This window comes from Rhodococcus sp. WY5, from assembly GCF_018588185.1.
GTDB classification, from domain to species: domain Bacteria; phylum Actinomycetota; class Actinomycetes; order Mycobacteriales; family Mycobacteriaceae; genus Rhodococcus_F; species Rhodococcus_F qingshengii.
On sequence record NZ_JAAMPR010000001.1, the window covers coordinates 4,082,501 to 4,140,171 of the forward strand.

A 57,671-nucleotide genomic window follows, 5' to 3' on the forward strand; every position below is an offset into this window, starting at 1 on the left:
GTTTCTCACCGGAGGTAGAGCTACTGGATGGTCTAGGGGGCCCACAAGCTTACCGAAATCAGCCAAACTCCGAATGCCGGTGAGTGAGAGCGCGGCAGTGAGACTGCGGGCGATAAGGTTCGTAGTCGAGAGGGAAACAGCCCAGATCGCCAGCTAAGGTCCCTAAGCGTGTACTAAGTGGAAAAGGATGTGGGGTCGCGAAGACAACCAGGAGGTTGGCTTAGAAGCAGCCACCCTTGAAAGAGTGCGTAATAGCTCACTGGTCAAGTGATCCTGCGCCGACAATGTAGCGGGGCTCAAGTACACCACCGAAGCTGCGGCATTCACGCAATAGCCCCCCTTCACTCTGCGGAGTGTTGGGCAGGTGTGTGGATGGGTAGGGGAGCGTCGTGTGGCCATGGAAGCGGCAGGGTGACCTAGCCGTGGAGGCCACACGAGTGAGAATGCAGGCATGAGTAGCGAAAGACGAGTGAGAAACTCGTCCGCCGAATGACCAAGGGTTCCTGGGCCAGGTTAATCCGCCCAGGGTGAGTCGGGACCTAAGACGAGGCCGACAGGCGTAGCCGATGGACAACGGGTTGATATTCCCGTACCCGTGTGAACGCGCCCATGGTGAATCAGTGATACTAACCATCCTGAAGCCACGAGAAGACCTTCGGGTCTCGAGTTGGTGGATGCATGGGACCTGATCTGGTAGTAGCCAAGCGATGGGGTGACGCAGGAAGGTAGCTGAGCCAGTCAGTGGTAATACTGGTGTAAGCGTGTAGGGCGTGACCTAGGCAAATCCGGGTCGCACATAGCCTGAGACGTGATGCGTAGCCGATTGAGGCGAATTCAGTGATCCTATGCTGCCGAGAAAAGCCTCTAGCGAGCTTTCACACGGCCCGTACCCCAAACCGACACAGGTGGTCAGGTAGAGAATACTAAGGCGATCGAGATAACTATGGTTAAGGAACTCGGCAAAATGCCCCCGTAACTTCGGGAGAAGGGGGGCCCTGTCTGGTGACGACATTTACTGTCTGAGCTGGGTGGGGCCGCAGAGACCAGTGAGAAGCGACTGTTTACTAAAAACACAGGTCCGTGCGAAGTCGTAAGACGATGTATACGGACTGACGCCTGCCCGGTGCTGGAAGGTTAAGAGGACCGGTTAGTTCCTTCGGGAGCGAAGCTGAGAATTTAAGCCCCAGTAAACGGCGGTGGTAACTATAACCATCCTAAGGTAGCGAAATTCCTTGTCGGGTAAGTTCCGACCTGCACGAATGGCGTAACGACTTCTCAGCTGTCTCAACCGTAGACTCGGCGAAATTGCATTACGAGTAAAGATGCTCGTTACGCGCGGCAGGACGAAAAGACCCCGGGACCTTCACTACAGCTTGGTATTGGTGTTCGGTTCGGTTTGTGTAGGATAGGTGGGAGACTGTGAAGCGGTGACGCCAGTTATCGTGGAGTCGTTGTTGAAATACCACTCTGATCGAATTGGACCTCTAACCTCGGACCATGATCTGGTTCAGGGACAGTGCCTGGTGGGTAGTTTAACTGGGGCGGTTGCCTCCCAAAATGTAACGGAGGCGCCCAAAGGTTCCCTCAGCCTGGTTGGCAATCAGGTGTCGAGTGCAAGTGCACAAGGGAGCTTGACTGTGAGACTGACAGGTCGAGCAGGGACGAAAGTCGGGACTAGTGATCCGGCACCGGCAAGTGGAAGCGGTGTCGCTCAACGGATAAAAGGTACCCCGGGGATAACAGGCTGATCTTCCCCAAGAGTCCATATCGACGGGATGGTTTGGCACCTCGATGTCGGCTCGTCGCATCCTGGGGCTGGAGTAGGTCCCAAGGGTTGGGCTGTTCGCCCATTAAAGCGGCACGCGAGCTGGGTTTAGAACGTCGTGAGACAGTTCGGTCTCTATCCGCCGCGCGCGTTAGAAACTTGAGGAAGGCTGTCCCTAGTACGAGAGGACCGGGACGGACGAACCTCTGGTGTGCCAGTTGTTCCGCCAGGAGCACCGCTGGTTAGCTACGTTCGGAAGGGATAACCGCTGAAAGCATCTAAGCGGGAAGCCTGTTCCAAGATGAGGTTTCTCACCCCCTCGAGGGGGTAAGGCCCCCGGCAGACCACCGGGTTGATAGGCCAGAACTGGAAGTGCAGTAATGCATGCAGGTGACTGGTACTAATAGGCCGAGGACTTACCACAAAGAAGCTACGCGTCCACTGTGCGGTATCTGAAACAACACACAGATACTGATGAGAAACCCTGTTTTCTCCATCCCCCAACACCAGAAACTGGTGTTGACGGGTGGTGAAACCAGGTGATCAGAAGAAGGTTACTGTGACAGTTTCATAGAGTTACGGCGGTCATAGCGAAGGGGAAACGCCCGGTCCCATTCCGAACCCGGAAGCTAAGCCCTTCAGCGCCGATGGTACTGCACTCGACAGGGTGTGGGAGAGTAGGACACCGCCGAACACCCGTTAACCGAAAGGGGACCCAACATATTGGGTCCCCTTTCGTGCGTTGTATGAGAGGAATGACTGTGTCGGAGAATGGCGACGAGCGTCGGTCCTTCCGTGGGGGAGGAGCGCCTCGATCAGGTGGCCCCCGTCGTGACAACGACGGGCGTGGATCACGCGGCGCTGCAGGCGGAGACCGCCGCGGTGGTGCCGGAGACAACAACCGTGGCGGTGCTGGAAACAGTAACCGCGGCGGCGGATTCAACGGCGGACAGCGTCGCGGCGGCGAGGGTGGGTTCACCCCTCGTGGACGCGACGGCGACCGCAACCGTCAGCAAGCACGACCTGACGAACCGGATTTGCCCGACAACGTAGAGCCCACGGAGTTGGACCCGGCCGTTCGTCGGGATCTGCTCAGCCTCGACAAGGACAACGCCAACACGGTTGCGCGTCACCTCGTCATGGCGGGCAAGCTCGTCGACGAAGATCCGGAACTCGCACTGCTCCACGCTCGCGCTGCCCGTCAGCGCGCCGGCCGAATTGCGGTCGTTCGTGAAGCTGCCGGAATCACCGCGTACCACGCCGGTGAATGGGCTGAAGCTCTCTCCGAGCTTCGTGCTGCCCGTCGAATGGCTGGCGGACCGGGTCTGATCGCTGTCATGGCCGACTGCGAACGCGGTTTGGGTCGACCCGAACGCGCGATCGAGCTCGGCCGTAGCGACGAGGCTGCCCTGCTTTCGGGCGACGAGGCGTCTGAGTTGAGGATCGTCGTCGCGGGCGCCCGCATGGATCTCGGTCAGTTCGACCAGGCAGTTGTCACACTGCAGACCAAGGATCTGGACGCAGCGCGTACCGGTGAAGCTGCGGCTCGGCTGTTCTACGCCTACGCCGATGCCCTCGTTTCAGCTGGTCGTGTCGAAGACGGACTGAAGTGGTTCCTCAACGCTGCAGCTGCTGACCTCGAGGGTGACACGGATGCTGAAGAACGGGTCGCCGAGTTGACCGGAGAAGATCAGTGACCGTGCTTCGTACTCAGTACGACGTACTTTTGCTCGATCTCGACGGCACGCTGTACGCCGGAGCTCATGCGATTCCCGGCACCCAGGCCGCTCTCGGTCAGGGCACGCAGGCTTTGTACTACGTGACCAACAATGCGAGTCGCTCGCCTTCGGCAGTGTCGGCGCATTTGACCGAACTCGGTTTCGATTCCGAAGACGATCGTGTCGTCACCAGTTCTCAGACGGCAGTGCGTCTGCTGTCGGAGCGTCTCGAACCCGGTGCCGCTGTGCTCGTCGTCGGTACCGACGCATTGGCCGACGAGGTGACGCGCGTCGGGTTGCTTCCGGTGCGCGAATTCGCGGATTCTCCGGTTGCTGTCGTTCAAGGACATTCGACGGAGACCAACTGGTCGATCCTTGCCGAGGCGTGCTTGGCGATCCGGGCCGGTGCGCTGTGGGTAGCGGCAAACCTGGACACAACACTGCCGTCGGAGCGGGGTTTGGTGCTGGGCAACGGCTCGATGGTGGCAGCTCTACGCGCTGCGACCAAGCAGGAACCGTTGGTGGCAGGTAAGCCTGCTGCACCGCTGATGGAGGACGCGCTCGCTCGCAGCGGGTGCTCGCGTCCACTGGTGGTCGGTGATCGTTTGGACACCGATATCGAAGGCGCACAAGCTGTTTCGATCGACTCGTTGTTGGTTCTCACCGGTGTGAGCATGCCGGGTGACGTACTGCGGGCTCCGGTTGAGCAGCGCCCCACCTACATTGCAGCAACTCTGGATTCGCTCAATCAGCCGGCCGTCGAATCGCTGGTCGGTGCGGACTCCAAGTGGTCTGTCTCCGTGAACGGGTCGGCGCTGGTTGTCGACGGCCCGGTTGTCGGGGACGAGATGTCGCTTCTACGCGCGGTTGCGCCTGTCGCATGGGCTAATCCGTCGTTCCGGACCCTGGAAGCGTCGGATGCCGGCGTGGCGGATCTGTTTGCATCCTGGCTCGTCTGATCTCTCGCAAATGTGTTCGACTCGCGGGGGTGCGGGTGTATGCGTAACCGAGAGTCATGCACTAACGTTGTGCCCGATGAGCACGCCGACACCGCACCCCGGAAACACGAGTAACGGATCTCCGTTGCCCGGGCCACGCCCTTCCGTCGATCCGGAACGCATACGTTCTGACGTCGACGGTTTGCTGGCGCGCCTCGGTGGCATCGAACAGGATCCGAACGATCAGCACGGAGCAGGTGTGATTCCGCAGAAGGCACATATTTTGGAACAGGCACACGAGGTGCTCGTCCAGGCACTCGCCTCTGTGGACAGGGCTTGACGTGGCACGAAGAGCACGGGTGGACGCCGAACTTGTCCGTCGCGGACTCGCACGGTCACGAGATCATGCGCAAGAACTGATTTCCGCCGGGCGAGTTCTCATCTCGGGAGCCGTTGCGACCAAGCCTGCGACGGCGATCGAAGCCGGAACGCCACTTCGGGTCGTCGAGGTGGAGCAGGAAGTTTCGTGGGCGTCGCGAGGTGCTCACAAACTGATCGGCGCACTCGACGCCTTCGGTGCCGAAGGATTGACGGTCGAAGGTCGCCGTTGCCTCGACGCCGGCGCATCCACCGGTGGGTTCACCGATGTTCTGCTGACGCGTGGTGCGAAGGAAGTTGTCGCAGTCGACGTCGGCTACGGACAACTGGTGTGGCGCCTGCAGTCCGATGACCGGGTGCACGTCATCGACCGAACCAATGTTCGTGCAATTGATGCAGAGACCATCGGCGGAACTGTCGATCTCGTTGTCGCGGACTTGTCGTTCATTTCTCTCAAACTTGTACTCGGGGCGTTTGTCGCCTGTACTGCTGACGGCGCGGACCTGGTTCCGATGGTCAAGCCTCAGTTCGAGGTGGGCAAGGACCGCGTCGGTGCCGGTGGCGTCGTACGAGATCCGGAATTGCGAATCTCGGCTGTGCTCGACGTGTCGGAGGCTGCTGCAAAGGTAGGTCTGCGGACGTTAGGTGTTGTGGCCAGCCCATTGCCCGGTCCGTCGGGAAATGTCGAGTATTTCCTGTGGCTTCGAAAGACAGGTTCGCCCGGTGATCACGAGCCGGACACCGAGGGAATTCCTTCGGTGGAGGACATGATTCGCAAGGCTGTAGAGGAAGGGCCCCAGTGAACGCGGTCACGAACGGCGAGTCGCGCGAGATCCTTCTTGTCGCACACCCTGGTCGACGTGACATCACGGAAACCGCCAAACGAGTCGGGAAGATTTTCGAACGGGCGGGAATCGGGCTGCGAGTCCTCGTCGACGAAGCAGACAGCTCGCGCATCGAAGCAATGACGGAACCCGCGGGCTTCTCTGCGCCGGGTCTCGACGTCACGGTTGTTCATCCCGGCCCTGATGCTGCCGTCGGATGCGAGTTAGTTCTGGTTCTCGGTGGTGACGGCACATTTCTGCGCGCCGCCGAACTCGCTCAAGAAGCGTCCATTCCGGTACTGGGCATCAACCTCGGACGGATCGGATTTCTGGCAGAGACCGAGGCCGAGCATCTCGACGAGGCGCTCGCACAGGTAGTTCGCAAGGAATATCGCGTCGAGTCCCGTATGACACTCGACGTTGTGATTCGGGTGGACGACGAGATCATCGATCGCGGGTGGGCGCTCAACGAGGCCAGTATCGAGAATCGTTCGCGTCTGGGAGTTCTCGAAGTTGTCCTCGAAGTCGACGGCCGACCGGTGTCTGCCTTCGGTTGCGACGGTGTTCTCGTGTCCACTCCTACAGGCTCGACCGCTTACGCATTTTCCGCAGGCGGCCCTGTCGTGTGGCCCGAACTCGAAGCTTTGCTCGTCGTACCCAGCAACGCGCATGCGCTGTTCGCGCGGCCGTTGGTCACCAGCCCGAATTCGATCATCGCGGTGGAGACCGTCGCCGGTAGCCACGACGGCCTGGTCTTCTGCGACGGTCGTCGTACGTTGGAACTGCCTGCCGGCGCTCGCGTCGAGATCGTTCGCGGCGCCACTCCCGTCAAGTGGGTCCGGTTGGACTCTGCGCCCTTCGCTGATCGGATGGTTCGCAAGTTCGAGCTTCCGGTTACCGGATGGCGAGGAAGGAAGCCTTAATCGTGCTCGCAGAGATCCGTATCGACAGTCTTGGTGTGATCTCCGAGGCCAGCGCCCAGTTCCACGAGGGCCTGACCGTCCTGACCGGTGAAACCGGCGCAGGTAAAACGATGGTCGTCACCAGCTTGCACCTCCTCAGCGGAGCGCGAGCCGATGCCGGGCGGGTGCGGTTGGGCGCGTCGCGAGCCGTCGTCGAAGGACGATTCATCGCCGACGACGTCTCACCGGCCACCGAGCGTGAGATCGTCCGAATCCTGGAATCGTCCGGCGCCGAGCGCGACGAGGACGGGACCATCATCGCCGTCCGGACAGTCGGCAGCGACGGCCGCTCACGGGCTCATCTCGGCGGACGAAGCGTGCCGGCGGGAGTTCTCTCCGAATTCACGGATCCACTTCTGACTGTCCACGGACAGAACGATCAGCTGCGATTGCTTCGTCCCGACCAGCAACGCAATGCGCTGGACCGCTTCGGGGACAAGGCAATCGGAACGCTGCTGACGAGGTACCGCAAACACCGTCGTGAATGGCTCGATGCTCGTTCGGAGTTGATCGAACGCACGTCGAAGGCTCGTGAACTGGCGCAAGAAGCAGATCAGTTGACCTTCGCGCTCAACGAAATCGACGGCGTGGCACCCGAGCCAGGCGAGGACACGGCAATCGTTGCCGAAGTTCGTCGACTCAGTGAACTCGATTCGCTCCGCTCGGCTGCGGAAGAGGCGCACGCTGCGCTCGCCGGTAGTGACGACATGGCCAGCGGCGACGTCGGGGTCATGCCGGCGCTAGACCTGATGTCCGAAGCACGGGCGCGTATCGAGTCGGTCACCGACGCAGATCTGGACGGCCTCGGTTCCCGGTTGGCCGACGCTATTGCCGTCGTCACCGATGTTGCCGGTGATCTGAACACCTATCTGTCCGGGCTGCCCGCAGACCCGGGTGCTCTGGACTCGCTGCTGTCGCGGCAATCGGAACTGAAGACTCTGACTCGCAAGTACGCCGCCGATGTCGACGGTGTTCTCGAATGGGCAGATACCGCTCGCGCTCGTCTGTCCAAACTCGACGTGTCGTCGGATGCGTTGTCGCTGTTGGCCAAGCAGGTCGAGGAGACGGCTGGCCTCACCGCGGAAGCCGCCACAAAGCTGAGCGCCGCCAGAGTCAAGGCAGCGGCAAAGCTCGCCAAAGCCGTCAGCGCGGAACTCGCCGGTCTGGCGATGGGACGTGCGGGTCTCGAGGTGACTGTGCGCTCGCAGCCTGCCGGCCCGCAGGACTCGGCGCCGCTCAGCGTCGGGGGAGTAGACCTTCATGCCGGGTCTGCCGGCGTCGACGAGGTGGAATTCCGTCTGTCCGCGCACAGCGGGGCACCGTCACTTCCGATCAGCAAGAGCGCTTCCGGTGGCGAGCTGTCACGCGTCATGCTGGCGCTCGAGGTTGTTCTCGCTGGTAGCGACACCGGTGCGACGATGGTTTTCGACGAAGTGGACGCGGGGGTCGGTGGTCGCGCTGCTGTCGAGATCGGCCGCCGATTGGCGAAACTTGCTCGTACGCATCAGGTTATCGTCGTCACCCACCTTCCGCAGGTTGCTGCGTTTGCCGACACCCACCTCGTGGTGGACAAGGTCGACGACAAAGGCGGCGTGGTGAGCAGTGGCGTGCGGACCTTGTCGGATTCGGATCGGGTGGTCGAATTGGCCCGTATGTTGGCAGGGCTGGACGACACCGAGACCGGTCGTGCGCACGCCGAAGAACTGCTCGAGATCGCGAATGCGGCCCGCGTCACAGATTGAAGGTTCTGTGGTGTTGGTGTGACTGATGTGGTAGTTGTCGGCGCGCCTCCACCGGTCAACGCGGTTTCAGGTTCATCATCGAAGCCATGAAGATGCCCGGATTGCTCTCACGTAACACCGAATCCTTGCCTGGGATCAGTGGCATCGCCAGGGCCGATCGGAACACGGCGAAGCTTCTACGCCGCGTCGGTCCTGGAGACATCGTGATCCTCGACGAAGTCGACATCGATCGCCGGACCGCCGATGCTCTGGTGAAAGCCGGAGTCATGGCCGTGGTCAACGCGTCGCCGTCGATTTCGGGGCGGTACCCCAACCTCGGACCGGAAGTGATCGTCGCCAACGACATCGTTCTGATCGATGCCGTAGACGGTGACGTCTTCAAGAACGTCAAGGACGGCAGCAAGATCCGCCTGCACGAGGGCGAGATCTTCAACGGCGAGAAGAGCCTCGTCAAGGGCGAAGAGCAGACCGAGGCCGAGATCTCCGATCGGATGATCGAGGCCAAGACCGGCCTGGTCGATCACCTGGAAGCGTTCTCGGGTAACACCATCGAGTTCATCCGCACCGAAAGTCCTTTGCTGATCGACGGAATCGGTGTTCCGGACATCGACATCGACTTGAAGGATCGCCACGTCGTGGTCGTCTCCGACGGACCCGAACACGAGGCCGATCTGAAGAACCTCAAGCCCTTCATCAAGGAGTATTCGCCGATCCTGATCGGTGTCGGTGCAGGTGCGGACGTGTTGAGCAAGGCCGGATACCGCCCCGATCTGATCGTGGGCGACCCGGAAGAGATCACCAGTTCCACCCTCAAGTCCGGCGCGGAAGTTGTTCTGCCCGCAGACCAGGACGGTCATGCGGCGGGGCTTTCCCGAATCCAGGATCTCGGGATCGGGGCGATGACGTTCCCGGCGACCTGCTCACCGACCGACCTTGCGCTGCTGCTCGCCGATCACCACGGAGCTTCACTGATCGTGACGGTCGGCAACGTGGTGTCCTTGGACGAGTTCTTCGACCGTGGGCGTCGTGAAAGCAATCCGTCGGCGTTCATGACTCGGCTCAAGGTGGGACCGAAACTGGTCGACGCCAAGGCTGTGGCAACGCTGTATCGAAGTCGAGTGTCCGGCGGCGCGATCGCGCTCCTGGTGCTCGCCGCCCTGGTGGCAGTGATCGTCGCCCTGGTCGTGTCCAATGCCGGTAGTGAAGTTCTCGACTGGGCAATCGCAACGTGGAACAGCTTCGCGCTGTGGGTTCAGGGGCTCTTCAAGTGATTTCGATGCGTCAACATGCAATTTCCATAGCGGCAATCTTCCTGGCACTCGCGATCGGCGTGGTGCTCGGTTCCGGAATGCTGTCCAGTGGATTGCTTTCGGGTCTGCGCGACGACAAGGCGGACCTGCAGAACGAGATCGAAGACCTCAATCAACAGTCCAATCAGCTTCAGCAGCAACTCAATTCCGCGGACGGCTTCGATGCTGCTGTCGGCGGTCGCGTCGTGCGTGACAGTCTCGCTGGTCGCACCGTCGTCGTCATCACGGCACCGGACGCCGATCCCGGTGATCTCGACGGTGTCAACCGACTCGTCACTGCCGCCGGCGGTGCCGTGACCGGACGCGTCTCGCTCACCGATTCGTTTGTCGACGCCACGGGCGGTGACCGCTTGCGGACCGTCGTCACCAATGTCATCCCTGCGGGCATCACACTCAAGACCGGTGCGGTCGATCAGGGCAGTCTCGCGGGTGATCTGCTCGGTTCGGTTCTGCTTCTCAACGGGCAGAACAGCGAGCCGCAGAGCACTCCGGGCGAGATGAATCTCGCGCTCGACTCGCTGCGTAGCGCCGGTTTCATCAGCTACGACGACGGAGCGGTCAAGCCGGCTCAACTCGCGGTGGTTCTCACCGGCGACAACAAGAGTGAATCCGACGCAGCCACCGGTAACCGCGGCGCCGTCATCGCCCGGTTCGCCGGTGCTCTCGACGGACGCGGCGCAGGAACGATTCTCGCGGGCCGGCCTGGCTCGGCCGAGGGCAGTGGTCCGGTTGCCGTCGCTCGTGCGGACGCGGCGCTCTCAGCGGGCTTGACGACCATCGACAACATCGATCGGGAGTCGGGCAAGATCACCACGCCGTTGGCGCTGCAGGAACAGTTGAACGGCGGCGCCGGCCGCTACGGCACGGGACCGGGAGCGGCGGCGGTCACCGTCGGCGCACCCACCAACTGAACACCCCGGTATTGATACGCCGGTCACATCGGGGGCGGAAAGTCGGCGCGTTGTAGGCACCGACCCCCGATAGGTGTTACCGTGAAATCCCGTGGGTCGGCAGGCCCCAGCATGCTTCATCAGACCAAGCCCTGCACAGTCGTCACGGGAGCCCCTTTGCCACAGTCACGCACTAACACGCGTACCGCCACCAAGCACATCTTCGTCAGCGGAGGTGTAGCTTCCTCGCTCGGCAAAGGTTTGACCGCCTCGAGCCTGGGACAGTTGTTGACCGCGCGGGGAATGCGCGTGACCATGCAGAAGCTCGATCCCTATCTCAATGTGGATCCGGGCACCATGAACCCCTTCCAGCACGGCGAGGTCTTCGTCACCGAAGACGGTGCCGAGACCGACCTCGACGTCGGACACTACGAGCGGTTCCTCGACCGTGACCTCTCCGGCCAGGCGAACGTCACCACCGGCCAGGTCTACTCGACGGTCATCGCCAAGGAACGCCGCGGCGAGTACCTCGGCGACACCGTTCAGGTCATCCCGCACATCACCGACGAGATCAAGCGTCGCATCCTCGAGATGAGCGGTCCGGATCTGCAGGGACACCGCCCGGACGTCGTGATCACCGAAATCGGTGGCACCGTCGGCGACATCGAATCGCAGCCCTTCCTCGAAGCCGCTCGCCAGGTCCGCCACGACGTCGGCCGCGACAACGTCTTCTTCCTGCACGTCTCCCTCGTGCCGTACCTCGGCCCCTCCGGAGAACTCAAGACCAAGCCCACGCAGCACTCGGTTGCGTCGTTGCGCAGCATCGGCATTCAGCCCGACGCGCTGATCCTTCGTTGCGATCGTGACGTTCCGCAGGGCCTCAAGAACAAGATCGCCCTGATGTGCGACGTGGACGTCGACGCCTGCATCTCGACGCCCGACGCTCCCTCGATCTACGACATCCCGAAGGTTCTGCACCGTGAGGGCCTCGACGCCTACGTCGTTCGCCAGCTCGGTCTCCCGTTCCGCGACGTCGACTGGACCGTGTGGGGCAACCTCCTCGATCGTGTTCACCAGCCGCGTGAGACCGTGCGCGTCGCGTTGGTCGGCAAGTACGTCGACCTGCCCGACGCATACCTATCCGTCACCGAGGCACTGCGCGCCGGTGGATTCGCGAACCGGTCCAAGGTCGAGATCTCCTGGGTCCCGTCGGACGCCTGTGAGACCGAAGCCGGAGCGCAGGCCGCTCTCGGTGACGTCGACGGTGTTCTGATCCCCGGCGGCTTCGGCATCCGCGGCATCGAAGGCAAGCTCGGCGCGATCCGTTTCGCACGTTCGCGCAAGCTGCCGCTGCTGGGTCTGTGCCTGGGTCTGCAGTGCGTCGTCATCGAAGCTGCTCGTAGCGTCGGCCTCGACGATGCCAACTCGGCCGAGTTCGAGCCGGACACCAAGCATCCGGTCATCTCGACGATGGCTGATCAGGAAGACGTCATCGCCGGTGACGCCGACCTCGGTGGCACCATGCGTCTGGGTGCTTACCCGGCCGTGCTGACCAAGGGTTCCGTCGTCGCTCAGGCCTACGGAACCGAGGACGTTTCCGAGCGTCACCGTCACCGTTACGAGGTCAACAACACCTACCGCGACCGGATTGCCAAGTCCGGCTTGCAGTTCAGCGGAACTTCACCGGACGGCCACCTGGTCGAGTTCGTCGAGTACCCGCGTGAGCAGCATCCGTTCTTCGTTGCCACCCAGGCACACCCGGAGCTCAAGAGTCGCCCGACACGCCCGCATCCGCTGTTCGCCGCCTTCGTCGAAGCAGCGTTGACGTACAAGCTCGAAGAGCGCCTGCCCGTCGACGTCCACGGTGACGAGAAGATCGACACCGCTGCCACCGAGACGGCGCTCGACGCTGCAGTCGAGAACGTGGAAAAGGTCTAGCCACAGATGAGCGATCCCGGTCGGCACGAATTCGACACCCTCGGCTCCAAGACGGTCTACACCGGCGCGATCATCGCGTTGCGCGTCGACACCGTTGCGATGCCTGGTGGTCAGCGTGCCGATCGGGAAGTCGTCGAGCATCACGGCGCCGTTGCCGTCGTGGCACTGGACGAGCGCGACAATCTGGTGCTGATTCACCAGTACCGTCACCCGCTCGGGCACCGGTTGTGGGAAATTCCTGCCGGTCTGCTCGACGCTGCGGGGGAGAGCCCGGTCGAGGCTGCAGCGCGCGAGCTGGGCGAAGAAACCGGACTCGGCGCCGATCGGTGGTCGGTGCTGGTCGATGTCGCTCTCTCACCCGGGTTCACGGACGAGGCGGTTCGCGTCTTCCTCGCCGAGGGGTTGCACGAGGTGGAGCGCGACGATCCCGAACACGAAGAAGCCGATCTCGAGATTTCGCGGGTTCCGCTCGCCGACGCCGTCGACATGGCGCTACGCGGCGACATCGTTAATGCCACAGCGGTATCGGGCATTCTCGCGATCGCCACCGCACGCGCGACGGGAAAGCCGCTGCGCCCCGCCGACGCACCGTGGCCCGATCGTCCTCGCGCATTCGGAGAACGCAAGTCGCGAGCCTGAAGTGCTTGCCCGACAGGTGGACTCGTATCTCGACCATCTAGCGGTCGAGCGAGGATCTGCGCGCAATACTCTACTTTCCTATCGCCGCGACCTGAATCGGTACGCGGAGTACCTGCACGGACGCGGCATCGACGACGTCGCGGGCGTGACGGAGAACGACGTCACCGAATTCGTGACACATCTGCGCCTGGGTGACAAAGATGCCGGAGTCGTACCATTGGCGGCCAGTTCGGCAGCACGCACCCTGATCGCGGTCCGCGGATTCCACAAGTTCTCCGCCGCCGAGGGCCTGGTCAGCGTCGACGTGGCCCGAACGGTCAAGCCGCCGACGCCCGGACGCAAGCTGCCCAAGGCTCTGCCGCTCGACGACGTGATCGCCCTGCTCGACGCTTCGGGTGGCGGTGCGGCCGGTGACGGGCCCCGCGACCTGCGGGATCGCGCTCTGCTCGAGCTCCTGTACTCGACCGGAGCGCGAATCACCGAGGCGATCGATCTGGACGTCGACGACATCGATACCGAAACTCGTTCCGTGCTGCTCAAGGGCAAGGGCGGCAAGCAGCGGATCGTCCCCGTCGGCAGGCCGGCGATCGCCGCCGTCGACGCGTATCTCGTCCGCGGGCGCCCAAGCCTGGCGACGCGCGGTGTTCCTGCCCTCTTTCTCAACGCTCGCGGTGGACGCCTCTCGCGTCAGAGTGCATGGCAGATTCTTCAGGACGCGGCCGCGTCCGCCGGGATCAAGGCGGACGTCTCACCCCATACGCTCAGGCACTCGTTTGCCACACACCTGCTCGACGGCGGCGCGGACGTACGCGTCGTGCAGGAACTTCTCGGTCACGCTTCGGTAACCACGACGCAGATCTACACACTGGTCACCGTCACCGCGCTGCGCGAAGTGTGGGCTCAGGCACACCCGCGTGCCCGTTAGGGGTTGGTTGGCTCATGCGTGTCTGCGAGACCATTCGGTGATGTAAGCGGTAGCGTTCAAGGAGCGCGAGCGGCCTCCACCGCAGTTTCGGGGGTTTGCCGGCGCCGAGAGCAACCGCCGAAAGAGTAGGGGAGCATCGGACCGTGTCGACATCGCAGCCACCAGCGGCGGAGTCCGCGCCGCCGCATGTCAATGCCCAACTCTTCGAGCGCGTGAACGAATCAGCACCAGCTGTACCCTCCGAACCAGAGGCGATGTTCGAAATAGATACGACGCCAGTAGCCTCTCCACCTGCGGAAACCCTCACCGTTTCCGCGGAAGAACTCGGCCCGACAGGTCGACCGGTCCGCGAGGTACCCCAACCGACACCGTTGGCGCACCACGGACCCGCGATGATCATCGCGATGTGCAACCAGAAGGGCGGCGTCGGCAAGACGACGTCGACCATCAACCTGGGTGCGTCGTTGGCCGAATACGGTCGCCGAGTGCTCCTGGTGGATCTCGATCCCCAAGGCGCGTTGTCTGCTGGACTGGGCGTCCAGCATCACGACCTGGAACTGACCGTCCATAACCTTCTGGTCGAACCGCGTGTGTCCATCGACGATGTGTTGATGCGCACTCGGGTCGACGGCCTCGACCTGCTGCCCAGCAACATCGACCTTTCGGCCGCCGAGATCCAATTGGTCACCGAGGTCGGACGTGAGCAGACCTTGCGACGCGTGTTGCACCCTGTTCTCGATCGGTACGACTACGTGCTCATCGACTGCCAGCCGTCGCTTGGCCTGCTCACGGTGAATGCGCTGGCTTGCGCCGATTCGGTCATCATTCCGATGGAATGCGAGTACTTCAGCCTGCGCGGCCTGGCACTGCTCAACGACACCGTCGAAAAGGTGCACGATCGTCTCAATCCCAAGCTGGAGTTGGCCGGTATCGTCGTCACGATGTTCGACGCCCGGACTCTGCACGCTCGTGAGGTGATGGCGCGAGTCGTCGAGGTGTTCGGCGACGTCGTCTACGACACGGTGATCAACCGCACCGTCCGATTCCCCGAAACCAGCGTCGCCGGTGAGCCGATCACGACGTGGGCGCCGAAATCGGCTGGGGCCGAGGCATATAGAGCATTGGCCCGCGAGGTCATTCACCGGTCTGGTCGTTAGTGGAACTGATTGCATCGCAAGAAGATTCGGTCGAAGTCGAGCCGGATTCGATCGACCCGAACGTGCCGACCGACGCTCAGACCGCAGCCAAGGCTGCCGGTTTCCGAGTCACTCTCAGGAACTTCGAAGGCCCGTTCGATCTGCTGTTGAACCTGATCAATCAACGGCAACTTGATGTCACCGAAGTCGCCCTGCACACCGTCACGGACGATTTCATCGCATACACCAAGGAACTCGGCAGTGCGATGGGCCTCGATCAGACAACAGAGTTTCTGGTCGTCGCGGCCACGCTTCTGGATCTGAAAGCCGCAAGGCTGTTGCCCGCCGGGCAGGTCGAGGACGCGGAGGATCTGGCGCTACTCGAAGCCCGCGACCTTCTCTTCGCGCGACTGCTGCAGTACCGGGCGTACAAACAAGTTGCGGCGCTGTTCGGTGAGTTGGAGGAAGCAGCGCTGCGGCGCTATCCGCGCTCGGTTGCCGTCGAGGATCAGTTCACCGAACTCCTGCCCGAGGTGTTGTTGGGCGTCGATCCTCAGCGTTTTGCGGAGATCGCGGCGACGGTGTTCACACCGCGTCCGGTGCCGACAGTGGGCCTCGATCACCTCCATGTGTCCAATATCTCGATACCCGAGCAGGCCGAGCGAATTCTCGAGTTGCTGCGCGAGCGAGGCATAGGGGAGTGGACACCCTTCGGGGACCTCGTTGCCGAGTGTGAGATCACCGTCGAGATAGTCGCAAGATTTCTCGCGTTGCTCGAGTTGTATCGCCGGCAGGTCATTGTGTTCGAGCAACCCGAAGCACTCGGACCGCTGATGGTGAGTTGGACCGGAGACGACCCGGCCGCGCCGGTCACAGAGGAGGACTACGGATGAACGCCGAGCCGACGGAACCAGAGTCTTCGCAGCTAGACGAGATGATCGAGCCTACCGAACACGCCTCGGAGTCCGAAGATTCCGCCCCCGATTTCGAACTCGACGACGATCAACTCGACGCAGTGCTGGAGTCGCTTCTGCTTGTCGTGGATTCGCCGGCCGAAGTGAACCAACTCGCATCTGTCACCGGAACCGCGCCGGAACGAGTCGAAGAACGCCTGACGTCGATGTCAGCCGCATTGACCGCTCGCGGCAGCGGAATGGACCTTCGCTACGCGGGCGACGGATGGCGTCTGTACACGCGACAAGAGTTTGCCCCGTACGTGGAAAAGCTGCTATTGGACGGCGCACGCACCAAATTGACCAGGGCGGCATTGGAAACTTTGGCCGTAGTCGCATACCGTCAACCGTTGACTCGTGCGCGGATCAGTGCGGTACGAGGCGTCAACGTGGACGGGGTGGTACGCACCCTCCTTGCCCGCGGACTGATCGCGGAAGCCGGGCCTGACCCGGACACCAACGCGACACGGTACTCCACGACCGAACTGTTCCTCGAACGGCTCGGCCTGGCCTCGCTCAGCGAGCTCCCGGAGTTGGCCCCGCTCTTGCCTGATGTCGATCTCATCGACGACATCAGCGAAAGCCTGGAATCCGATCCGCGATTTGCGAGAATGAACAAGGCAGACGTGCCCGCTGACGTAGTGGACACCGAAGTCGACGACTGACCGGAATTCCGGCGCTCGTCAGCACCGAGAAAGACCCGACCACGCTCGGGAAACAGTAGAAAACTGACAGGAAAAAAGTGAACAATCCCGCTCGCCGAGATGGCACACCGGACCGTAACAACTCCCGCGACAGCCGCGGCGCACGCAGCGATGCCCCCCGTGGTGGTCGCAGCGACGCCCCCCGCGGCGCACGTAGCGAAGCGCCCCGTGGTGGACGCAGCAACACTTCCCGCAGTACCTCCGGATACGACCGCAACGCCGGATCCGACCGTCCCCGCACGGACGACCGTCGCGGTGGATTCAATGATGACCGTCGCCCGCCGCGCAGCGATGACCGTCGCCCCGCACGTACCGACGACCGTCGTGGTGGCTACAACGACGACCGTCGCGGACCGCGCACTGACGACCGCCGCGGACCCCGCAGCGATGACCGCCGTACCCCCCACGTCGACGCCCGTCGCGCACCGCGTGGCGGCGCTGACCGTCGTAGTGACGATCAGCGCGGCGCACGCCCCGACGCTCCTCGCGGCGGCGCATGGTCGAACGCACCTCGTGGGTCCAAGTTCGACGGACCTCCGCGCAAGCGCCCGGCAGCCCCCACACCGCCGGCGACCAACAAGCGTGGCAAGCCGAAGACCGAGAAGCCGCAGCGCGTCGTCTCTCAGAACCCGTTGGTCTCCAACGCCAAGCCGGCGCGTCATCAGCATGCCGAGATCACCAAGCACGACGGCCCGCCGAAGGGCGACGGCGTCCGCTTGCAGAAGGTACTGGCTCAGGCCGGCGTCGCATCACGCCGCGCTGCTGAAGAACTGATCGATCAGGGTCGCGTCGAGGTCGACGGCCGCATCGTGGTCGAACAGGGTCTGCGTGTCGACCCCGAGAACGCAGTGGTTCGTGTCGACGGCGTCCGCGTCGTCGTGCAGAAGGACCTCGTCTACCTCGCGATGAACAAGCCGCGTGGCTGGCAGTGCACCATGTCCGACGATCTCGGTCGTCCGTGCGTCGGTGACATCGTCTCCGAGCGCGTTCAGTCGGGTCAGCGGCTCTTCCACGTCGGCCGTCTCGACGCCGACACCGAAGGCTTGCTTCTCTTCACCAACGACGGTGACTTGGCTCACCGCCTGATGCACCCGTCGTTCGAGGTTCCGAAGACGTACCTCGCCACGGTTCACGGAGTTGTCGAGCGCAGCACCGGCAAGCAGTTGCGTGACGGCGTCACCCTCGACGACGGTCCGGCCAAGGTGGACGCGTTCACCGTGCTCGAGATCAACGAGGGCAAGACGCTCGTCAAGCTGGTTCTGCACGAGGGCCGTAAGCACATCGTGCGTCGCCTCCTCGATGCCGTCGGTCACCCCGTTGTCCGCCTGGTACGCACCAACGTCGGAGTTGTCGCTCTCGGCGATCAGCGTCCGGGAACGCAGCGCGTCCTCGGACGTAGCGAGGTCGGTGGACTGTACGAGGCGGTCGGCCTGTGACCGATTCGTCCATGCCGCTGGTAGTCGCTATGGACGGACCGTCCGGAACCGGCAAGTCCAGCGTCTCTCGCGCGTTGGCGCAGCGTTTGGGCGCTCGCTACCTCGACACCGGAGCCATCTACCGGATCGCGACCCTGCACGTGCTGCGTCAGGGAATCGATCTGGCGGATTCCGCCGCGATCACGGCCGCCGTTGCGGCGTTGCCATGGTCCATCGGTACCGATCCGAGCAGCGAGCAGGTGCATCTCGACGGCGCGGACGTCAGCGAGGAGATCCGCGGCGACGCGGTAACCAAGGCTGTCTCCGCGGTGTCGGCTGTACCCGAGGTTCGTGACCTGCTGGTCGCCACTCAGCGTGAGTTGGCGGCCGGTGCGGAGCGGATCGTCGTGGAAGGTCGCGACATCGGAACCGTCGTACTCCCCGATGCAGACGTCAAGATCTTCTTGACCGCATCGGCGGAAACCCGTGCGGCACGGCGCAATACGCAGAACATCGGCCAAGGCCGTGAAGACAATTACGAAGCGGTGCTGGCTGATGTGCAGCGCCGTGACCATCTCGATTCGACTCGGGCAGTGTCGCCGTTGCGCCCTGCCGACGACTCCATTCTGGTGGATACGAGCGAATTGGGAATTGAAGATGTGATCGCCAAGTTGCTGTTGGTGGTCAGCGACAGAACTGGAGCAGTGCAGTGAGCGACGATCTGGTAACCGAATATGCCGGTGACGGAACTTGGTCCGAGGAATCGGAGTGGGATTACGCCGATCTCGAAGCGGACGGCGAAGGCGAAGCGCACATTGCCGTCCCGACCTTGGCTGTTGTCGGTCGACCGAACGTCGGCAAGTCGACGCTCGTCAACCGCATCATCGGCCGTCGTGAAGCGGTAGTCGAAGACATCCCCGGCGTTACCCGTGACCGCGTCTCCTACGAGGCGAACTGGGCCGGACGACGCTTCCTCGTCCAGGACACCGGCGGATGGGAGCCCGACGCAAAGGGTCTTCAGCAGGCGGTCGCACGTCAGGCGGAGTTGGCCATGGGAACGGCTGACGCCATTCTCCTGGTCGTCGACGCTGTTGTCGGCGCTACCGCGACGGACGAAGCTGTTGCTCGCGTGCTTCGCCGCTCGAAGACTCCGGTCATCCTCGTTGCCAACAAGGTGGACGACGGACGCACCGAGTCCGAGGTTGCAGCACTGTGGTCCTTGGGCCTCGGTCAGCCGTACTCCGTGAGTGCGACGCACGGACGCGGTACCGGCGACCTGCTCGACGAGGTTCTCGAGAAGCTGCCGGAAACCCCGCGTGAAGGTATCCCCGGCGGCGGTCCGCGTCGTGTTGCTCTCGTCGGAAAGCCGAATGTCGGAAAGTCCAGCTTGCTCAACAAGCTGTCCGGTGACGAGCGGTCCGTCGTGCACAATGTTGCCGGCACCACCGTCGACCCGGTCGACTCCATCGTCGAACTCGGCGGGCGCCCTTGGCGTTTCGTCGACACGGCTGGTCTGCGCAAGCGCGTCAGCCATGCCAGCGGCGCGGAGTTCTATGCGTCGCTGCGTACGAAGAGCGCGATCGAGGCCGCTGAGGTTGCGATCCTGCTGATCGACGCGCACGAGCCGATCACCGAGCAGGACCTGCGTGTTCTGAGCATGGTGGCCGACACGGGTCGTGCATTGGTGATCGCATTCAACAAGTGGGACCTCGTGGACGAGGACCGTCGACTCATGCTGGACAAGGAAGTGGACCGCGATCTGGTCCGCGTTCCGTGGGCTCAGCGAGTCAACATCTCCGCCCACACCGGTCGCGCCGTGGCGAAGCTCGTGCCGGCTCTCGACACGGCTCTGGAGTCCTGGGACAAGCGCATCCCCACGGGTCGCCTGAACACCTGGCTCAAGGAAGTTGTGGCAGCAACGCCGCCTCCGATGCGTGGTGGTCGCCTTCCTCGCATCATGTTCGCGACGCAGGCAAGCACACGCCCGCCGACATTCGTTCTCTTCACCACGGGCTTCCTCGAGGCCGGCTACCGCCGCTTCATCGAGCGGCGTCTGCGTGAAGAGTTCAACTTCGACGGCAGCCCGATCCGCGTATCCGTCCGAGTGCGCGAGAAGCGTGACCGTAAGGGCCGCTGATTCTGCGTCCAATTCGGTACTGAAACGGCTCTGACCAGCCGATTGGTACTTCGGCCCGTCCCTGATGTAATCTTTCCAAGCGCCCGAAACAAGGGCGTGGGACGGGCTGTGGCGCAGCTTGGTAGCGCACTTGACTGGGGGTCAAGTGGTCGCAGGTTCAAATCCTGTCAGCCCGACCGAAGTTAGATCAAAAAGGCAGTTTCTCAGAAATGAGAAACTGCCTTTTTGTTTGTGCCTTCAAAGGTTCGGCAACGGATCATGCGGGAAGTCCTGCGGTGACGTGATCTCCGCGTCGGCAGTGTTCACGACTGCAACATATTCTTCGTCGGTTTCGCGCTCATCAGAACGTCTGGTGGAAACGCGTAGTGGATCTCGTCGTCTGGATGCAAGTGGGAGCGAAGGCGCGCACGGACACCCGCGGAAACCGGCATGCGCGGAAGGCTAGCTCAGGTTCGCTGACTGAGGCGAATATTGTGAACGGCAACGGTTACTCCGAAGAGCGCGATCAGAATGGCGGTAAAGATTGCTGCCAACCACCACGGCGCCGAACCTGCTGTATTCAGCCAGATGGTCAGTGCACCGAAAATAGTAGTCGGAATGCCGACAGCACGAGACAGGTCGACGTTCCTCGGATTGACCGGCGGTGTTCTCCACCAATGAAGGCGATGTCCTCGATTCTCACGCAGCATTCGCAGGATGGACCAGACAGTAAGCGGCAGACCAATCGCGAGGATGACCATCCCGCCAATGATCGCCAAAGTGCACCCGTCTCGGAAGTACGTCACGGCAGCGCCCACAACACCTGCAAAACCGATGGCCGTGAATACTTTCCACGCCGGGGTTATGGACTGGCCATGCGGTTGTGTTGCCATGCAAGCACCCTTCCACAAAACATAATCGAAAACTTCAACCCTGTTGCGGCCGTCGATTGTGCATCAGGGTGACAATCAAACTCGGTAGGCCGTTAACTACTCCGAGTACAGCGACTGCGATACCCGCACTCAAGAGAGGTGCTGTCTCCCAATAGTTGTCGACGATGGCAGATGCTCCGATCAAGCTCGATACCCAGCCCGTGAGTTGAGCACGTCGGACATGTTGTGCCGCTCGCGAGGAGGTCGGTCCTGCCGAGAGAGGTAATCTCCGCCCCTTTCGAGTTGTAGTCGCTTTCTGCTCCGGAGCGCAATTTCGCCTACTGGCATGATCTCTTCTTATGATTGGGATTCGGATCGCGTGGGTTGTATTGGCGGTCGCCACCGGGATTCTGGGATCCGCGACGGCACAGTGGCCGCTGTACGAGATCACCGATTGCGAAATAGGCCTCGGCCCGCTCAGTTCTGCCGATTGTTACCGCTCGATTCACGACTACTTCGGGCGGGAGCTCTTCTTGGTGCTGGCGTTGCCGGTGGCTCTGTGCGTTATTCCAGCCGTGATCCCACGACCATTAGTTTCCTGGATCGTCTCGGCGACAATGCTTTGCGCTGCAGTATTGGGTTTCTTTGCAGCTTTCAGCTCTGATATGCCTTCTCTGCTGTCGATGGTGGGGAGCCTCCCTGCTGCAGTGCTGGCATTGGTACTTGCTGCGGTGCATCAGGGGATCGCATTGCGCAACAAGGGCGCCATTGCGCGTGCGCGCAGTGGGGTTCGCGATACGCAGCCGAGTGAGTGATCAGTCGGGGCTGAAGAACAGTTCCATCGAGATCCAGAACCACGCCACCATTGCTGCCACAGAAAGGAACGCGAGCACCAATGGCAACGCGAATTGCCTGCCGGTGCGGCTGGGAATAGTCATAAGTCCGAGAATGACGAACACGGCGGCAGGCGCCGCCCAACTTATCCAGTAGGTGAGCGGTGGCGGGTTGGGGCCGAACGACGTGAACGAACGGTTCGGATAAAGCTGCGGCTGCGGGACATCTGCGAAATGTTGCCACAGGAGTACCAACGGCAGATAGCCGAACAGCCCGAGCAGAAGGCCGACGACGAGTCCCGCGAAGATTCGCTCGCCCCTCATCTCGATGCGCCCGTCGGAATCAATCGTTCCACTGCCTATGCCACTTCTGGAAAGTCACGAGCCTGCATCCGTAGTGCCCACGCCCGGGCCGCAACGAACGTCACGGCCAATACGAGCACCACCAGCAGTACGACTGCAATCCAGGTGGGAGCGGCGGTGGAAAAGCCCAGCTTCCACGCAGTACCGACACCCGCAGCAGTCGCCGCCAACGCCCCTACCGGAAGCATCGCCGCGACCGCTCGCGTCGTGCGAACAGTAAGTCGATCCCCGGCAGCGCGAAGAACTCCGAACACGGCGGCGACCGAAAGGCCATAGGCCAGAAGACCGCTGACGGCATAAACCAGGAGCGGGGACCATCCGATGTCAACCGACCTGGTGAATGCCATGCTGATCAAGACCAACAGGGGCGTCAACCCAAGCGTGACTCCCACGAGGCCTGCCACCACAGTTCGAAGCATTCGATTGTCCTGACCTCCGGAGATTCGCACACCCGCGAGGTGGAGTACGAGCCCGGTCAGCACGCCCAGAACGGCGCCGATCACCGCAGCCTCGATGGGCCAGGCCCATTGCGATTTACCCGCGAAGCCCGAGATTGTCGTGCCACCCGAAAAGAGGGTGATCGTGGCGGACGCCTGTGCCGATCCCTGTGTCAGTGCCGCCGTGACGATGGCAACGGTCGCACCGAACAAAGCAAACCCGAGTGCCTGTTTCCACATCTAGCCATCTTGACCCATCCCGCGGGAGAATTCGGCACAACGGCAGTCTCATCCGGATGCCTTCTCACTGTGCAGATTGGGGGCGCAGCCGACTTCGGCGATAATTGTGTGAAGGGGCTGGTGGTGACACCCTCGTCGTATCACCACCAGCCACGTTCGACACTCACGACCTGCTGTCACGCACGCAATCGGCGACGTGCTGCCAGTGCTGCCGGAAATCCGAGATCTGCATCGATCACTTCACCGGAGAGACGTTCCGAGATTTCGATCAGTCGACTGCATCCGGTCTCTCCGATCGCCTCGTACGGGTACGACCCCAGCACATCGGTCTGATGCTCAACCCGCTTCCGGCGATCGCGACCCACCTCGTTCAGGTGAAGCTCGGGGCCGCCTTCGAGCCATCCACGCGCCCGCACACTTTCGACGCCTTCCGCCCACTGATCGTTGTCCCATGCCCGGCTCATTTGCAGAGCAGCAGCAGGAACATCACCGGTTGCGGCGTGGACTACCAACGCTTCGACACCGTTGAGTCCCTCGGCGTGAAGAAGTGCGACATGAGAATCTCCGCGAAACTCCCGGAGCAAGGATTGGGCATGCCACAACACGAGATGAGGCTCCTCAGGCCACGGCAATGATGCGTGCCCACCGAACAGGGGTCGCCCTTGTGGTCTGTTGCAGGCGCGTTCCGCGGCTCGACGTGCGAGTTCGGCAGCTTCGCGAACTTCGGTGCCGTCGACATGTTCTCCCCAGGCCTTGCGCAGCGAACGGTCGACAGCGTCGAGTCGAGCGGTGAGGATCTGTTCGGGGGTGGCGATTGTCCAGGCTTCCGGCAGGACCGCGTGTACCAGTTCGGGGTTGAAGTTGAAGAAGGTAGCGATGGTGACTTCAGCCGCTACTGCACCCATGGGTGCGGACCGCGAAGCGAAGTAGCCCATTCGAGGGTGTGTAAAGCCCAGTGCGGCATATGCTTCCGCGCCGAAAGGGGTGAAGTAGATCATGCCGTGTATTGGTTCGGCTCCACGGAAGACGCGGCGCGCGGTTTCTGGTGCGATCGAGGTCATCGATAGTCCTTCATGCTGGTGGTGTGGTCTTCGAACAGTCGAGTCGGATGGTTGTTCTACGCCGGCTATCTCCCTCTGACATACATGCGGTCCCGGACGGCATCACCCACTCGGTAGACGGCCAGGACGACCAATGAAATCAGAATGCCGGAGGGGAGAATCTGTTGTGGTGCACTCAAGATGTGCAGGTACGCATCGGATAAGTCACCGCCCCAACTCGGAGTGGGGGGCTGTATTCCCAACCCCAGGAATGAGAGTGCCGCCTGCGCGAGAAAGGTCAGGCCGGTGAGCACGGTCACCTGAACGACAACCGGCCCGATTGCGTGCGGAAGAAGATGACGCAGCAGCACTACGTGCGGCGGGCATCCTGAGAGTCGCGCGCTCAGAACGAAGTCTCGGTTCCTCGTTTCGCTGACCCCGGCAGCCAGAATTCTTGCAACTGTGGGTGCATAGACGACTCCGAGCGCTGACATCGACGTGATCAGGCTCGGCCCCAGAACACCGGTAATAGCCACTGCGAGAACCAAACCTGGGAATGCCAGCAATGCGTCCGCCACCCGGAGGAGTGACGCGCCGATCCAGCGTGGCCAATATCCGGCGATCAACCCCCACGGAATTCCCAACAGCAGACTGACGGCGACAGCGATCGCGACGCCGAAGAAGGCGGAGCGTCCTCCCCAGATCAATCGACTGAGCACGTCACGACCGAAGCCGTCAGTGCCAAGCAGGTGCTGTGCACTCGGACCGGCGAACGTGTTGGTCAGGTTCTGATCGGTCGGACTGTGCGGAGCCACGAACGAGGCCAAGACGGACGCCGCTATCAGCGTTCCGAGAAAGCAGTAGCTGAGCCATAATCCGGGGTGCAGTCGAGGGAGAGCCCACTTGGAGCGGGTCTCGCCTGCGGTGGTCAGCGCGAGTTGGCTCACGAGATCGTTCCCTTCCTCAATTGTGGGCTGATCATGTTGTTGACGACGTCGACCAGGATGTTCACGAGAAGCACGATCACGACGAACAGCAACACAATGCCTTGAAGCATCGGATAATCTCGCGTGTCGATCGCAATGACGAGAGCGCTCCCGAGGCCCGGCAGCACGAAGATCTGCTCGAGAATGACCGTCGCACCCAGCATCGCCACGGCGAGCAATCCATAGACAGTGACAATCGTGGGAACGATGTTTCGTAGCGCGTAGCGCCACACGATCTTCCGCTCGTCGATACCCATCGCACGCGCAGTTCGTACGTAGTCACTTGACAGTGTCTCGATCATCGCAGCCCTGGTCTGCCGAACCGCAATCGATGCTGCGCCGGCAGCGAGCGCCGTTGCTGGTAGGACCAAATGGCTCAGGTTGTCGATCACACTGTTCTCGAGAGGAACCCAGCCGAGCACCGGTAGAACTCCCAAACCGAGGGCGAAGACATCGACCAGCACGATAGCGAGGAAGAAGTCCGGTACCGCGAGTCCGATCCCCGAAACCGTGCGGGTCAGACCATCGCTGCGTCGTCCCTGCCGCGTCGCGGTCCACACACCGAGCGGTATGGCGACGACGGCGGACAGTAACAGTGCGAGTACAACGAGCTCGGCGCTCGCCGGCAGGCGCGCAAGGATCTGTGGGCCGACGGGGGCGCTGTTCTGTAGCGACGTTCCCAGATCTCCGTGCAGAGCCGACACCACCCAGTTCCAGTACTGGACCAGCAGAGGTTGATTCAATCCGAGTCGCTCGTTGAGTGCCGCGATCGCTTCATCGCTGCCGTTCGGACCGAGAAGTGCCTCGGCTGGTCCACCGGGGATTATCCGGATAAGGGCAAAGGTTATGAAACTAGCGATAATCGCGGTAGGAATTATCTGTGCGAACCGGACGCCGATCATCCGTATGTAAGGATTCACCGGCGATCGGTGAGGGTTTCGGGTCGGAACGCTCTCAGGCTCGGGGGCCAACGAATTCTCTTGCGATACAACGGTCGTCGTCATGACTTCGAGAGGTACGTCAGATTGGGGGAGCCGTTCAGTGCGGGAACGGCCCCGTGGACGTTCTTCGTGTAGGCGACCACGTCGGGAGTGAAGTACAACGGTACGTACTCAGCGGACTTGATCACGACTTGATTGATCTGTTTGACGATGTCGAGCTGAGCGGTTTCGTCATACGTGTTGTTCAGCAGTGCGATCAGCTTCTCCAACTCCTCGTTGGGGACGGAATTCTGCCGGAAGTACGATCGCGAACCCAGAGAGGCTTCGAAATTGAGCGGTGCGGATGCTCGCGTGGGCCATCCCACGCTGAAGACGTCCGCGCTGTTGTGTGCGACGAACTCCGTAATCGCCTGAGGTCCACTCATTTCGACGAAGTCGACCTTGATGCCGACTTTCTCCCATTGTTCTCCGACAAGGACCGCGTTGGTCGAGTACGGCGGTAGGTTGCCTGCTAGTCCGCGCACGGTGACCCCATTCGGATACCCCGCCTCCGCTAGCAGCGATTTGGCCTTCTCCGGGTCGTACGGCCATGCATCTTCGGTTTCCTCGTCGTAGAACTGCGAACTGGGAGGATATTGACCGAACGCCGCAGTTCCTTCCGAGCTGTCCAGCGCGGCTCGCGCAATTGCCTTGCGGTCGAGCGCATACTGCATCGCCAGACGAACCCGGACGTCGTTAACCACAGGGTTCTTGTTGTTGATCACGACGAGCGCAACTCCGAGTCTCGGGTCGTGACTGACGTTCAGGTTGGGATTCCGTTCGAGGATCGGAGCACTCGACGGTGTGAGCCCGTATGCAAAATCCGCAGCGTTCGATGTCAGGGCATTTGTCAGCGCTGTGGGATTGGAGATCACCTGGATCTGGATCTTGGCGAGCTGGGGGCTGGGTGGACCTGCCGGTTTGTAATCGTCGAATCGACTGAATGTGTATGAACTGTTCGGGACTGCGCTGGTGAATGTGTACGGCCCTGCGCCTACAGGCTTGTTGGCGAAGTCTGCCCCTGCTGCTGCCAGCGCAGTGGGGGAGACCACCATTCCCAATCTGCCGTTGAGCCAGCCTGGTAAACCGGAGGTAGGTGAACTCAACGAGATCGTGACGTGATCTGGGGACGTTGCTTCGATGCTCTTGATCGTCGGGACGGAAACGATTCCGAGACTCAAGCAGTGTTCCATGCTTGCCTTGACGGCTGCTGCATCGACAGCTGTACCGTCGTGGAAGGTCAAGCCGTTCTGCAACGTCATCTCGAACGTCAGGTTGTCCGGTCCGGAGAAGCCCCACTCGCTGGCGATTCCGGGCCGCAACTTCTGGGTGGCAGGTTCCGCATCGATCAGTGGTGCATACATCAACTGTAAGTAGTCGATGTCGTATCCGATGTTTCCCGCACACGGGTCGAGCGAGGCGGGCACGTGCGATGTCGCGACCTTGAGTTCGGCGTTCGGATCGGCAGGTCCGGTATCGCCGGCGGTACCGGTGGCGCTGCTCGAACAGCCGCTGAGCACAAGAGCAGAAAGTGCAAACGCAGCTACCAGCACACGTGGGCCACTTTTCCCATGATTCTGGAAGCGTGTGATCGGATATCGGGATCGCAAAGACAGACGCGGATTCATATGGTGGACTTTCGCTTTGGTCTTCTCGGAAGGGGGAGACTGACGCGGCACGCATTTACTGCGGCGGGTTGGAGATTCCGGTCGATGTGGCCGGGGACGATAGATGGCAGGCGGAGCTGTGTGCGGAATTCGAGGCCGCGCGAAGTGACGGCGCTTCCGACGCACAGCGATCCATCGCAAACGGGCAGCGGGTGCGGAATCGACAGCCCGAGGGTGGATTCCGTGGGTCGGGTAACTCGCCCCGCACCAATGCTTTCCGACGACTGCGCCGCTCGAGTTCGATGTGCGGGGCCGCGGCGAGAAGCGCCTGCGTGTAGGGGTGCGATGGAGTCCTCAGGACCGTGGCAACCGGTCCGATCTCGACGATTCGGCCGAGGTACATCACCGCGACGCGATCGGCGATCCGTGCCACCGAACCCAAATCGTGCGAAATGAAGATGTACGTGAGGTCATGTTCTTCTCGGAGATCGGCAAGAAGTTGCAACACCTCTTCCTGAAGCGAAACATCCAGGGAGGCAACAGGTTCGTCGCAGAGAATCAGTGGCGCCTTGGAGGCAAGTGCACGAGCGATGGTCACGCGTTGGCGTTGGCCACCGGAGAGCTGGGTCGGGAGGCGGTCGGCAAGCTCAGCGCCGAGACCGACCCGACGCAACAGCTCGACGGCTTTCGGCCGCAAGGACTGTGGGATGCGCAGACGCCCTGGCGCCATCGGCTCGGCTACGCAAGCCCATGAGGCCATCCGATTGTTCAAGGCCGACGTAGGGTTTTGAAAAATGAGATGGGAAGATCCACCCTTGCCGAACGCCGGGTCGTCGAGATTCATAGTGATGGAGCCTGCGGCCGTAGCCACCAGACCCGCGAGAGCGTGAGCCGTCGAGGATTTTCCCGATCCTGATTCACCGATTATCGCAAGGGTTTCGCCCCTCTGTACGGAGAAGCTGACGTCGTCGACCGCGCGAAGAGCTTTGCGTCCGCGTCCGTACTCGACTGCCAGATTCCTAACGTCGACGATGACGTCGGTGTTGCTCATCAGCTCACCAGTCCGAGCAACTCGAGTTCGTCGCTGCGGTGACATCTTGTTGCCGATTCCGGTGATCCGATCAGAAGTGGATGATCGGATATGCAGAGCTCCTCGGAGTAGTTGCACCGGGCGACGTATCGGCAACCCACGCCGTCAGCAGGGGCTTTGGTGGTGAAATCGCCTCGCGCCTTGGGCGATTGGGAGGAGACTTCTTCGAATGTCGAGCGTGCCGCCTCGAGAAGGCTGAACGTGTAGGGATGCGCGGGCCGCCGAAGCAGCACGTCTCGTGGCGCGACGTCGACGATCTCGCCGCGAAACATGGTGATGACTCGATCCGCGACCTCGGCGACAACCGCGAGGTCGTGACTGATCAACAACACGGCAAGATCGCGCTGTTCGGCCAGTTCTCGAAGGAGATCGACAATCTGAGCTTGGATGGTGACGTCGAGCGCTGTTGTCGGTTCGTCCGCGATCAGCAACTTCGGACCGCATGCCAGGGCCATCGCGATCATCACCCGCTGACACATCCCGCCGGAAAGCTCGTACCCGAACGACTTCAAGGTTCTGCTCGGGTCGGCCAGACCGACCTGGTGGAGAAGATCTGTAGCCACGTCCTCCGCATCGACTTTCGTGATGTCGCGGTGGGCCTTCAACACATCGACGATCTGGCGACCGATGCTGACGGAGGGGTTGAGAGCCGAACTCGGGTCCTGGAAGACCATACTGACGTCGCGACCGCGTATTTTCCTCAACTCGGCGGCGGGCAGACCCACAAGTTCCTGTCCTTCCAAACGGATGCTTCCGCTGGTTGTTGCCGTACGGGGCAAGAGACCGAGCAGAGCGAGTCCGGTCAGTGTCTTTCCGCTCCCGCTCTCTCCTACGAGGCCGGTGATTTCGCCCGACCCCAACTCGAAGCTCACGCGGTCGAGGAGTCTGTTCGAAATCGATTCTGTCCCAATGTCAACCGTGAGGTCTCGTACTTGCAGAAGTGGGCTCATCGTCGGGTCGTCCACGTGTGATCGTTCATCGCATTCCTCCGTAAACAACTGAATTGTTGTGACTGGAATCACGTACCGGGGAACAATAAACACTCACCTGCAACAAAGTCAATGAATGTTGCAACGATTGCCGTCGATGGCGCCGTCTGATCGCCTCCGGCTACCGACCAGCACGTCGTCAGCGATACATTCACTCCATGGCCGAGACACGTGACATCCGCGCGGAAGCGTTGAGTGCCGCCCGACGACAGTTCGCAGCCGGAAAACCGCTCGATGTGAACGCTTTGGCCACCGAGTTGGGGGTGGATCGGACCACCTTGTTCCGGCGTGCAGGGAATCGCGACACAATTACCGGTGACGTGCTCGATTCGCTGGCGCGCCGAACGTGGCGAATGGGCCTCGAGGAGTGCGGTGGAAGCGGAGCGTCAAGGGTTGTCGACGTCCTCACTTACCATGCACGGGCGACAATCGAGACCGAATTCTTCCGGACGTATTTGACTCGGGAACCGCAAAAGGCGTTGTGCATACTCACAACTGGACTGGGGCCGATTCAGGGCACGATGGTCGAATCCGTGCGAAGGCTGATCGAAGCTGAAATACCGGAGCAGATTCGGCCAGACCTGCCCGTCGAGGACATGGCATATCTGCTGGTTCGCGTGGGTGAGTCGTTCATCTACAACGATTTGCTCACTGGTGGCACTCCGGATACGGAGAAGGCTCGCTTGGCGTTCCGGCTCATCCTCTCGCGTGACTAGTGTGCCGAGTTTCCGTTGTCTCAGTTTTCGTGAAAGCGCTTCGAATGCAAGCTATTTCATAGCTATGCCTGGTTGTATGACCCAATCAGGCTGGTGGGATCGGCACAAAGCTCCGCATCTCGTCCCGTCCGGGCCGGATGACGCCTGCGGCGGATTCGGGAACCTCGTTCCAGGCGCCGGGAAGGTCACGTAGAGGCTCGGAGACGACGATTCGGGTCTCCTCACTCAGATGGTGCAGGGCATCCACCTCAGGATGGAGCTTGCGCAACATGGAAATCTCGGTGGAGAAGAACAACGACCTCGACTGGTGCTCGCTGGAATAGCGAAAGATCCAGGTGGAGATGCCATCCGACGTGGCGACGGTCATCTGAACCGGATTGTCGATTCCCTGCGAGCGGGCCGTGTGCTCGACGAATCCGACGGCCCTCGCGACACCTTCGAACGGATCGTCGGTCAGGCCGAACGTCAGCGCGAGGAAGAACAAGGTTTCCGAGTCCGTCGATCCTTCGAGATCCGGAAAGAGCGACGGATCAATGGCAGTCACCAATTCCCGTTTCATGTCGTGGAATCCGTGTAGTGAACCGTTGTGCATCCACAACCATTGCCGGTGCCGGAACGGGTGACAGTTGCTGCGCTGCACTGCAGTTCCCGTCGAGGCGCGGATGTGAGCGAACAGCAGAGGGGTGCGCAATTGGGAGGTGACTTCGCGCAGGTTCGAGTCGTTCCACGCGGGTTCGATGCTCTTGAAAACTGCCGGTTGGGGGCCTTCCCCGTACCAGCCGATTCCGAAGCCGTCGCCATTTGTCGTCGTGGCCCCGAGTTGAGAATGCAGGCTCTGGTCGATCAGCGAGTGCTGTGGCCTGAACAGCAAGTCATGGGCCAGTATCGGCTCTCCGGAATACGCCATCCACCTACACATACTTTCAACTCAAGCAGATCGAGTCGGCGTTGACGGTGCATGCGCAGCGGCGTGCGTCGTCTGGGTGGGCTTCCATGTCGACACAGCCCAGATCACGACGATGTTCAGCGCGATGATGAGAGTCGACCACCAGGGGTAGTACGGCAGCCACAAGAAGTTCGCGATGATCGAGATCGCGCAGATCACCACTGCCGACACCCGCGCCCAGGCCGCTCCGGTGAACAGTGCGAGCCCGACGAGAGCGACGAGCGCGCCCAGCACGAGATGGATCCAACCCCACGTCGTCAGGTCGAACTGATAGACGTAGTCGATCCCGACTACGAACACTTCGTTTTCGGCGACGGCAGCGAGTCCTTGGAAGAACTGCACGATGCCGACCGTCACCAAGATGACGGCTGCCCCGATCGATGTTCCTACCGCGAAACCCTGCTTGACTGATGTTGTATCCGACATGACGGTTTCCCTTGATTCGGTGGGGGGCGACCGGACACGTGCCCGGCACGCTCGTTGTAGTGATCGTTGTTCCACCGGCTGACCGCTATGAAACGGAAATACCTGTCCAATGCGGTGAGAAATCAGTGCGATCTGCTCCGATGTGCGGGCGAAATGTAACTTCTGACCCCTGTTGATCCGATGTACCCCTTGCCGGAACGCGTGTGCGGAGAAATTGCTCGTAACCGAAGTTCACAGAAAACAAGAGGAATTCGGCACGGAATTCGACCTATTTGTCCAGCTGTACTGGTATTTTGACTGAATTGACCGGAAGCTACGGTCCGCGGAAAAAGGTAGCGAGAGAATGACGATCTTCGGCAGGCGTACCGCGGGCATCACCGCGACGGCCTTCGTCTTGGCGACCGTTGTGTCGACAGCACTCCCCGCAGTGGGATCGGCTGCCCCCGTTTCGCTCACCCGCGCGTGCAACTCGGAAATCAACGAAAATTCGATGTCACTCGATCCGGCCGTGATCGACGGTTGGTACGACATCTCGACTGGATCGCCTGGAACGAAAATCAACTCGATCGAGGCGTGGCGGACAGTGCCGGGAGACATCCTCGAGTTTCGCGCATCGGTGACGATCAGAGCCCACGGAAGTCCCGTCCGAGGGACCCTTCGGATCGACGGCGCCGGCTTGACCGGAGATCAGGATTTGATCTCCAGAATGACGTTGACCCAAGATCTCGGCCGGTCAGGGTCAACGGTCACCGACGCTGACGACGGTTCGGTCATCCCCGTACGTGCCAAGCTCGCATTCGACGTCACAACTCCTGGACAAGTCGCGCAGAACCAGACGGTCAACCTCTCGGCAGTCAAGATTGTCTTGGCAGGCGACACCACCGATCCGGGAGGTGAGTGCCCCGGCCCCGGCCCCGGCGGCGGGGGCGGGGGGAATGGAAGCGGTGGCGGAAACGGCAGCGGTGGTGACGGTTCCGGTGGGAACGGTGGGGATTCCGGTGACGCACTTCCCGGTCGTGACGTAGGAAACCGAGTACCAATTGCCCAGATTCCGTCCGGCCCGACTTCTCGTCCGTGACAGCGGCACCTGGATCCACGGCCAGCCGAACGTGGGCCGCTGCAGTAGTGGCGACAATGCTCTTGATCGGCGGATGTTCCGACGACGGTGACTCGCCGACCCGCGTCCTCGCGACCGGCCAACAAGATTTGCCGCCAGAGATTCGCGCGGTGGTCGACGGTCCGGATGTCCCGACCACGCTGCGCACAGGCAACAGCACCGCTGACATCCTGCCGATCAAGACGACGACGGACGGCTCGCTCATTCCGCCCGAGGATGTCAGTGAGATCGGATGGTGGGCAGATTCGGCATTTCCCGGCTCCGGCGCGGGCACTGTGGTGATCACCGGACACATCAACGACATCTATCAGGGTGACGGTTTCGGAAAGAAGTTCTCGACACTGGAAATCGGCTCGGTCGTGACCGTGGCGGGCGCCGGGGGACAGACCTGGAACTACCGTATCGATGCGGTCGATCACTACAGCAAGGACGGCGAGCTGCCGGTCGAGCGATTGAACAGCCTCGACGGACCCGAAACCCTCGCGCTGATCACCTGCGGCGGCGAGTTCGTCGGTCCGCCGTTCGGATACGAGGACAACGACGTCGCGTGGGGAACTCCGGTGCCCGCATAGCCGAAAACCAGACGTCGGAACGGTTGATAAACTGGGTCCCGCGTTCGTGGCCATCCACGCACGTTTCGAAAGTCCGAAGAAGGAGATTGTGCTGTGGTTGACCTCGCCTATGTCATCGCTGGGTCCGAAGCGACTGGCGGTGCCGGCCTGCAGGTCGACCTGAAGACGTTCCAGGCATTGGACGTCTACGGCGTAGCGACCACCACATGTATCGTCTCGTTCGATCCCAAGAACAACTGGGGTCATCGCTTCGTACCGATCGCTCCTGACGTGATCGCTGATCAGATCGAGGCTGCCACTGCGGCTCACGATCTGGACGTCGTCAAGATCGGCATGTTGGGCACGCCCGCCACCATCGAGGTTGTGGCAGAGGGCCTGCGTCGGCAGTCCTGGCGCCACGTCGTCCTCGACCCGGTCCTGATCTGCAAGGGCCAGGAGCCCGGCGCGGCTCTCGATACTGATACAGCACTTCGTGATTCGATCCTCCCGCTCGCCACCGTCGTCACACCCAACCTGTTCGAGGCACGCACCCTCGCCGGAATGGACAGCATCGAAAGCGTCGACGACCTCATCGAGGCCGCACGTCGTATCCATGATCTCGGACCCAAGTACGTGCTCGCAAAGGGCGGTGTCGAACTCGCCGGTGGCGACGCCGTCGACGTGTTGTTCGACGGGACCGACGTGACTGTTCTCTCCGCCCCCAAGGTCGGCGAAGAGCGCGTCTCGGGTGCCGGTTGCACGCTGGCCGCCGCAGTGACCGCGGAGCTGGCAAAAGGCGCCGACGTGGGAGAAGCCGTCGCTCTGGCAAAGAAGTTCGTCACGGCGGGCATCGAAGGCCGCGTCTCGGCGCACACGCCGTTCGACACCGTCTGGCAGGGCGCGTTCAAGGGATAGGCGCACGGCGGCTCACATCGCCGCGCGCGGCCTGGCAGGATCGAGTGCGTGAGTACTGCGAACCTGAATCGAAGCGAAGTCGCCGAACGATCTCGAGCCATCTCCGTCGCCGGTTACCGGGTGGAGTTGGATCTGCGATCGGCGGTCGACTCCGCCGTGAAGACCTTTTCGACGGTCACGACAATTGATCTGACGTCCTCGGTGGAGTCCACGTGGCTCGATTTCATCGGTGCTGCAGTCGATTCCGTGGACGTCGACGGTGCGTCGATTCCGGTGGAGTACGACGGATCCCGGATCGTGCTGCGCGGACTCGGCGGATCGAACGTCGTTCGGGTGGCAGCTCACGGCAACTACAGCCGTTCCGGTGAAGGGCTGCACCGATTTGTCGACGACGCTGACGATCAGACGTATCTGTACACGCAATACGAGCCCGCCGATGCCAGGCGTGTTTTCGCCTGCTTCGAGCAGCCGGACCTCAAGGCGCCCTTCACATTCGAGGTGACAGCACCTGACGGCTGGGAAGTCCTGTCGAATCAGCCCGCGACCCAGACTCTCTCCGTGGACGGTGCACAACGCGTCACTTTCGCCCCGTCGCTGCCGATCTCGACCTACATCACCGCGATCGCGGCCGGGCCGTATCACCGCGTGGCGTCGTCGTGGAGTCGCGGCGAACTCACTGTCGAGTTGGGTGCGCTGTGCCGGGCGTCGTTGGCTCCACACCTCGATGCAGACAACGTTTTCGACATCACCCGTCAGGGGTTGGACTTCTACGCCGAGTACTTCGACTATCCGTATCCGTTCGGCAAGTACGACCAGATCTTTGTCCCCGAGTACAACCTCGGCGCCATGGAGAACCCGGGACTGGTGACCTTCACCGAGGCATACGTGTTCCGCGGCTCCGCAACCGACGAGCAGCATCAGCGCCGCGCCAACACGATCCTGCACGAAATGGCGCACATGTGGTTCGGCGATCTCGTGACCATGGTCTGGTGGGACGACCTGTGGCTCAAGGAATCTTTTGCCGATTTCATGGGATCGCTGGTCAGCGCCGAAGCCACTCGCTTCACCGATGCCTGGGTGGCATTCGCCATCAAGCGAAAAGCGTGGGCGTACCTCCAAGATCAGCTGCCGACGACTCATCCCATCGTCGCCGACATCGTCGATCTCGAAGCTGCGAAGCTGAACTTCGACGGAATCACCTACGCCAAGGGCGCCAGTGTCCTCAAACAACTTGTGGCGTTCGTCGGCCGTGACGCGTTCTTCGAAGCGGCACGACGGTACTTCAAGGCCCACGCCTTCGGGAACACCACGCTGGTTGATCTGCTCGACGTGCTCACGGAGACTTCCGGACGTGATGTGCGCGAATGGGCCCGAATCTGGTTGCAGACCACCGGAGTGTCCACGCTGTCGCTCGACGGAACAGACCTGGTCCAGACGGACCCGAGGCCGCATCGGCTCGCAGTCGGAATCTACGACTACAACGAGTCCGGAGACCTTGTTCGCACCGAACGCGTCGAACTCGACATCACCGAATCACGCACGTCGGTCGACCTTCCGCCCGGAGCACTCACACTGCTCAACGACGAAGACCTCACCTACGCCAAGGTGCGATTGGACGCGGAATCTCTGTCCACTGTCGAGGCATCCCTGGACCGCGTGAGCGATCCGCTTGCGCGCGGGGTGATCTGGTCGTCGCTGTGGAACTCGGTGCGTGATGCGCAGCTCTCGGTGTTCCGGTACCTCGACATGGTGGAACGATTCGCTCCCGCGGAGACAGATCTTGCGATTCTCAGCTCGATCCTGACCGATGCCCAATACGCGGTTCTTCACTACGTTCCGAAAAGCTTGCGGCCCAATGTAAGTGCAGGCTGGTTGGAAACGACCTGGAAGGCGGTGTTCGAAGCCGAACCGGAGTCCGGAAGACAGCTGGCATGGGCACGGGCTCTGTCGGCCGCTGCAGCGGTCAACGATGCTCGCGCCGACGAGGTGCGGTCGATACTCGACGGCACCTGCCCGGGGCCGGTCGGACTGGCTCTCGATCCTGATCTGCGGTGGGCATTGTGGATCGCCCTGTCGGCGACCGGCCATGCGAGTGTGAGCGACTTCGACGGTGAGCTGAGCAAGGACAGCACGTCAGCGGGTCGAACGGCGTACGTCCGCGCCGCGGCGTCGATTCCCGATGCCGAGACCAAGGCGGCTGCCTGGGCGTCGGCGACCACTGACGGCTCACTCTCGAACGACCGCCTGGATGCGACGATCGCCGGATTCCGTTCGGGCACGGACCCGTCGTTGATCGAGGGATATGCGGCAGAGTACTTCTCGTCCCTGGGGAAGTGGTGGTCCGAACGCAGCATCGAGATCGCCCGACGGTTGGTGAACGGACTCTTCCCGGCAGCTGAAGACACCTCTGCTGTCGATTCCTGGATCCAGGCCAATGCTGAGGCGCCCGCGTCGCTGCGGAGGCTTGTTCTCGAGCGTCGGGATCACCTGGCCCGAGACCTACGTGCCCAGGCGTCGAACGCGGTGATCTGACGCCATCAGCTCCGAAATGTCCTGTTCTTGGATATTGTCTAAACAGGGCTGCGACAGGAGACGACGTGCACACGATCACGGATCTGTCGCTGGTCACGGGCCCGGTTCCGCCCGTGGTGACGGTGCTCGGAATTCTGGCACTTCTCTGGCTGATCTTCTCGAGATCGAGGCGTCACGTGCTGATCTCGATTCCGGTCTGCATCGTCGCGGCAATCGCGATCACTCTCGTGCTGTACTGGCTGATCGAGAAGGTGTGGCACCCGTTCCCCGATCCGATTGCCCGTCCGGTCTACGTGTGGATCGGGTTGGGCATTCTCGGCGTGCTGCTGGGTGGCTCGCGGGTATTTGCGGCGACGCGGATCGACGGTCGCGTGCTCACCGTGGTCTCGGTGCTCCTGGTGGTCGTGTCGAGCGCGGCTCACGTGAATCTGCAGTTCCAGTCGTATCCGACGTTGGGAACAGCGCTGGGACTCTCGGACGCGGAGAAGGTTTCACTCGCCGACCTGGACGACGGCAAGGACGGGGCGGTACCGGTTTCGCAATGGAAGGCTCCCGCGGACATGCCGTCGGCGGGCAAGGTCAGCACGGTCACGATTGCGGGGACGGTCTCCGGATTCAGCGCCCGCGACGCCGAGATCTACCTACCGCCCGCGTATTTCACCAACCCGCGACCGGAGTTGCCCGTGTTGGTCCTGCTTGCCGGCCAACCAGGCGCGCCCGAGGACTGGCTACAGGGCGGACGTCTCGTCCAGACCATGGACACCTACGCCGCTGCGCATTCGGGCTTGGCTCCCGTTGTCGTCGTTGCTGACGGGACCGGGTCGGAACTGGCGAATCCGCTCTGCGTCGATTCTCAACTCGGGAACGTCGCAACGTACCTTTCGCGCGATGTTCCCGACTGGGTGCGCGGGAACCTCCAGGTGGATCCCGACCCGAGGAAGTGGGCGATCGGGGGACTTTCCTACGGCGGTACCTGCGCGTTCCAGATGGCAACGAACTTCCCCGCGGTGTATCCGACGTTCCTGGATCTGTCCGGTCAGATCGAACCCACACTCGGCGATCGCAAGCAGACGGTCGATGCAGCGTTCGGCGGCAATGACGCCGCGTTCGTGGCAGTGAATCCGCAGGATCTGCTCCGGGAGAAGAAGTTCCCCGACAGCGCCGGGGTGTTCGTGGTCGGCAAACAGGACAACGACTACCGCCCAGGTCTTCAAACGCTCTACGAAGCCGCAAAGGCCGCAGGGATGGACGTCCAGTACGCCGAGGTCGACGGAGGGCACAGCTTCCAGGTGTGGTCGGCTGGATTGGCGAGTCAATTAGGTTGGCTGGGAACGCGACTCGGTCTGCCCGGATGAACGATCGTCCGGAAGTTCCGAAGACCCGATGATCAGCGGGTGAATTCTTCCGGTCGCCCCGGCTTCGGAGCCCAATCCCTGCGGATCCGCCACACTCGCGAGCCGAAGGTCGAGTGCGCCGGTCCATTCTCGGGTCAATTGCGCATCGAGTGCGTCGACGCGCTCGAGTAGCGGAGGGTGCTGGTCCGGCGGGCAGGCTTCGAGCAAGGTCGCGAATACCGCGCGCAGACGACGCTGGACCTGCGCGGAATTGGTACTGAAGTGCCGGATCTCGTCGGTGGCGACGGACACGTAATCGGTCCAGGTGCGTTGCTGCCCTCTGATCAGCGTGAGATCCGAGGTTGACGTGTCGAAGCGGACCCGCGGGGCGAGAAGTACCAGAAGATCTTCGATGTGGTCGAGAGCCTGGACGGCTCGGCCCGGGTCGTTGATGGCGGGTGACAGTGCCTTGAGCGCGATGTCCACGATCGACTGAAGCGCTGCACCGGGGCTGACGACCGGGCTGTGCGTGTCACCGAAGATCAAGCACGACATCAAAGTGTCCGGGCGTACCTTCAGCGACGGTCCGCGTACCTCGAAGAGGGGCGCGTTCTGGGCGACGAACTCGCCGATGCTGGGGACGACCTCGACCGAGACGTCCCAGCGGCCGGCCAACCGCTGCAGGCGTGCGAGATCGATCGCCAGCAGAATCCGGCCGTCGGGTGAGAGGTGGCGCAGGCGAATCACCAGTGCGTCGGCGCTCTCGGAGGTTTCGGACTCGTGCGGTTGGTGGAGGGGAAGTGGCTGACTGGGTTTCGGTGCGCCCGAGGGTAAGTCCTCGTACAGCGGATAGGCACGAATCGTCGCGCTCCGGCCCTGGGCCGCTATCCAACGCAGCAACCGACTGGAATTGAGAATCGACCCGACCTTCGCCACCAACGCGATGAACAGGATCGCACTGGCCAATGCCAGAAGCAGTGCGATCGCCGTGGAGATGGTCGGTGAGGAATTCTCCGAATCGAGCGCCAGATCGAGCGCAATGATCAAGGAGAAGACGAACGTGGCCAGAAACATGCCGATCGACCACCGCATCACCCGCTGCTGCGCGAGCATCGGGACCACCCGCACCGAAATCTGCGAGGCGCCGAACTGCATTGCGAGGGTGATGGCGGTGAACACCAGACCGGTGAGAGTGATCATCCCGCCGGCGATGACGCTGAGCAGCGTCGCGGTGGCCCCGGCGTCGACGCCCTCGGAAATGGTACCGACGTCGCCGTCGCTGACCAGGTCTCCGTCGATCCCGACGAGGATGTTCGCGGTGACGACGGACAGGACGACGAGGATCACCGGGAGACGCCAGACGGGGACTGTTCGTAGTCGTCGGCGAGTTCGACGCCAGCGAATTCTGTCCGAGAGCCGCCGCGACAATCCGACCTTCGACGTGGGGGTTGTGGTGTCGACGACGGGGAGCGGTGGTGGGGGCGGGGGAGTGGAACCGAAACTTCCCGACACCGTTTCCTGAACGTAGATCTTCGCGTGGATCATCGGCTCGCGATAACGCTGTTCACGGGCCACTGCCCGGCTCATCTTCGCCGGCTTGTCGCGGTAACGCGAGCGCGCCCACGGGGCACCCGGGCGACTCAACCGAATTGCTCCGATCAACAGAAGTGGGGTGAAGAACAGCCCGATCAAGCCGGTCCAGAGTTTGCCCTTCATCAACGTGATCACGGCGAGTCCGAGTTGGATGACGATCGCGACGACAACGCCGATCAACGTCGCCAGGCTACGGTCCTGCTCGTACGGGTCGAACTCTCCCGCGAACCCGATCGGGTGGACCCCGAGAAGGAAAAGGAACGAGATCGCGATGGCAACGAACACCGCGTCGATGGACGAGCGACCCTCCTCGGCCCAGTAGACATCGCGCAGATGCAACACGAGCGCGTACTCGTCGAGGACCAACGCGCTGCCGATACCGAACACCGACGCGAGAACACAATTGGCGATCGGGGTGTGATAGTCGGCCAGAGCGATGAAGGCGAAGCCGGACACGAGCATCATCATCAAACCGAAAACCATGTGGTGGATGTGCATTCCACCGGGCGTGACATTGCCTGGCCACCACGAGACCTCGGCCCGGATCATCCGGACGCTGAAGCGGATGAACAGGAACGTCAGGACAAAGGCGAGTAGGAGGAAGAACAGCGGGAGCCTGCCGGTGTCGACGACCGTGTGCTCGAACCAGGACCGCACGGCGTCAACTCTTGCTGGTGGCGAGCTTGATCAGCTGAGGAGCCGTTGCGTCGGGCAGGTAGGCACGCGTCAGTGCGATTCCGATCCGAGGCAGGTCGGCCTCGTCGCGGAAACACAGGAAAACGGGTTCGTACCTCGGCTTGAACTTCTTCTTGAACGCGTGAAGAGACCGGAAGCCGTAGAGCGGTTCCATCGCGGCTCCGAGCATGTCCAGCAGGCGGTCCATCGATGCGGCGTCGGCGCCGTCGTCGCTGCGGGCGAGCGGTGCTCCGGACAGTGAGACGAATTGGGCACCTTGTTCTTTGAACTCGAGGGCCGACGATGCGATGAGGAACTCGACCACCGGACGGAACCCGTCGGGACGTCGACGCATGACGTCGAGTGTCCAACCCCGAACCACGCCGCCTTCGCCGTACACCGGCAACCACGAGGTGACGCCGTGAATGCTTCCGGTCGGGTCGACGGCCAAGCCGACCCGGACGTCGCGGTCGAGCGCCTCCTCGACGCTTCCGAGGGTGAACCCCATCTCGGGTAGCCCCTTGTCGCCCACCCATTCCTCGGAGATGGCGCGCACCTGAGCCAATACGGAGAACGGCTCGTCGGCCAATGTTGTCATCCGGAAGGTGATGTCGTCCTTCTTGGCCTTGTTGAGCGCCGAGCGGATGTCCTGCCAGGATTTACCGGTGAACTGCAGTTCTGGTAGGTCGACGATCGTGTCTTCGGCGACCTGAACGGTGCGCCAGCCACGCCGGGTGGCGGCGTCGGCTGTCTCCTTCCCCACGGAGAACAAGCAGGGAGTGAGGCCGTTGGCTTCGGACATCGTCGTGAATTCGTCGACCGCTGCGGCAAGTCGGTCGGGGCTCGCTATCGGATCGGCCAGGACCACGACGACACCGACATGCCGTTGGAATGCAACGACGCTCTCACCCGACTCGCCGAAGTAGTAACTGTTGCCGTCCCACGTCGTCATCCACGACATGGTTCCGCCGCCGTGTCGTTTGAGTAGTTCCCGAGCGGCGGCGCGCGGATCGTTCCCGGACAACGGCCCGCCTCGAATCTTGCGCCGCATCGGTACGTGAAAAGCGTGGCGGCCCTTGATCAACAAGATGAGTTCGAGAAGCCAGAGCAGCGCGGTACCGACCGTGACGGCGCCGGCGCTCTCGTAGTCGAAGAAGATGACCGAGACGAGGACGAGGGCGGTGGCCAAAACCGTCAGTGAACCGAACACCACGGCAACCCACCAGGCCCAGCGGCGACCTCGTCGCAACTGGTCCGCGATCAGGGCAACGATGACCACGTCGATCAATGCCGTCCAGCCCGAACCGGTTTCGGCTTCCGTCGGCCCGAACGGTCCGCTTCCGGGGAACAGCCAGACGGCGATCTCGACCACGCCGATCAGGAGCAGGCCGATGAATCCGAGCAGGCGGATCTCGCGTCGCGTTCGGGGGATGAACCCGCGCTCTCCGTCGCCGAAGAACTTCTCGCCCACCGGCAGGAATATCGCGACCGCGATGAGGTGCTGCACGTCGGCGAGGCGGCCTTCGAAGAGGAACGCGATCGCAATGTACGCGCACAGAATGGCGCGCACTCGCATTCGCCAGGGCGAGCGGAGTGTTGCCGTGGTCGCGGCGAGTGCGGCGATGATTGCGGTGGTCACGCCGACGTCGCGGTGGGTGGCGAGGTTGCGAGCCCAATCCCAGTCGGTGTGGCTGCCCGCCCAGAGGAGGAGCGATGCACCGAGTTCGCCCGCCAACTGACCGCTGATCGTGACGATGGCCGCGTTCTTGGTTCCCAGGCGCCATTCGCACCAGCCGACCGCGAAGGCAAAAACGACGATGATCGAAACATACTGACCCGGCGTCAATCCGAAGAACCACCCCGTGACGAGAGTCCACCACTTGCCTTCCTGCAAGGCAGGAACTCCGTAGGCGATGTCGTTGAACCACGAATAGGTACGGACGTGATTCCACAGGGCGCCGGTCGCGATCCCGACGACGGTGATGGTGAGCACGACGCTCGCGGTGAACGGCACACGCCGCAGGACGCTCAGCGTGTCGGAAGCAAAGCGAGAGGCCCGATTCGACGCGCCCGGCGCGCCCTGGTCGGTCTGCGGGGTGGGGGTCTGGGACTGCTCAGCCATCGAGGTTCTCTTCTCGCCATGCCGCACGGTGGATTCTGCCTGTTCAGCATGACAGGAATACAGACCGATAATCAGGCGAAGCGGCCAAAATGGACCAGACTGGCTGAGGGTCTCAGTCTCGTGGCGCTACTGTCGAGCCATGGTGAACGGAGATTTACTGAATCGGGACCACGTGGTCGCCTCACTTGCCGCTTTCGAACCTCGGTCGGTCGAATTGGACGGAAGGCGCTCGGCGTCGGTGGTCATCGTCGTCATGCGGACAGCGGACGGAACACCAGTGTTCCCGGTGACGAAGCGGCCGAGCAAGATGCGCGCCCACCCCGGTCAATTCGCGTTGCCGGGCGGAAGCGTCGACCCGGGCGAGTCGTCCGAACAGGCAGCGGTTCGGGAACTTTCCGAGGAGCTGGGTGTCGACGTTCCCGAGTCGAAGATCATCGGCCGGCTCGACGACTACGTCACTCGTTCGGGATTCGTGATCCGGCCGTTCGTCATGTGGTCGGGCGAGGACATCGGGGGACTGGTACCCAATCCCGACGAGGTGGCCCAGGTGTATGCCGTCACGTCGGAGGAGCTCGACGTGGACTCGCGCTTCGTCACCATCGAGGAGTCACCGAACCCGGTGATCCAATGGCCGTTCCGAACGAGCCTGATCCATGCGCCGACCGGAGCCGTCATCTATCAGTTCCGCGAAGTGCTGAACGGACGGCACACGCGCATCGACAAGCTCGAGCAGCCGGTGTTCGCCTGGAGATAAGGGCAGCTCGACACGCTCGGGACAGTTCAGGCTACGGCGCCTCGACGAATAGTCCGTCGTGCTGTGGAAAGCTGGCCGCACGGCAATCGAACGACGCGAGGTGTGTGCAGTGAACTCTGGCGAACAAGAACCGATCCCCACGGACCGGATTCTCACTGTTCCCAACGTGCTCAGTATCGTGCGTCTACTCGCTCTGCCGCTGTTCGCCTACCTGCTGCTCGTCACGCACTCGGACGGCTGGGCATTGGCGCTGCTGATGCTCAGCGGGTTCACCGACTGGCTCGACGGCAAGCTGGCCAGAGTGCTCGGACAGACCTCGCGTCTGGGAGCGCTTCTCGACCCGCTGGTCGATCGTCTGTACGTCGTGACGACACTGGTCACCTTCGTCGCCCGCGATTTCATTCCCTGGTGGGTCGCAGCGATACTCATCGGCCGTGATCTTCTGCTTGCGTTGACGCTGCCGATCTACCGCAGGCGTGGCCTGCCACCGCCCGAGGTGGTTTATCTCGGCAAGGCTGCGACCTTCCTGCTGATGTTCGCTCTGCCGTTGATTCTTGCCGGGCACGGAGACTGGGCCATCGGACCGTTCACCCATGCCTTCGGTTTCGCTTTCCTGATCTGGGGAACCGTCCTGTACGTGTGGACTGCCGCGATCTACGTGCTCAAGGCCGTTGACGTTGCGCGAACCCACGAGGTCGTGCCCCGATGAAGTCGACCGGGGAGGACGTCCGTCGTAACCCGGTACCGTCGCTGCTTCGGTCACTCATGACCGAACATCTCGACCCGGGCTACGAGGCAACTGCATTCGAACGCCAGCACGAGCACACCAAGAACAGATCCTCGAAGACGGGGCCGTGGCTGGCCCTCGGCGCACTGTTGATCGGGTTCATCGTCACGGTCTCGGCTGTTCAGGCGACGAAGCAGGTGACCGGCACCGAAGAGGTTCGAAGCGAGTTGGTGGCGAAGGTCCGTGATGCGGAGGATCGAATCGATTCACTGGCCGCGTCCCGCGATTCACTCGGCGGCGCCGTCGACGCCGCGCGCGGCGTGGCGCTCGAAGGCGATGCACGCGGCAGCGCCGTCCTCGACCAACTGCGAGCGGTCGAATCCGGCGCAGGAGCCGAAGCTGTTCACGGGGAAGGACTGGTGGTGACGTTGACGGACCCGGCCGGACGCCCGAACCTCTCGGATGCGTCGCAACGGAGTGTCGGCGGCAAGACCGTCGTTCTCGATCGCGATCTGCAGACCGTCGTCAACGCATTATGGGCGGGCGGCGCCGAGGCGATCGCAGTCGGCGGCGTGCGAATCGGGCCGACGGTGACCATCCGTCAGGCGGGCGGCGCGATGCTCGTCGACAACCAACCTGTTTTCTCCCCGTACCTCGTCGAGGCGATCGGAGACACGCGAGCACTGCAGCGGAAATTCGTCGTCAGCGACGCCTACGTGAGAATGTCTAGCGTCTCGCAACTGTACGGAGTCGGTTTCGCGGTGGCCGAAGACGATTCGTTGACTCTGCCGCCTGCGGCGCCTCGCGCCGTCCGAGTGGCAACAGAACCCACAGAACCCAAGTGACAGAAGGAGTTCGATGAAGGCCGGTTCCGCCCTGTACGGACTCGCAGCACTGGTCGTCGGCATCGTCCTGGGCGTAGTTTTCAGCCCGCAGGTGCCCGACGTGATCCAGCCCTATCTTCCGATCGCTGTCGTTGCGGCGCTCGACGCCGTCTTCGGTGGACTACGCGCGTATCTGGACGAAATCTTCGACGCGAAGGTGTTCGTGGTTTCCTTCGTCTTCAACGTGCTCGTCGCGTCGTTGATCGTCTGGCTCGGTGATCAGTTGGGTGTCGGTACTCAACTCTCGACGGCGATCGTCGTCGTGTTGGGTATACGGATCTTCGGCAACGCAGCGGCATTGCGACGCCGACTGTTCGGAGCGTGAGTCATGGCGGAACATTCCACGACCGAACCGGAAGAAGAACCTCCCGTCACCACTGCGGGTGAAGGTCGTCACGAGTTGCGTTCACCGTCCAAACACCGCACCAACGTCGTCTTCGCAATCCTCGCTGCTGTGCTGTTGGGCGTGCTCGGCGTTGCGATTGCCACACAGGTACGCAGCACAGTGGCCGGAGATTCACTCGACGCCGCGCGCCCTGCCGACCTCCTGGTGGTTCTCGACAATTTGAATCGGCGCGAAGCCGCGCTGAGGCAGGAAGTCGCGAATCTTCAGGAATCGCTTGCCACTTTGGAAGCCGGTGGCAACACGGGAGCAGCGCTGGACGAGGCGCGGGCGCGGCTGACCTCACTCTCCATTCAAGTGGGGACCGCTCCGGCCACTGGACCGGGTGTGACGATGACCCTGACAGATCCGGCGGGCGGCGTCGGATCGGAAGTGATTCTCGATCTCATCCAGGAACTGCGTGCTGCCGGTGCCGAAGCCATCTCGATCGTAGGTGCGAACGGCGAACCCATTCGTATCGGCGTGAACTCGTGGGTGAGTGGGCGCGGCGGCGAGATCGAATTGGACGGAACCCGGATCGAGCAGCCGTACACTGTGACCGCGATCGGAGATCCGCCGACATTGGCGGCAGCGTTGAACATTCCCGGAGGCGTCTTCGACAATGTCGCACGCAATGGCGGAACGTCGTCCGTCGAGCAATCGCAGCAGGTCACGATCTCCGTCTTGCGACAATTGAATCCGCGCCAATACGCTCAACCCGGAAATTGATCTTTTTGCGTCCGACTTTCGGACGGCCTGTGAAAGGAAGCCACTGTGAGTGAGCTCGATACACCTACCGATCTGCGCTACACCGCGGAGCACGAGTGGGTGAAGCGAACCGGCCCGACCTCAGTTCGAGTCGGTATCACCGACTTTGCTCAGTCGCAGCTCGGTGACGTCGTGTTCGTCCAGCTTCCCGCTGTCGACGAAGACGTGACCGCCGGTGAATCGCTCGGTGAGGTCGAGTCGACCAAGAGCGTCTCCGACATCTTTGCTCCGTTCACTGCGAAAGTTCTTGCAGCGAACGGTGAATTGGACGGACAGCCCGACCTCGTCAACACCGACCCGTACGACACGGGTTGGTTGGTCGAACTCGAGGTTGCCGACGAGGCCACACTCGACGCCGCACTCGCGGCAACTCTGGACGCGGAGGCATACAAGGGACTCACGTCCGAGTAGAAAACCTGCGCGTGGACCGGCCAACTCGTGTTGTGTCGCGGCCTGTCTCGCTGCACACGGCGGTCTGCGCAGGGTACGGTCGTTAGGTACGCATGTGCCGAGTCGGGGCGCAGGGCCGTATCGAACGTGACTGTGAAAGATGCTCGTGAAGAAAGTGCACTGCGTAGTCCAGTGATTCATGATCTGGATGATTGACCCAGGAGGAGAAACAGTGAGCGAGAACGGTAACGACGCGGGCTATGGGGAGTCGCCGGCGGAGACCACTTCGGTTTTCCGCGCGGACTTCCTCAATGAGCTCGACAACACCTCCTCTGCAGCACCGGCCGCCGAGCAGCCGGTTTCGGGCGTGGAAGGCCTTCCCGCCGGAGCCGCACTTCTGGTGGTCAAGCGGGGACCGAATGCAGGATCCCGCTTCTTGCTCGATCAGCCGACGACGTCGGCAGGTCGGCACCCGGACAGCGACATCTTCCTGGACGACGTGACCGTCAGCCGTCGTCACGCCGAGTTCCGTCAGGAAGATGCAGATTTCCACGTCGTCGACGTCGGAAGCCTCAACGGCACCTACGTCAACCGTGAGCCTGTCGATTCGGCAGTTCTCGCGAATGGTGACGAGGTTCAGATCGGCAAGTTCCGTCTGGTGTTCCTCACCGGCCCTCGTGCCGGCGGTTCGCAGGTCGGCGAGTCGTCAGCAGGTGCGGGTAGCTAATGACGGCAGTGCGGCAGCAGAGCCAGCCCGGAATGTCGATTGGTTCCGTGCTGGATCGGTTGCGTCCAGATTTTCCCGACGTGACGATTTCGAAGATCCGTTTCCTCGAGTCCGAGGGCTTGATCAGCCCGCAACGGACACCGTCGGGATACCGCAGATTCTCTGTCGAGGACTGCGAGCGTCTTCGCTTCGTGCTGACCGCTCAACGCGATCAGTACCTGCCGCTCAAAGTGATCAAAGAACAACTCGAAGCGATCGACAGTGGCGCAGCGACGGTGAGTGCAGAAGTTCCTGCGCCTCGTCGTGCTCGCGTCCTGTCGATCGCTACGGGCGATGTCTCACCCGAGGCGTTCCGGGTCGATCGCGAAGTTCGAGTCGGTCGTCAGGATCTTCTCGCGCGCGCTGACATCGACGATCGGTTTCTGACCGATCTGATCCGCACCGGTTTGGTCGTTCCCGGCGCGGCGGGATTCTTCGACGAGGATGCCGTGACGTTGGCGCGCACCGCTAAGGCGATGTCCGAGTACGGCTTGGAGGTTCGCCATCTGCGGGCGTTCAAGTTGGCTGCTGATCGCGAAGCGGGGCTGGTGACTCAGATCGCCGGACCGGTTGCCAAGGGTCGTGACGCCGGAGCACGTGATCGTGCCGAGGAAATGGTGCGGGAGCTGGCCGCTCTGTCACTGACTTTGCACACGTGTCTGGTCAAATCGGCAGTTCGGGGAAGTCTCGATCGCTGAGTTCCTCGATCAGCGGGGCACACTCGAATAGAATTTCAGTACGACCGCATCGGAGTCGGTCGGCTGGATCACGTCAGGTTGGAGGCAAGCTCGATGGGCGAAATGCGTGTGATCGGAGTTCGTGTCGAGCAGCCTCAGAATCAGCCGGTCCTGTTGCTGCGAGAGTCCGACGGCGATCGGTACCTGCCGATCTGGATCGGGCAAACCGAAGCTACCGCGATTGTTCTCGAACAACAGGGAGTCGAGCCGGCGCGGCCGCTGACTCACGACCTGATCAAGATCTTGATCGAATCTTTCGGTCGGAGCCTCAAGGAAGTTCGGATCGTGGACCTGCAAGAGGGCACTTTCTACGCGGATCTCGTCTTCGACGAGCAGACCACTGTCTCGGCACGTCCGTCGGACTCGATTGCATTGGCCCTGCGCATCGGCGTTCCGATCTTCGCGTCGGAGGCTGTTCTCGCCGAGGCCGGTCTGGTCATTCCCGACGAGCGCGAAGACGAGGTCGAGAAGTTCAAGGAATTCCTCGAAACCATCTCGCCGGACGATTTCAAAGCCACTGATGGTTAGCCTGAATTGACTGGTTGCGGACTTTAGTCTTCAACTCTCAAGTAGAGGTTGAGTCTCGGTCGGCGTGTTGCGTTGACCATGCACCCTCCTGGACTTACCGTTGCGTGCGGTGGAGATCTTCTCGCCTTGTCGATCGAGGCGTACTCTGGGTAAGTCCACTCATGGAATTACCTGCCTTGGATTCACATCTGAAAGTTCGGTCGGCACGGGATTCTCGTGACTGCTGATAGCACAGGTTGGTTACATGATGGCGAAGCGAGAGGGAGACGGCAGTGGAAGAACAGTCGAATGAGCGCGGGACGGGCATAGCCGGTAGTGCCGCGACTGCAGAAATGTCTTCCGAAGAGCTGCAGCCGGGCCTGTTCCCGGACGATTCCATCCCCGACGACCTCGTCGGATATCGAGTACCCAGTGCCTGCCAGATCGCCGGGATCACGTACCGCCAACTCGACTACTGGGCACGGACGTCGTTGGTTGTTCCGTCGATCCGTGGCGCTGCCGGATCCGGAAGCCAACGTCTGTACTCCTTCAAGGACATTCTCGTTCTGAAGATCGTGAAGCGTCTGCTCGATACCGGCATCTCACTGCAGAACATCCGCGTTGCCGTCGATCACCTCCGTAAGCGTGGCGTCCGCGATCTTGCCAACATCACTCTGTTCTCCGACGGCACCACCGTGTACGAATGCACGTCCCCCGAAGAGGTCGTCGACCTCCTCCAGGGTGGGCAGGGCGTATTCGGCATCGCAGTCAGTGGCGCGATGCGTGAACTCACCGGAACGATCGCCGACTTCCCCGCCGAGCGGGCCGACGGCGGCGAAAGTGATCCCAACCCGGAAGACGAGTTGGCTTCGCGACGCAAGAATCGCGCCAGCCGCAAAACCGGATAACGTACGTCACATCTCTTTGGAGGATGCCACGGTGCAGGTAGGCGTTTCGGTCAACTAGACTGGGCCTGCGTCGCCGGCGTACGGGAGAGCCTCGGATACCGATTCACCGAACTTGTCTTTGTTTCAGTCTTTGTCTCAAAGGTCAGTCGTGAGCGGGATCAGGGCGCCGAAGGAGCAATACCTCCCCGTCAATCTCTCAGGCACCAAGGACCGTACGGGCTCCGACGCCTCTGGAAAGCGGTGGGACAACCCACCCGCCGACGGGGAAAGGCTGTGGCTTCCGCCTTCGGCGGATCACTACCGAATCTCTCAGGCGCTCGGGAATCGAGCATGCGACAGAGGGGGAGGAACACACCGCAGTTCGGTGTGTGTCCTGATCCTCCGATCTGTCTGGGAGTTGTCGTGATCGACGCTGCAAGCCGTATATTTGCCGACCGCCATGTCGGTCCGAACGCCGCGGAACTCGCGCGCATCCTCGAACTCGTCGGGGTCGATTCACTCGACGAACTGGCAACCAAGGCCGTTCCCTCCGTCATCCTCGACGCTGCCCCGAACGGCATCGCTGCCGGACTCGACGCTCTGCCGCTTCCGGTCGGAGAGCACGAGGCACTTGCCGAACTGACTGCACTCGCAGCCCAGAACACCGTCGCGACGTCGATGATCGGCCTCGGCTACTTCGACACGTTGACGCCGCCGGTGTTGTTGCGCAACATCATCGAGAACCCGGCCTGGTACACCGCGTACACCCCGTATCAGCCGGAGATCAGCCAGGGCCGTCTCGAAGCCCTCCTCAACTTCCAGACCATGGTCGCCGATCTCTCCGGCATGGAACTGGCAAACTCGTCGATGCTCGACGAGGCCACCGCCGCTGCCGAAGCCATGACGCTCCTGCGCCGCGCGAACCGCAGCAAGTCCCCACGATTTGTCGTCGACGCCGATCTCTACCCGCAGACCCTCGCCGTCATCGAGACTCGCGCCGAGCCGCTCGGCATCGAGATCGTCTCTGCGGACCTCACCGCTGGTCTTCCGGAAGGTGACTTCTTCGGCGTCATCGCCCAGATCCCAGGTGCCTCGGGACGAGTCGTCGATTACACCTCGATCATCGCGGAAGCTCACGAGCGCGGCGCACTGGTTGCCGTCGGCGCAGACCTCCTCGCGATGACGCTCATCACCTCACCCGGTGAGCTCGGCGCGGATGCGTGCTTCGGAACCACCCAGCGTTTCGGTGTCCCCATGGGATACGGCGGACCGCACGCCGGTTACCTGGCCGTGCACTCCAAGCATGCGCGTCAGCTGCCCGGCCGCTTGGTCGGCGTCTCCATCGACGCCGACGGAGACAAGGCATACCGCCTGGCGCTGCAGACACGTGAGCAGCACATTCGCCGCGAGAAGGCGACGTCCAACATCTGTACCGCTCAGGTGCTCCTCGCCATCCTCGCTGCGATGTACGCGAGCTACCACGGCGCCGAGGGACTCAAGGCGATTGCGTTGCGCGTCGCTGCCCGCGCACACGCGTTGGCAAACGGCCTGCGCGAAGGCGGCGTGACCGTTGTCCACGATTCGTTCTTCGACACCGTGCTCGCTCAGGTTCCGGGCAAGGCGGCCGACGTCGTCGCTGCGGCCAAGGAATCCGGGATCAACCTGCGTCTGGTCGACGCCGATCATGTCGGTATCTCCTGCGACGAGGCCACGACCGCCGACCACCTCCTTGCCGTGCTCGACGCGTTCGGGATCGAGGATGCTGTTGTCGCCATCGAAGCCGAGGGCAATTCGGTTCCGGCTGCTCAGGAGCGCACCTCCGACTACCTGCAGCACGAAGCCTTCACCCGTTACCGTACGGAAACGGCAATGCTTCGCTACCTGCGCGCGCTGTCCGACAAGGACATCGCCCTCGATCGCAGCATGATCCCGCTGGGTTCGTGCACCATGAAGCTCAATGCGACCGCCGAGATGGAATCCATCACCTGGCCCGCGTTCAACGCGATCCATCCGTTCGCGCCGACATCGGATGCGCCCGGTCTGCTGAAGATCATCAAGGATCTCGAAGACTGGCTGGTCGCGGTCACCGGCTACGACAACGTCAGCCTGCAACCCAACGCCGGCAGCCAGGGGGAATACGCGGGCCTGCTCGCGATCCGCAACTACCACCTCAGCCGGGGCGACGACCACCGCGACACCTGCCTCATTCCGTCGAGTGCTCACGGCACCAACGCGGCTTCTGCCGTCATGGCCGGGATGCGCGTCGAGGTTGTCGCCTGCCGTCCCAACGGTGACGTCGACGTCGACGATCTGCGCGCGAAGATCGCCGATCACGCCGAGCGTCTCGCCGCGATCATGATCACCTACCCTTCAACACACGGTGTCTACGAGCACGAGATCTCCGACATCTGTGCAGCGGTACACGACGCCGGTGGCCAGGTGTACGTCGACGGCGCCAACCTCAATGCGCTTGTCGGCCTTGCCCGTCCGGGCCGATTCGGCGGCGACGTCAGCCACCTGAATCTGCACAAGACCTTCTGCATCCCGCACGGCGGCGGCGGACCCGGCGTCGGCCCGATCGGTGTGCGCTCACACTTGACGCCGTTTTTACCCGGACACCCGATGGCCCCCGAACTCGGTGGTGGAGGAACGATCTCGGCAGCGCCGTACGGCAGTGCGTCCATTCTGCCCATCACCTGGACCTACATCCGGATGATGGGTGCTGCGGGCCTGCGCCGCGCCAGCCTGACCGCCATCGCGTCGGCCAACTACATCGCGCGTCGACTCGACGAGTACTTCCCGGTTCTCTACACCGGCGAGAATGGCATGGTCGCGCACGAGTGCATCCTCGACCTCCGGGGGTTGACCAAGGACACCGGCGTCACCGTCGACGACGTCGCAAAGCGTCTGGCCGACTACGGTTTCCATGCTCCGACCATGAGCTTCCCCGTGGTCGGCACACTGATGGTCGAGCCCACCGAGAGCGAGAACCTCGAAGAGATCGACGAGTTCTGCGAGGCGATGATCGCCATTCGCGGCGAAATCGATCGCGTCGGAGCGGGCGAGTGGACGGTGGAGGACAACCCGCTACGCGGTGCTCCCCACACTGCGGGAAGCATTGCAGCGCAGTGGGATCACCCGTACTCGCGTGAGATCGCCGTCTTCCCGCGTGGCAAGGCTCGCCCGAAGGTGTGGCCGTCCGTGCGTCGTATCGACGGTGCACATGGCGACCGCAACCTGGTCTGCTCCTGCCCGCCGATCGAAGCGTTCGCAGGCAACTAAGGCGTGTGCCCGCCGGAGATCATCACCTCTCGTGTACGAGTTCGAGAACAGTGATCTCCGGCGGGGCGCCGACGCGTACCGGCGGACCCCAAGCCCCGGCGCCACGCGTCGTGTACAGCACTGTGTCTCCGACCCTGTCCAAGCCTTGCACCGAAGGCTGCTGCAGCGGAACGAGATACCGCAGCGGCCACATCTGACCGCCGTGAGTGTGCCCGGACAGTTGCAGATCGATACCCATCTCGGATGCCTCGATCGCTTGACGCGGTTCGTGCGCGAGAAGCAAGGCGAAAGTATTCGGATCGCGACCTGCGAGCGCGGCAGTCAGGTTCGGCTCGTACGGGGCCGGCGACGTGTAGTCGTGGATGCCCACGAAGTCGATGGTATCGCCGCCATGCTGGATCGAGGTGCGGCTGTTGCGAAGTGTGGTGATCCCCAATGTCTCCCACACGTCGAGCCATTTGCCGCCGTCGTCGGCGTAGAACTCGTGGTTTCCGCTGACTCCGAAGATTCCGTCGGGCGCCCGAAGATCGGCGAGCGGAGCAAGATCGGGAGCAACTTTCGCGACGGTTCCGTCCACGAGGTCGCCGCCGATCGCGATCAGATCGACATTCTGCGAGTTCACGATATCGACCACCTTGCGGGTGAAGTCGACCCCGCGGGCCGGTCCCACGTGCAGGTCGGTGATCAAGGCGATCCGGTATCCGTTGAAGCCCTCAGGTAGGCGAGCGAGCGGCACGCGGACGCGGGAAATCTTGGGGCCCGACGCCTCGTAGACGCCGTAGCCGGCGGTGCCGATCGCCGCGAGAGTGACTGCTGCCGTAGCCAACTGCAACGTACGACGCTTGGCTGGGTCGACTTCGGTCGTGGTATCCGTGTGGCGTGCACGTAGTCGACCGATCCCGGCGAACAGGCCGATCACGAGCAGTCCGGGAATCAGATACAGCCACGAAGCCAGCCAGACCCATCCGACAAATCCGATCGGTCGCGCCCACGATGTCGGAAAGACTTCGCCGCTGCCGACCCCGATGAGCGTCGAGACCGCCAAGACGACAAGCGCAGTGTCGGCGAGACGAGCCCATCGCCTCGGGATGCCGGTGGCGCGAACGAGTCGGCGATGCAGGAACCAGGTCAGAAGGGCGAGAAGGACTGCAAAAACCGCGACGCGCCCCATCAGGACAGCATCTTGGTCACTGCGGCCGCGAGAGCGGGGTCGGACGTCGAATCGACCCGAACCAATGTTCCGCCCGTCCGATCCGAGACGTCTTGGAGTGTGGAGACGTCGTCGCCCGCACCGACGACGATCACGTCGACCTGTACCGGACGCGACGGATTGCCCGCAGCGGCGATCGCGCTGAGCAGTTCGGCTCGCGTCGTGGTGGATTCGTCAGGCGTACTCGAGGTGATCAGCAGCACCGAGTTGACTCGCCCCGCGTCGAAACCGTCCACGGCGGCTTTGTAGGAGCTGGCAAGCGCCGGGTACTTGGAGGTCTTTCCGCCGGCCCGAAGCCCGTTGAGGAAATCGGTGATCGTGGCACGCCGATTCGGCTCGGACAGTGAACCGCCCGGAACCAGGATGCGCTCGGACGGTTTTCCGTCGGTGCCCGTGCTGAACTCGCGAAGGCCGATGTCCGAAGCGTCAGGGCTGCGACCCAATTGGGTATTCACCGCCGAGGCAACGTTCGCCAAGCGGGTAGTGCCACCGTCGTCGGTACCCATCGACGCCGACGTGTCCATCAGGATGGTGGCACTACGCGGCGAGACCGGGTTGGCGACTATGTCACCGAGCGCCGCTGCGGTCTCCGCCGAAGCCGGTTTCAACGTGGACGAGATCTTGGCCGGGGACACCGCCCCGAGATCGGGAAGGTCTTGGCCCTCGACCCGGAAACCGGCGCCGACGAACAACTGTGACTGATTCGGCTCACGCATGAAATCGGCAAACTGTGCCGCTGCGCGCGACGCGGTTTCGTCGATCCCGCTGCCCGAGACGATGACCGCCGGATAGTCCGCGACTGGCGTTGCGCCGGCGGGGGAGTACGTCGTCATCGCCGTGTTCGCGCTCTGCGCTATCGACTGTTCCGTGGCCGGAACGGCTTTCACCGAATCCGGTGTTCCGGCGCTCAGTGCTCCGAGGGCTTCGGCGGTGGACGAGGGGGGAGTCGGCAAGGATTGGAACTGCAACGCCCGTGCACTGAGCGCAGCGTTGACCTGAGCGGACTTCGCCTGATCCGTCGTGACCGGTCCGGCACCCGCATCGGCGACGTCGGCAGCGATCGCCTGTGCAGCCATCGAGGTTTCGGTACTTCCGACCGGCAGGGCGACCGTCAGATCGGAAGGCAAAGACTTCCAACTCGATGCTGCGCCGGCCAATGCTGCCGCGGTCTCGGGACCGGCTGCCAGAACGATCGGGGAACTCGCGAGCGAGCGAGGATCACCGTTGATCACGGCCTTGCCCGACAGTGGCGCGAGTTCGAACGAACTCGTCGGGATCCACAGGGAGGGACGCGGTCCCAATGCTGCGTCGTCCCAGGGGGCCGCCGGACCGGCTTCGAGTGCCGTCGAGACCGACGCGGACGGCGCACCGTGCACCACGACGGCGATGCAGTGATCACGCACCACCGGCGAGGTCTGGGTGTACCGCTTCGCCAGTTCCTCGACCTGTGGGGCTATGGACGGATCCGCGGTGACGTCGAGTGTCTTGTTGCCCTCGACGCACGTACCGGCTGCCTGCTGTCCCTGATCGTCGATCCGGTTGCTGAGGGCCTCCCATCCGAAGAAGCCTGCCACGATCAAGACGATCAGCACGACGACGAGAATCGGCCCCTTACTGATACCTCTGGCGCCTGACCCGCCGCGATGTTCGCCCACGTACCTTGCCCTACCTTGGTCACTCGAAAAATGTCTGTTGAACGGACTGTGTCCTCGGCCAGTCTAGTGACGAAACTTCGGGGCCTACGCGAACAGCCTCGACACCGGGAGCGGTGCCGAGGCTGTTCGGGTTCAGCTTCGAGTTCGAAGAAGGTGAAATCAGGCGTTGGCAGCCTTGTACTCGCGGCGGCGGCGATGCAGGATCGGCTCCGTGTATCCGCTGGGCTGCTTCGCGCCTTCGAGGATGAGTTCCTTGGCAGCCTGGAACGCGATGTTGGAATCGAAATCAGGTGCCATGTTGCGGTACTCGGCGTCGCCCTCGTTCTGACGGTCGACAACCGGGGCCATGCGCTCGAGTGCACTGACAACGTCGCTCTCGCTGACGATGCCGTGACGCAGCCAGTTGGCGAGCAGCTGGCTCGAGATGCGCAGCGTGGCGCGATCCTCCATGAGCGCGACATCGTGGATGTCGGGAACCTTGGAGCAGCCGACGCCCGCGTCGATCCAACGGACCACGTAGCCGAGGATGGACTGGCAGTTGTTGTCGAGCTCTTCCTTCTTCTCCGCGTCCGTCCAGTCGGTGCTGGGAGCGAGCGGGATGGTCAGGATGTCGTCGACGCTCGCACGCGGCTTTCCCTTCAGGCTGTCCTGAACAGCGAACACGTCGACGCGGTGGTAGTGCGTCGCGTGCAGCGTTGCGCCGGTCGGCGAAGGTACCCACGCGGTGTTGGCGCCGGCCTTGGGGTGACCGATCTTCTGCTCGAGCATGTCCGCCATCAACTCGGTCATGGCCCACATGCCCTTGCCGATCTGAGCCTTGCCCTGCAGACCGCAGGCCAGACCGGTGTCGACGTTCCAGTCCTCGTAGGCGCCGATCCACTTCTGCTTCTTCATCTCGGCCTTGCGCACCATCGCGCCGGCTTCCATGGAGGTGTGGATCTCGTCGCCGGTGCGGTCGAGGAAGCCGGTGTTGATGAACACCACGCGGTCGACGGCTTCCTTGATGCAGGCGGCGAGGTTGACCGTCGTACGACGCTCCTCGTCCATGATGCCGACCTTGAGCGTGTTCACCGGAAGCCCGAGGACCTGCTCGACACGGCCGAACAGTTCGGTGGTGAAGGCAACTTCCTCGGGACCGTGCTGCTTGGGCTTGACGATGTAGATCGAGCCGGTGCGGCTGTTGTCGAGCGGTCCGTTGGCGTCACTGATCGAGAGGCCGTGCACTGCACAGGCACTGGTGATCAAGGCGTCGAGGATGCCCTCGGGGACCTCGTTGCCGTCGGCGTCGAGGATCGCGGGGTTGGTCATGAGGTGACCGACGTTGCGGACGAACAGGAGCGAACGACCGTGCAGGCTGAGTTCGCTGCCGTCGACTGCGGTGTACTTACGGTCGCCGTTGAGCGTGCGGGTGAAGGACTTGGCGCCCTTCTTGATCTCCTCGGACAAGTCACCACGGTTGAGACCCAACCAGTTTCGGTAGCCGACAACCTTGTCGTCGGCGTCGACAGCGGCGACCGAGTCCTCGAAGTCCATGATCGTGGTGACGGCGGATTCGAGAACGACGTCCTTGACGCCGGCGGCGTCGGTGCTGCCGATCGGGGACGAGGCGTCGATCTGGATCTCGGCGTGCAATCCGTTGTTGAGCAGCAGGATGCTCGTCGGTGCGTCCTTCTCGCCGAGGTAGCCGACGAACTTCTCCGGCTGGGCGAGCGTGGTGACCGTACCGTCTGCCAACGTGATCTTCAGTTCACTGCCGTCGACAACGTACTTGGTTGAATCTGCATGCGATCCCGACACGAGAGGTGCTGCCGCATCGAGGAATTCACGCGCCCAGGCGATGACCTTGTCGCCGCGGACCTTGTTGTAGCCGGAACCCTTCTCGGCGCCGTTCTCCTCGGAGATGGCGTTGGTGCCGTACAGCGCGTCGTACAACGAACCCCAGCGGGCGTTGGACGCGTTGAGTGCGAAGCGCGCGTTGAGGATCGGCACGACCAACTGCGGGCCG

Annotated in this window: 51 protein-coding genes, 1 tRNA gene, 2 rRNA genes and 1 riboswitch (2 of these 55 running past the window's edge); of the genes, 38 read left to right on the forward strand and 16 right to left on the reverse strand. The window is 62.4% G+C overall.

Going from position 1 to position 57,671, the window contains the following annotated elements; genetic code table 11:
- From G4D79_RS18935 to G4D79_RS19030, 20 genes are all read left to right on the forward strand, one after another.
- A 23S ribosomal RNA gene (locus G4D79_RS18935) occupies nucleotides 1-2,189 on the forward strand (it extends 945 nt beyond the left edge of the window).
- 153 nt (nucleotides 2,190-2,342) lie between these two features.
- Nucleotides 2,343-2,459: ribosomal RNA gene (rrf, locus tag G4D79_RS18940) — 5S ribosomal RNA — on the forward strand.
- 61 nt (nucleotides 2,460-2,520) lie between these two features.
- A complete protein-coding gene (locus G4D79_RS18945; protein WP_080961175.1) occupies nucleotides 2,521-3,462 on the forward strand; it encodes a hypothetical protein in 942 nt (313 codons plus the stop codon).
- Nucleotides 3,459-4,442, forward strand: coding sequence for an HAD-IIA family hydrolase (locus G4D79_RS18950; RefSeq protein ID WP_063316361.1), 984 nt, complete (start codon nucleotides 3,459-3,461; stop codon nucleotides 4,440-4,442). Before G4D79_RS18945 ends, G4D79_RS18950 begins: the two co-directional genes overlap by 4 nt.
- A 76-nt stretch (nucleotides 4,443-4,518) precedes the next feature.
- A complete protein-coding gene (locus G4D79_RS18955) occupies nucleotides 4,519-4,761 on the forward strand; it encodes a hypothetical protein (protein WP_003946140.1) in 243 nt (80 codons plus the stop codon).
- A gap of 1 nt (nucleotide 4,762) precedes the next feature.
- Nucleotides 4,763-5,602, forward strand: coding sequence for a TlyA family RNA methyltransferase (locus G4D79_RS18960; protein WP_003946142.1), 840 nt, complete (start codon nucleotides 4,763-4,765; stop codon nucleotides 5,600-5,602).
- Entirely contained in the window at nucleotides 5,599-6,546 is a 948-nt protein-coding gene (locus tag G4D79_RS18965) for an NAD kinase (protein ID WP_003946132.1), read from the forward strand. The genes G4D79_RS18960 and G4D79_RS18965 overlap by 4 nt, the downstream gene beginning before the upstream one ends.
- Nucleotides 6,547-6,548: 2 nt before the next feature.
- The gene (gene recN / locus G4D79_RS18970; protein WP_003946143.1) at nucleotides 6,549-8,327 is read left to right on the forward strand and encodes a DNA repair protein RecN; all 1,779 of its coding nucleotides are present in this window, start codon (nucleotides 6,549-6,551) and stop codon (nucleotides 8,325-8,327) included.
- Between the two features lie 86 nt (nucleotides 8,328-8,413).
- Nucleotides 8,414-9,598: a putative cytokinetic ring protein SteA gene (gene steA, locus G4D79_RS18975; RefSeq protein ID WP_007731902.1), complete on the forward strand. Its 1,185-nt coding sequence runs from the start codon at nucleotides 8,414-8,416 to the stop codon at nucleotides 9,596-9,598.
- Nucleotides 9,595-10,548, forward strand: coding sequence for a copper transporter (locus G4D79_RS18980; protein ID WP_099698217.1), 954 nt, complete (start codon nucleotides 9,595-9,597; stop codon nucleotides 10,546-10,548). Before steA ends, G4D79_RS18980 begins: the two co-directional genes overlap by 4 nt.
- A gap of 156 nt (nucleotides 10,549-10,704) precedes the next feature.
- Nucleotides 10,705-12,465 (forward strand): CTP synthase, encoded by a 1,761-nt coding sequence (locus G4D79_RS18985; RefSeq protein ID WP_003946139.1) that lies wholly within the window; start codon nucleotides 10,705-10,707, stop codon nucleotides 12,463-12,465.
- A gap of 6 nt (nucleotides 12,466-12,471) precedes the next feature.
- Nucleotides 12,472-13,104: an NUDIX hydrolase gene (locus G4D79_RS18990; protein ID WP_007731894.1), complete on the forward strand. Its 633-nt coding sequence runs from the start codon at nucleotides 12,472-12,474 to the stop codon at nucleotides 13,102-13,104.
- 1 nt (nucleotide 13,105) lies between these two features.
- Nucleotides 13,106-14,029: a site-specific tyrosine recombinase XerD gene (xerD, locus tag G4D79_RS18995; RefSeq protein WP_047270485.1), complete on the forward strand. Its 924-nt coding sequence runs from the start codon at nucleotides 13,106-13,108 to the stop codon at nucleotides 14,027-14,029.
- 143 nt (nucleotides 14,030-14,172) lie between these two features.
- Nucleotides 14,173-15,186: a ParA family protein gene (locus tag G4D79_RS19000; RefSeq protein ID WP_099698218.1), complete on the forward strand. Its 1,014-nt coding sequence runs from the start codon at nucleotides 14,173-14,175 to the stop codon at nucleotides 15,184-15,186.
- 50 nt (nucleotides 15,187-15,236) lie between these two features.
- Entirely contained in the window at nucleotides 15,237-16,058 is an 822-nt protein-coding gene (locus G4D79_RS19005) for a ScpA family protein (RefSeq protein ID WP_046379919.1), read from the forward strand.
- Nucleotides 16,059-16,099: 41 nt separating this feature from the next.
- The gene (gene scpB / locus G4D79_RS19010; protein ID WP_037127047.1) at nucleotides 16,100-16,783 is read left to right on the forward strand and encodes an SMC-Scp complex subunit ScpB; all 684 of its coding nucleotides are present in this window, start codon (nucleotides 16,100-16,102) and stop codon (nucleotides 16,781-16,783) included.
- Nucleotides 16,784-16,860: 77 nt separating this feature from the next.
- Entirely contained in the window at nucleotides 16,861-18,258 is a 1,398-nt protein-coding gene (locus G4D79_RS19015; protein ID WP_099698219.1) for a pseudouridine synthase, read from the forward strand.
- Nucleotides 18,259-18,269: 11 nt separating this feature from the next.
- Nucleotides 18,270-18,950: a (d)CMP kinase gene (gene cmk / locus G4D79_RS19020; protein ID WP_170320421.1), complete on the forward strand. Its 681-nt coding sequence runs from the start codon at nucleotides 18,270-18,272 to the stop codon at nucleotides 18,948-18,950.
- Nucleotides 18,947-20,374 (forward strand): ribosome biogenesis GTPase Der, encoded by a 1,428-nt coding sequence (gene der / locus G4D79_RS19025; protein ID WP_003946199.1) that lies wholly within the window; start codon nucleotides 18,947-18,949, stop codon nucleotides 20,372-20,374. The genes cmk and der overlap by 4 nt, the downstream gene beginning before the upstream one ends.
- A 102-nt stretch (nucleotides 20,375-20,476) precedes the next feature.
- Nucleotides 20,477-20,550 (forward strand) — tRNA-Pro (locus tag G4D79_RS19030).
- A gap of 270 nt (nucleotides 20,551-20,820) precedes the next feature.
- Here G4D79_RS19030 and G4D79_RS19035 read toward each other — a convergent pair.
- Nucleotides 20,821-21,246, reverse strand: a complete 426-nt coding sequence (locus G4D79_RS19035) for a hypothetical protein (RefSeq protein ID WP_054828053.1) — start codon at nucleotides 21,244-21,246, stop codon at nucleotides 20,821-20,823.
- Nucleotides 21,247-21,584: 338 nt separating this feature from the next.
- Between G4D79_RS19035 and G4D79_RS19040 the strand changes: the two genes are divergently transcribed.
- On the forward strand, nucleotides 21,585-22,040 hold the full coding sequence (locus G4D79_RS19040) for a hypothetical protein (protein ID WP_063316363.1): 456 nt from the start codon (nucleotides 21,585-21,587) through the stop codon (nucleotides 22,038-22,040).
- Here G4D79_RS19040 and G4D79_RS19045 read toward each other — a convergent pair whose 3' ends face one another.
- From G4D79_RS19045 to G4D79_RS19080, 8 genes are all read right to left on the reverse strand, one after another.
- Nucleotides 22,041-22,382, reverse strand: a complete 342-nt coding sequence (locus G4D79_RS19045) for a hypothetical protein (protein ID WP_042451032.1) — start codon at nucleotides 22,380-22,382, stop codon at nucleotides 22,041-22,043.
- 35 nt (nucleotides 22,383-22,417) lie between these two features.
- Nucleotides 22,418-23,098 carry a hypothetical protein gene (locus tag G4D79_RS19050; protein ID WP_083057608.1) on the reverse strand — a complete coding sequence of 227 codons (681 nt, stop codon included), beginning with the start codon at nucleotides 23,096-23,098 and terminating at the stop codon, nucleotides 22,418-22,420.
- Nucleotides 23,099-23,274: 176 nt separating this feature from the next.
- Nucleotides 23,275-24,159, reverse strand: coding sequence for a hypothetical protein (locus G4D79_RS19055; protein ID WP_021333517.1), 885 nt, complete (start codon nucleotides 24,157-24,159; stop codon nucleotides 23,275-23,277).
- Between the two features lie 65 nt (nucleotides 24,160-24,224).
- Nucleotides 24,225-25,085, reverse strand: coding sequence for an ABC transporter permease (locus G4D79_RS35270; protein ID WP_168798820.1), 861 nt, complete (start codon nucleotides 25,083-25,085; stop codon nucleotides 24,225-24,227).
- Nucleotides 25,082-26,044 (reverse strand): ABC transporter permease, encoded by a 963-nt coding sequence (locus G4D79_RS19065; protein WP_158510646.1) that lies wholly within the window; start codon nucleotides 26,042-26,044, stop codon nucleotides 25,082-25,084. The genes G4D79_RS35270 and G4D79_RS19065 overlap by 4 nt, the downstream gene beginning before the upstream one ends.
- A gap of 80 nt (nucleotides 26,045-26,124) precedes the next feature.
- Nucleotides 26,125-27,657 carry an ABC transporter substrate-binding protein gene (locus G4D79_RS19070; RefSeq protein ID WP_180279633.1) on the reverse strand — a complete coding sequence of 511 codons (1,533 nt, stop codon included), beginning with the start codon at nucleotides 27,655-27,657 and terminating at the stop codon, nucleotides 26,125-26,127.
- Between the two features lie 130 nt (nucleotides 27,658-27,787).
- Nucleotides 27,788-28,762 carry an ABC transporter ATP-binding protein gene (locus tag G4D79_RS19075; RefSeq protein WP_021333513.1) on the reverse strand — a complete coding sequence of 325 codons (975 nt, stop codon included), beginning with the start codon at nucleotides 28,760-28,762 and terminating at the stop codon, nucleotides 27,788-27,790.
- Nucleotides 28,762-29,673 (reverse strand): ABC transporter ATP-binding protein, encoded by a 912-nt coding sequence (locus G4D79_RS19080; RefSeq protein ID WP_054828049.1) that lies wholly within the window; start codon nucleotides 29,671-29,673, stop codon nucleotides 28,762-28,764. Before G4D79_RS19080 ends, G4D79_RS19075 begins: the two co-directional genes overlap by 1 nt.
- A 275-nt stretch (nucleotides 29,674-29,948) precedes the next feature.
- Between G4D79_RS19080 and G4D79_RS19085 the strand changes: the two genes are divergently transcribed.
- A complete protein-coding gene (locus G4D79_RS19085) occupies nucleotides 29,949-30,506 on the forward strand; it encodes a QsdR family transcriptional regulator (protein ID WP_021333511.1) in 558 nt (185 codons plus the stop codon).
- A gap of 85 nt (nucleotides 30,507-30,591) precedes the next feature.
- On the opposite strand, the gene G4D79_RS19090 is transcribed toward G4D79_RS19085, so the two are convergent.
- Nucleotides 30,592-31,413, reverse strand: coding sequence for a class II glutamine amidotransferase (locus G4D79_RS19090; protein WP_099698222.1), 822 nt, complete (start codon nucleotides 31,411-31,413; stop codon nucleotides 30,592-30,594).
- A gap of 21 nt (nucleotides 31,414-31,434) precedes the next feature.
- Complete coding sequence (locus G4D79_RS19095; protein ID WP_030537512.1) at nucleotides 31,435-31,878, reverse strand: hypothetical protein; 444 nt, start codon at nucleotides 31,876-31,878, stop codon at nucleotides 31,435-31,437.
- Nucleotides 31,879-32,221: 343 nt separating this feature from the next.
- Here G4D79_RS19095 and G4D79_RS19100 point away from each other — a divergent pair, with 343 nt between their 5' ends.
- The 5 genes from G4D79_RS19100 (at nucleotide 32,222) to G4D79_RS19120 (ending at nucleotide 38,348) form a co-directional block, all read left to right on the forward strand.
- Complete coding sequence (locus G4D79_RS19100) at nucleotides 32,222-32,956, forward strand: hypothetical protein (RefSeq protein WP_007731975.1); 735 nt, start codon at nucleotides 32,222-32,224, stop codon at nucleotides 32,954-32,956.
- Nucleotides 32,953-33,567 carry a class F sortase gene (locus G4D79_RS19105; RefSeq protein ID WP_231783390.1) on the forward strand — a complete coding sequence of 205 codons (615 nt, stop codon included), beginning with the start codon at nucleotides 32,953-32,955 and terminating at the stop codon, nucleotides 33,565-33,567. The genes G4D79_RS19100 and G4D79_RS19105 overlap by 4 nt, the downstream gene beginning before the upstream one ends.
- Before the next feature lie 93 nt (nucleotides 33,568-33,660).
- Nucleotides 33,661-34,461: a bifunctional hydroxymethylpyrimidine kinase/phosphomethylpyrimidine kinase gene (thiD, locus tag G4D79_RS19110; protein ID WP_003946192.1), complete on the forward strand. Its 801-nt coding sequence runs from the start codon at nucleotides 33,661-33,663 to the stop codon at nucleotides 34,459-34,461.
- A 48-nt stretch (nucleotides 34,462-34,509) separates the two neighbouring features.
- The gene (pepN, locus tag G4D79_RS19115) at nucleotides 34,510-36,993 is read left to right on the forward strand and encodes an aminopeptidase N (RefSeq protein WP_099698223.1); all 2,484 of its coding nucleotides are present in this window, start codon (nucleotides 34,510-34,512) and stop codon (nucleotides 36,991-36,993) included.
- Between the two features lie 65 nt (nucleotides 36,994-37,058).
- Entirely contained in the window at nucleotides 37,059-38,348 is a 1,290-nt protein-coding gene (locus G4D79_RS19120) for an esterase family protein (protein ID WP_099698224.1), read from the forward strand.
- On the opposite strand, the gene G4D79_RS19125 is transcribed toward G4D79_RS19120, so the two are convergent.
- Nucleotides 38,310-40,577 (reverse strand): DUF2254 family protein, encoded by a 2,268-nt coding sequence (locus tag G4D79_RS19125; RefSeq protein ID WP_099698225.1) that lies wholly within the window; start codon nucleotides 40,575-40,577, stop codon nucleotides 38,310-38,312. The genes G4D79_RS19120 and G4D79_RS19125 overlap by 39 nt on opposite strands.
- A 4-nt stretch (nucleotides 40,578-40,581) precedes the next feature.
- Nucleotides 40,582-42,717, reverse strand: coding sequence for a bifunctional lysylphosphatidylglycerol flippase/synthetase MprF (locus tag G4D79_RS19130; RefSeq protein ID WP_075833258.1), 2,136 nt, complete (start codon nucleotides 42,715-42,717; stop codon nucleotides 40,582-40,584).
- A 139-nt stretch (nucleotides 42,718-42,856) separates the two neighbouring features.
- On the opposite strand from G4D79_RS19130, the gene G4D79_RS19135 reads away from it, so the two are divergent.
- From G4D79_RS19135 to gcvP, 11 genes are all read left to right on the forward strand, one after another.
- Nucleotides 42,857-43,471 (forward strand): CoA pyrophosphatase, encoded by a 615-nt coding sequence (locus tag G4D79_RS19135; protein ID WP_003946186.1) that lies wholly within the window; start codon nucleotides 42,857-42,859, stop codon nucleotides 43,469-43,471.
- A 109-nt stretch (nucleotides 43,472-43,580) separates the two neighbouring features.
- Nucleotides 43,581-44,180, forward strand: a complete 600-nt coding sequence (locus G4D79_RS19140; protein ID WP_030537518.1) for a CDP-alcohol phosphatidyltransferase family protein — start codon at nucleotides 43,581-43,583, stop codon at nucleotides 44,178-44,180.
- Nucleotides 44,177-45,043, forward strand: coding sequence for a DUF881 domain-containing protein (locus tag G4D79_RS19145; RefSeq protein WP_003946177.1), 867 nt, complete (start codon nucleotides 44,177-44,179; stop codon nucleotides 45,041-45,043). Before G4D79_RS19140 ends, G4D79_RS19145 begins: the two co-directional genes overlap by 4 nt.
- A gap of 13 nt (nucleotides 45,044-45,056) precedes the next feature.
- On the forward strand, nucleotides 45,057-45,407 hold the full coding sequence (locus G4D79_RS19150) for a small basic family protein (protein ID WP_003946178.1): 351 nt from the start codon (nucleotides 45,057-45,059) through the stop codon (nucleotides 45,405-45,407).
- A 3-nt stretch (nucleotides 45,408-45,410) separates the two neighbouring features.
- Nucleotides 45,411-46,193, forward strand: coding sequence for a DUF881 domain-containing protein (locus G4D79_RS19155; protein ID WP_099698226.1), 783 nt, complete (start codon nucleotides 45,411-45,413; stop codon nucleotides 46,191-46,193).
- A 45-nt stretch (nucleotides 46,194-46,238) separates the two neighbouring features.
- Nucleotides 46,239-46,643, forward strand: a complete 405-nt coding sequence (gcvH, locus tag G4D79_RS19160) for a glycine cleavage system protein GcvH (RefSeq protein WP_003946160.1) — start codon at nucleotides 46,239-46,241, stop codon at nucleotides 46,641-46,643.
- A 211-nt stretch (nucleotides 46,644-46,854) separates the two neighbouring features.
- On the forward strand, nucleotides 46,855-47,349 hold the full coding sequence (gene garA / locus G4D79_RS19165; protein WP_003946166.1) for a glycogen accumulation regulator GarA: 495 nt from the start codon (nucleotides 46,855-46,857) through the stop codon (nucleotides 47,347-47,349).
- Nucleotides 47,349-48,086: a MerR family transcriptional regulator gene (locus G4D79_RS19170; RefSeq protein WP_003946161.1), complete on the forward strand. Its 738-nt coding sequence runs from the start codon at nucleotides 47,349-47,351 to the stop codon at nucleotides 48,084-48,086. Before garA ends, G4D79_RS19170 begins: the two co-directional genes overlap by 1 nt.
- 93 nt (nucleotides 48,087-48,179) lie before the next feature.
- Nucleotides 48,180-48,653 (forward strand): bifunctional nuclease family protein, encoded by a 474-nt coding sequence (locus G4D79_RS19175; protein WP_099698227.1) that lies wholly within the window; start codon nucleotides 48,180-48,182, stop codon nucleotides 48,651-48,653.
- Nucleotides 48,654-48,985: 332 nt separating this feature from the next.
- Nucleotides 48,986-49,540 carry a MerR family transcriptional regulator gene (locus tag G4D79_RS19180; RefSeq protein ID WP_021344354.1) on the forward strand — a complete coding sequence of 185 codons (555 nt, stop codon included), beginning with the start codon at nucleotides 48,986-48,988 and terminating at the stop codon, nucleotides 49,538-49,540.
- Nucleotides 49,541-49,760: 220 nt separating this feature from the next.
- Nucleotides 49,761-49,889: riboswitch (glycine riboswitch) on the forward strand.
- Between the two features lie 53 nt (nucleotides 49,890-49,942).
- A complete protein-coding gene (gcvP, locus tag G4D79_RS19185; RefSeq protein WP_099698228.1) occupies nucleotides 49,943-52,801 on the forward strand; it encodes an aminomethyl-transferring glycine dehydrogenase in 2,859 nt (952 codons plus the stop codon).
- 22 nt (nucleotides 52,802-52,823) lie between these two features.
- Here gcvP and G4D79_RS19190 read toward each other — a convergent pair whose 3' ends face one another.
- From G4D79_RS19190 to G4D79_RS19200, 3 genes are all read right to left on the reverse strand, one after another.
- On the reverse strand, nucleotides 52,824-53,972 hold the full coding sequence (locus G4D79_RS19190) for a metallophosphoesterase (RefSeq protein ID WP_099698229.1): 1,149 nt from the start codon (nucleotides 53,970-53,972) through the stop codon (nucleotides 52,824-52,826).
- Entirely contained in the window at nucleotides 53,972-55,666 is a 1,695-nt protein-coding gene (locus G4D79_RS35275) for a VWA domain-containing protein (protein WP_099698230.1), read from the reverse strand. Before G4D79_RS35275 ends, G4D79_RS19190 begins: the two co-directional genes overlap by 1 nt.
- A gap of 159 nt (nucleotides 55,667-55,825) precedes the next feature.
- Nucleotides 55,826-57,671 carry the 3' portion of a malate synthase G gene (locus G4D79_RS19200; RefSeq protein ID WP_099698231.1) on the reverse strand. Its footprint extends 338 nt past the window's final position, so 1,846 of the gene's 2,184 nt are visible here — the last part of the coding sequence; its start codon lies off the right edge, out of view; the stop codon is at nucleotides 55,826-55,828.

Bases quoted from the DNA above. Each gene is read 5' to 3' on its own strand.
- G4D79_RS19175 (WP_099698227.1), top strand. From the start codon at position 48,180: ATGGGCGAAATGCGTGTGATCGGAGTTCGTGTCGAGCAGCCTCAGAAT.
- cmk (WP_170320421.1), top strand. From the start codon at position 18,270: ATGCCGCTGGTAGTCGCTATGGACGGACCGTCCGGAACCGGCAAGTCC.
- G4D79_RS18945 (WP_080961175.1), top strand. From the start codon at position 2,521: ATGACTGTGTCGGAGAATGGCGACGAGCGTCGGTCCTTCCGTGGGGGA.
- G4D79_RS19170 (WP_003946161.1), top strand. From the start codon at position 47,349: ATGACGGCAGTGCGGCAGCAGAGCCAGCCCGGAATGTCGATTGGTTCC.
- G4D79_RS19055 (WP_021333517.1), bottom strand. From the start codon at position 24,159: ATGACCTCGATCGCACCAGAAACCGCGCGCCGCGTCTTCCGTGGAGCC.
- G4D79_RS19085 (WP_021333511.1), top strand. From the start codon at position 29,949: ATGGCCGAGACACGTGACATCCGCGCGGAAGCGTTGAGTGCCGCCCGA.
- G4D79_RS18990 (WP_007731894.1), top strand. From the start codon at position 12,472: ATGAGCGATCCCGGTCGGCACGAATTCGACACCCTCGGCTCCAAGACG.
- G4D79_RS19130 (WP_075833258.1), bottom strand. From the start codon at position 42,717: ATGGCTGAGCAGTCCCAGACCCCCACCCCGCAGACCGACCAGGGCGCG.
- scpB (WP_037127047.1), top strand. From the start codon at position 16,100: ATGATCGAGCCTACCGAACACGCCTCGGAGTCCGAAGATTCCGCCCCC.
- G4D79_RS19145 (WP_003946177.1), top strand. From the start codon at position 44,177: ATGAAGTCGACCGGGGAGGACGTCCGTCGTAACCCGGTACCGTCGCTG.
- G4D79_RS19095 (WP_030537512.1), bottom strand. From the start codon at position 31,878: ATGTCGGATACAACATCAGTCAAGCAGGGTTTCGCGGTAGGAACATCG.
- G4D79_RS19090 (WP_099698222.1), bottom strand. From the start codon at position 31,413: ATGGCGTATTCCGGAGAGCCGATACTGGCCCATGACTTGCTGTTCAGG.
- G4D79_RS18955 (WP_003946140.1), top strand. From the start codon at position 4,519: ATGAGCACGCCGACACCGCACCCCGGAAACACGAGTAACGGATCTCCG.
- G4D79_RS19045 (WP_042451032.1), bottom strand. From the start codon at position 22,382: ATGAGGGGCGAGCGAATCTTCGCGGGACTCGTCGTCGGCCTTCTGCTC.
- G4D79_RS19150 (WP_003946178.1), top strand. From the start codon at position 45,057: ATGAAGGCCGGTTCCGCCCTGTACGGACTCGCAGCACTGGTCGTCGGC.
- G4D79_RS19180 (WP_021344354.1), top strand. From the start codon at position 48,986: ATGTCTTCCGAAGAGCTGCAGCCGGGCCTGTTCCCGGACGATTCCATC.
- G4D79_RS19155 (WP_099698226.1), top strand. From the start codon at position 45,411: ATGGCGGAACATTCCACGACCGAACCGGAAGAAGAACCTCCCGTCACC.
- G4D79_RS19190 (WP_099698229.1), bottom strand. From the start codon at position 53,972: ATGGGGCGCGTCGCGGTTTTTGCAGTCCTTCTCGCCCTTCTGACCTGG.
- steA (WP_007731902.1), top strand. From the start codon at position 8,414: ATGAAGATGCCCGGATTGCTCTCACGTAACACCGAATCCTTGCCTGGG.
- G4D79_RS19100 (WP_007731975.1), top strand. From the start codon at position 32,222: ATGACGATCTTCGGCAGGCGTACCGCGGGCATCACCGCGACGGCCTTC.
- G4D79_RS19050 (WP_083057608.1), bottom strand. From the start codon at position 23,098: ATGTGGAAACAGGCACTCGGGTTTGCTTTGTTCGGTGCGACCGTTGCC.
- G4D79_RS19035 (WP_054828053.1), bottom strand. From the start codon at position 21,246: ATGGCAACACAACCGCATGGCCAGTCCATAACCCCGGCGTGGAAAGTA.
- G4D79_RS19040 (WP_063316363.1), top strand. From the start codon at position 21,585: ATGATTGGGATTCGGATCGCGTGGGTTGTATTGGCGGTCGCCACCGGG.
- G4D79_RS19075 (WP_021333513.1), bottom strand. From the start codon at position 28,762: ATGAGCAACACCGACGTCATCGTCGACGTTAGGAATCTGGCAGTCGAG.
- G4D79_RS19135 (WP_003946186.1), top strand. From the start codon at position 42,857: ATGGTGAACGGAGATTTACTGAATCGGGACCACGTGGTCGCCTCACTT.